This is a genomic window from uncultured Lutibacter sp. (assembly GCF_947493565.1).
Lineage (GTDB): Bacteria > Bacteroidota > Bacteroidia > Flavobacteriales > Flavobacteriaceae > Lutibacter > Lutibacter aestuarii.
Genome location: NZ_CANLRG010000001.1, coordinates 1 through 57,671, shown reverse-complemented (window position 1 = coordinate 57,671; position 57,671 = coordinate 1). Strand labels below are relative to the sequence as shown.

Genomic DNA, 57,671 nt, shown 5'->3' with positions numbered 1-57,671 from the left:
TTGGCCATTCTAATTCTGCATATTCTTTAGAAGATGTTAAACCTAAAGGTAACGTAATTGCAGCGGCAACAATAATTGCTTGCCAACCCCAAAAATGAATTCTACTTAAAACATCGTTAAACATTCTTGCTTTAAGCAGTCTTTGAGTTGAATAATAAACTCCTAAAAAAATACCATTACCTACAAAGGCAAAAATTACTGCATTGGTATGTAATGGTCTTAATCGTCCAAAACTTAACCACGAAATAGCATTTTCAGCTCCTGTAAATTCTAATAATCCTGGGAAAACAAAAAGTAGCGCTACTAAAAGCCCTACTAACATTCCTACAACTCCCCACAGAATTGTAGCCCAAAGAAACATTTTTACGATTTTATTGTCATAATAAAACTGTTCTTTTTCCATACTTGTTTGATTAATTGTTAGTTATTTTTGATTTTATTTTGATTTTACTTTTTTGATTTTGTCCTTTTTTTCAGTAACCAATTCATCATCAAACAACATCCGTACGGCTGGTGTATGCGTATCTTCATACTGCCCAGACTTAACTGACTTTATAAATACAATGAAAAAAAATACGGCAACAACAATACTCACGCCTATTGTTATGTAGACTACTTCCATTTTTTAGTTACTAGTTTTCTTTTGATTTTTAATGACAAAAATATCATTTACTAATTGCAAATAAAATGATAATTATCATATAAACTTACGCAAAAATTGATTTACTTTTTTTAAGTTCTATAATTTTTTTGATACCCAATTGGTTAAAATTGTTACAAAAACCACTATAGTAATAGAACTTAAAGGCATTAAAATTGCTGCAACTATAGGGGTTAACATCCCTGTTAAAGCAAATGACATCCCAACTAAATTGTAACAAAAAGACAGTATAAAACTGGCTTTAATAATTGAAATAGTTTTTTTAGAAAGTGTTAAAAACTTTGGCAATTTGTTGAAAAGTTTTGCGTCTAAAATAGCATCACAGGCTGGTGAAAACACATTTACATCTTCAGAAATTGCAATCCCAACATTACTTTGTGCTAATGCACCTGCATCATTTAAGCCATCGCCAATCATCATCACATGAGCTCCTTTTTCTTGTAGTTTCTTAATAAAGTTGAGTTTGTTTTCTGGTTTTTGATTGAATTGAAAAACTGTATTTTTAGGTAATAAGGTTTCTAAATAAGGTTTTTCTCCATCATTATCTCCAGATAGAATAACTAGTTTATAATGTTTTGCTAAAGTTTCAAAAACTTCTTTTGTTCCTTCTCTGTAACTATTTTTAAAAGTAAAACTTCCTTTTATTTTATGATTGATTTTTATATGTATTGAAGTTTCATTTGTTTTTTCTGAAATTGCATTAACGAAACTTGAAGACCCTAATTTAATAGTTAAATTATTGACGGTAGCTTCAATACCTTTACCTAATATTTCTTCAAAATTTATTGGAGATTCTTCAAAAGGTTCGTCTTCTAAAAAGTCATAGAGCGTTCTACTCAAAGGATGATTAGATGCTCTTAAAACAGTTTTTAAAGCTCTTAACTCTTTTAACGTTAAATCTTCTCCTTTATAAATTAATTGTGCTTTATCACTTGAAGTTATGGTTCCTGTTTTATCAAAAATAATGGTATCAATTTTGGAAATATTTTCTATAGTTTCAGCATTTCTTAAATAGAATTTTTTATATCCAAAAATTCGTAAAATATTGCCAAAGGAAAACGGAGCAGACAAAGCCAATGCGCAAGGGCACGCTATAATTAAAACTGCGGTTACTACATTAAAAACCATTTGGGGATTATAAAAATACCAAAAAATACCAGCAAAAAAAGCAATCAATAAAATTGCTATTGTAAAATACTTACTAATTGAATCTGTAATATTTTTTATCGTTTTTTCATTATTTTTACTAAACACATCGTTGCTCCAAAGTTGAGTTAAATAACTTTGAGCAATTGTATTAATTACTTCCATTTCAATGGCTCCAGATGTTTGTTTTCCACCTGCAAATAATTTATCTCCTGATTGCTTCATCACAGGCAAAGATTCCCCTGTTACAAAACTGTAGTTAATTGCAGCATTTCCATTAATTAAAATACCATCAACAGGAATCAATTCTTCATTTCTAATTAAAAGCCTATCTCCTTTTTGAATATCTTTTACAGCAATATTTACTTCTTTCCCTTTGTTAATTTTAGTTACAGCAATTGGAAAGTACGATTTATAATCTCTTTCAAAAGATAAAAAGTTATAGGTTTTTTGTTGAAAAAATTTTCCTAGTAATAGAAAAAATACCAACCCTGCCAAACTATCAAAAAAGCCAGAACCTATATCTAACATAATCTCAATTGAGCTTCTAATAAACAAAACTGAAATTCCTAAAGCTATAGGCACATCAATATTTAAAATTTTATGACGTAACCCTTTATATGCCGATATAAAATAATCTTTAGCAGAATAAAACACTACTGGAATTGCCATTACAAACATTAAATACCTAAACAAATGTTTGTATTTTTCTAACCAAAATTCATCTACCTGAAAATATTCTGGAAAAGATAATAGCATAATATTACCAAATGAAAAAGCAGCAATTGAAACTTGATATATTAACGTTTTGTCAACAGTACTTTTTCTTCCTTCATCATCATCTAAACTAATATAAGGTTCGTAACCTATAGAAGTAATAAGTTCCACCACATCTTTTAAAGTTGTAGAACTGTTTTTAAAAGTTATACGAACCGTTTTTTTAGGAAAATTAACCATAGAAGTGGTAACCCCATTATTTATCTTATTTAAATTTTCTAACACCCAAATGCAAGAACTGCAATGAATACTTGGAATATAAAATTCAGCAACTGAAGTAGTACCATCATCAAACTCTAATAGCTTTTCAATAATTTCAGGTGTTTCTAAATAATTATATTTACCTTTAATATCACTTGGAATAGTTCCTGGTGAAGCTTCAAAATCATAATAACAAGTTAACTCGTTTGCATTTAATATTTCATAAACTGTTTTACACCCGTTACAACAAAATTTTCTTTCATCAAACTCAATTGGTTTTTTACCACAATCGGCTCCACAATGATAACAATTATTTTGGCTCATAGTTTTTTAAATACACCACAAAACTATTCAATTATTCCCTTTTAAGTATGATAAATATCATTTAATTTTGTACATTTGAGCGTTTTACTACAAGATTAATTTAATCGAGATTATATGTCAAAATGTGGACAATGTATTATGAAGCGTTTTAACGCTTTGAAAACTTTAACTCACGAAGAATTAGAAAGATTTTCAGAACATAAAACTTCACTCCTCATAAAAAAAGGTGAGAATTTAATGACTGAAGGAAACTCTATTAATGGGCTCTATTGTATTAGGGATGGAAAATGTAAATTGACTAAATTAAATACTAACGGTAAAGAACAAATCATTAAATTTATTAAAGGTGGTGATATTTTAGGCCATAGATCTATTCTAAGTGATGAGCCTGTAGGTTTAAATGCTACTGCCTTAGAAGATATGCATGTTTGTTTTATTCCTAAAGGCGATATTTTAGATTCTATAAGAGACAACCCTCAATTTTCTTTAAATTTAATACGCAATATATCGCTTCAATTAAGTCAAGCAAATACTTCTATTTCACAAATGGCACAAAAACCTGTAAAGGATAGACTTGCTGAAACTTTATTAAATTTAGAGGATATTTTTGGAATTGATAATGAAGGTTGTATTGATGTAGTTTTAACTAGAGAAGAGATTGCTAATACTATTGGAACTGCAACAGAATCTGCTATTAGATTATTGTCTAACCTTAAAAAAGATGGCGTTATAGATTTAATAGGAAAAAAAATTAAAATTATAAATAAAAATATGCTTAAAAACCTTTCAGAAGGTTATTAAAGAATTACTATTATATAATACAAATAAAAAAAGACCTTTTAATTAAAAGGTCTTTTTTTATTTGTATTTCTTTATAAATTAAATCATTGATGCTGCGATACGTTTATAAATACCTTTTTCAAGTTTAGATCTAATTGCTGAGAAAGATTCAATAGTTTCTTTTACATCATCTAAATTATGAGTTGCCGTTGGAATTAACCTAAGAATAATTAATCCCTTAGGGATAACAGGATATACCACTATAGAACAGAAAATTCCATAGTTTTCTCTTAAATCATTTACCATAGCCATAGCTTCAGGTATATCACCCTCTAAAAATACAGGCGTTACACAAGTATTTGTTTTTCCTATATTAAAACCATTTTCTTTTAACCCATTTTGAAGAGCGTTTACATTTTCCCATAACTTGGCCTTAAGTTCTGGCATTGTTCTAAGCATATCCAAACGTTTTAAAGCTCCTTTTACCATTGGCATTGGTAAAGATTTTGCAAACATTTGAGAACGCATATTGTATTGTAAGTACTGAATTATATCTTTATCTGCCGCAAAAAAAGCGCCTATTCCTGCCATAGATTTTGCAAAGGTTGCAAAGTACACATCAATTTCATCTTGCACACCTTGTTCAAAACCTGTTCCTCTTCCTCCTTCTCCTAAAGTTCCAAAACCATGTGCATCATCAACTAATAATCTAAAATTATATTTGGTTTTTAAAGCGGCTATTTCTTTCAATTTACCTTGTTCACCCCTCATACCAAAAACACCTTCTGATATTACTAAAATACCGCCATTGTTTTCTTCTGCAATTTTAGAAGCTCGTTGCAAATTCTTTTCTAAACTTTCTATATCGTTATGTTGATATGTAAAGCGTTTACCATGGTGTAATCTAACCCCATCAATAATACAAGCGTGTGAATCGATATCATACACAATAACATCATGTTTGCTAACTAAAGCATCAATTGCAGAAACCATACCTTGATATCCAAAGTTTACTAAATATGCTGCTTCTTTATCAACAAATTCAGCACATTCTTTTTCTAATTGTTCATGGTATTTCGTATGCCCTGACATCATTCTAGCACCCATTGGATATGCCATTCCATATTCTGCAGCAGCCTCTGCATCAGCTTTTCTAACTTCAGGGTGATTTGCTAGACCTAGATAATCGTTAATACTCCAAGTAATTACATTTTTACCATTAAAAACCATTCTATTAGAAATTTCACCTTCTAACTTTGGAAAAACATAATAACCTTCTGCTTGCTTAGCCCATTTCCCTAACGGACCTTTGTCTTTTATAATTCTTTCAAATAAGTCTTTCATTGTATATATTTAAACATAAATAGCACTTTTAAAAGCATATTTACGATAGTGCAAATTACGTAATTTTTTTTATGCTATTCAAATGTAAATTAAACAAAAAAAGAGCTGAAAAAAATTTCCAGCTCCTTTTAATTAATTTATATTTTATTTACTTAATGTATTCAACTTGTTCATGAGCTTGTTTTTTTGCGTCAAAAAAACCTTGCTCTTTCATCCAATCATCACTATAAATTTTCTCCATATACCGAGAACCATGGTCTGGCAGAATTAATACTACTTTAGAATTTTCATTAAACATTCCCATCTCATTGTATTGCATAGCTGCTTGTACAACAGCACCACTTGTATAACCTGTAAATAGCCCTTCAGTTATCGCTAATTCTCTAGCTCTATGTGCAGCAGACTCATCTGTAACTTTTTCAAAGGTATCAATAACATCAAAATTAGTTGCTGTAGGAATTAAATTTTTTCCTAATCCCTCAATTCTGTATGGGTAAATTTCATTTTTATCAAATTCTCCTGTTTCATGGAATTTCTTTAAAATAGATCCAAAAGCATCAACTCCTAAAACTTTTACTTTAGGATTTTGTTCTTTTAAATACTTAGCCACACCTGAAATTGTTCCTCCTGTACCACTAGCAGCAATCAAATGAGTGATTTCCCCATTTGTTTGTTTCCATATTTCAGGACCAGTAGATCTGTAATGAGCTTCTGTATTTAAGTCGTTAAAATATTGATTAATGTATACTGAATTAGCTGTTTCATTATGCAATCTTTTGGCAACTTCATAATAAGAGCGAGGATCGTCTGCACTAACATGCGCTGGACATACATAAACCTTGGCTCCCATAGCCTTTAACATGTTAATTTTTCCAGCGGAAGCTTTAGAATTAACAGCTAAAATACACTTATAACCTTTAATAATACTAACTAAAGCCATACTAAAGCCAGTATTTCCTGAAGTAGTCTCTATTACAGTACTACCTTTTTTTAGTATTCCTTGGCGTTCAGCTTCTTCAATTATATACAATGCAATTCTATCTTTCATAGAATGTCCAGGGTTAAACCCTTCATACTTAGCATAGAAATTACCTGGAAGGTTTTTGGTTATTTTATTAAGCTTAATTAAAGGAGTACTACCAATAAGGTCTAGAATATTGTTACTTATACCGGTATTTTGTGTCATTTTTAAGAGTTTAATTCAAAATATGAAATATTCAAAAAATGAATTATGAATAATAATCTACAACGTGCAAATTTAATAATATTTTTTTAAAATTATGATTTTCCTTCTAAATCTATTAGAAAACTATAATCTCTAGCTGTTTCTTTTAATGAATCAAAACGTCCAGAAGCACCGCCATGACCGGCTTCCATATTGGTATGCATCAATAAAATATTTTTATCTGTTTTAAACTCTCTAAGTTTTGCTACCCATTTTGCTGGTTCAAAATATTGCACTTGAGAATCATGTAAACCAGTTGTTACAAGCATATTCGGATAATTTTGTCTTGATACATTATCATAGGGTGAATATAATTTCATATAATCATAATATTCTTTTTCATTAGGATTTCCCCATTCATCATATTCGCCCGTTGTTAAAGGTATTGAGTCATCAAGCATCGTGGTTAAAACATCAACAAAAGGGACAGAAACTAAAACTCCATGAAACAGCTCAGGATTCATATTAATAACAGCTCCCATTAATAAACCTCCAGCCGATCCACCACTTGCATATAAATGATTTTTAGACGTATATCCTATTGATATTAAATGCTTTGCACAATCTATAAAATCGGTAAACGTATTCATTTTATGAAATAGTTTACCTTCATCATACCATTTTCTACCTAAATATTCACTTCCACGCACATGAGCAATTGCAAATACAAAACCTCTATCCAACAAGCTTAAACGTGTAGTGCTAAAACCAGCATCAATAGTATAACCATAAGATCCGTATCCGTACAATAACAATGGGGTATTTTTGGTTAAAGAGGTATTTTTATGATGGACTAATGAAATAGGAATTTTAGTTCCATCTTTTGATGTTGCCCAAATTCTTTCACTTATATAATTCTGTTTATTAAATTTACCTCCTAAAACTTCTTGCTCTTTCTTTATTTCTTTTGTTTTATTATCTACATTAAAATCTATTACACTACTTGGAGTTGTCATTGAATTATATCCATAACGAATAATATTAGTATCGAACTCAGGATTGTAATAAACACCTGCAGAATAAGTTTCTTCATCAAAAGGCAAGTAAAAATCTTCAGAATCATTCCAACGAATAATTCTAATTTTATTTAAACCATTAAAACGCTCTTCAACTACTAAAAAATTTTTAAAAATGGAAATATCTTCCAACAATACCTCTTCTCTATGTGGTATCACATCATACCAGTTTTCTTTTAATGTAGCCTCTTCTGTGGTTTTCATTAATTTAAAATTGGTAGCATTGTCTTTATTTGTAAGTATGTAAAAACTCACCCCATAATGCGCAATATTATATTCTAAATCACGCTCTCGTGGTTGAAAAATTCTAAATTTTCCTGTTGGGTTATCAGCTTCTAAAATATGATATTCTGTTGAAACCGTGCTAAAAGAACCTATGATTAAATATTTATCTGATTTTGATCGATAAACATAAGCACTAAAAGTTTCATCCTTCTCAAAATAAATTTCTACATCTTCTGAAGGGTCAGTTCCTAATACATGTCTAAATATTTTTTCACTACGTAAAGTAATTGGATTTTTTTGGGTATAAAAAATTGTTTTATTATCATTTGACCAAGATGAACTTCCTGTAGTATTCTCTATTTTTTCAGGAAATATTTCACCTGTTTCTAGATTTTTAAATTGCAACGTGTATTGCCTTCTACTTACGGTATCAACACCAAAAGCAATATACTTATTATTTGGACTTACCGACATTCCAGAAAGTTTAAAATATGTATGTCCTTCGGCCATTTTATTAACGTCGAACATAATTTCTTCTGAAGCTTCTAAAGTTTCTTTTTTACGAGCATAAATGGGGTATTGCATCCCTTTTTGATAACGTGTAGTATAAAAATATTTATTTTTTTTATAAGGAACTGACTCGTCATCTTCTTTAATACGAGATTTCATTTCTTGAAATAAATCTTCTTGAAATTGCTTTGTATGAGCTGTTTGAGAATTGTAATAGGTATTTTCGGCATTTAAATATCCTATAACTTTTGGGTTTTCTTTTTCATTTAGCCAATAATAATTATCAATTCTAACATCCCCGTGAATTTCTAACTTCTTTTCAATCTTCTCTGCCTTTGGCGGTCTTAACATCATATACTTTAACGAATATTTTCTCTCAGCCGCAAAAATACTATATTTGCGCTTGTAACTTGTTAAATTTAAATAAAATGTTTGGAGATTTTTCTAGTATGATGGGAAAGCTTAAAGAAGCTCAAGAAAAAATAGAAGCAACAAAAGCAAGATTAAATACTATTTTTGTTGATGGTGAAGCAGGTAATGGCAAGGTCAAAGTTTCAGTTACTGCCAATAGATTGGTAAAAAGTATTTCAATAGCCGAAGAATTAACTGACAAAGAGGAAATTGAAGATTATTTAGTTTTAGCTTTAAATAAAGCACTAGATAAAGCCAATACCATTAGCGAAACTGAATTAGCTGCCGCCGCCAAAGATGGAATGCCTAACATTCCAGGAATGGATTTATTTAAATAGGACTCTTTTAAAATGTTAATTAAAAAATTCATCTTTAAAACCTATTAAATACACTTTTTCTTGTGCTCTAGTTACTGCAGTATACAACCATCTTAAATATTCTATATTTTGCCCATCTGGTAAATATGGTTGTTCAATAAATACTGTTTTCCACTGCCCTCCTTGCGATTTATGACAAGTAACAGCATAAGAAAACTTAACTTGCAAGGCGTTAAAATATTTACTCTTTTTGATTCCCAAAAATTGTTTGTATTTTGATTTTTCATGAGCAAAATCCTTCCCCACTTCTTGATACAGTTTATTTGATTCTTCATAAGTAAGTGAAGGTGATTCAGATGTTAAAGTATCTAATAATAAAACAGTATCAAATGGTTTTTGATTTGGGTAATCAATCATTCTAACTTTCACTTCTGCAAACCTAAATCCATACAATTCTTTGGTATTATAAATTTGTAAAACTTCACAAATATCTCCATTAGCAATAAAACCTGCATCATTAGAATCTTTTAACCAGAAATAATTATTTTTTACTACCATCACAAAATCTCCAGTTGAAATCTCATTTTCTTGCCCTCTAATTTTACTTCTAATTTGCTGGTTGTATTGATTGGCTCTTTTATTAGAACGTACAATAAAAGCGGTATCTTCTACTCCAATATTATCGTAAGCAGTATTAATAGCATCTTCTATTTCATACCCATCAACTAGTCTAATCAAATCAGGAAAACCTAACTGAAATTTAAATTCATCAAAGCCATTATTCGCTAAAATTAAACGCAGCTCTGTAGCATTTATTAAAATTCCTGAATCTGAATGTTGTCGCATTACTTCATTTAATTCAATTTCAGTTACTATTTTATTATAATTTAACTCCAATTTTTGTGCATCAAGAGCTGGACTAATTGATAATTTTACAGGAGGTAACTGAGCTGTATCTCCAATAAAAATAATTTTACAATTTACACCTGAATATACATATGACATTAAATCATCTAATAATGAACCGTTTTCGAACAACTTAGCATTGCTAGGACTATCAGGAATCATAGAAGCTTCATCTATAATAAAAATAGTATTGGTATGTTTGTTTGGTTGTAAGGTAAAATCTACCCCACCCGCTTTATTTTTTTTAGGAAAATAGATTTTTTTATGAATTGTAAACGCCTGCCTATTTGAATAACCTGAAATAACTTTAGCAGCTCTTCCTGTTGGCGCTAATAAAACAGCCTTTTTCCCTATTTTCCATAAATTATTAACTACCGTACTAATTGTGGTTGTTTTTCCTGTTCCTGCATATCCCTTCATTATAAAAAGTGTTTCTTTACTCTTATCAAAAATAAATTCAACTAAATTTTCCAGTAATAATTCTTGCGAATTTGTAGGTTTAAATGGAAACTTATCTACGAGTGTTTTATAAAATTCAGTGGGAGTTTTTGTCATGTTTGTAATAAATTTCAAATATACAAATTGATTTATGCTTAAAAGTTTTTCTCATTAAAAAAAATTTGTAGATTTGCGTACACACATAAAATTAACATACACAAAAATGACAACAGTTCTAATAATAATAGCTGGTATTATAGTTACAGGCTTTTTGGCTTATGCAATTGTAAATTTTATTCCAAAAAAATTACATTGGATAATCTCAATAATTTTAATTGCCTTAGCGGCTTTTTTAGTTTATAAAATTAATTTTGAAATTTTAAAACCTATCAAGTTTAATAAAGAGAAAAAAGTAAAATATGCTAAAGTAATTAATAATTTAAAAATCCTTCGTGATGCTGAAGTTGCTCATAAAAAAGTAATTGGAACGTACACTTCTGATGGTGAGGCTCTTATTAAATTTTTAGATACAGCAAAATACGCATTAACTCAAACTAGAAACGTTCCTAAAACAATAAATGTTGGTGGTGGTATTACAAAAGAAATTGAAGAAAGAGTTGTTGATACTATTGGTTACGAAGATGTTAGAGCCTATTTTGTTGGAAGAGATTATAAAAATATGCTAAACATTCCAGGAACTGATCAAAAATTTAAAATAGAAATTGGTGAAATTGAAAAAATTGCTGGTTTAAAAGCTCAAGTTTTTGAAATTAAAGTTGATAAAGCCCTTATTTTAAAAGGAATGGATATTAACCTAGTAAAACAAGAAAAAGAAGCCATTGGCGGTGAAGAAGTTAGAGGTGAGTATATTAGAGTTGGTTCATTAACAGAAGTAAGTGAAGACGGTAACTGGCCTCCATTTTATGATAAAGGAGATAAAAAAGATAGCGAATAAAAATATAGATTTTTTTAATCTAGAAGAAAATCATTTATCCATCCAACTTAGTTTGGATGGATTTTCTTTTTGTATCTATAACAAAATTGTAAATGAATTTGGTTACTTTGCTAAATTTGAATTTGACAATCAAAACGGTATTTCCCCTTATAAACATTTAGAATTTGTAGAAGAAATTTTTAAAAAAGAGAAAATTCTTCAATTAAAGTTTAACTCGGTAAGTGTAGCACATTTTAATAACTTAGTAACGCAAGTTCCTAAGCCTTTTTTTGATAAAGAATATTTACCAGATTATTTAAAGTATTCTGTCAAAGTTTTAGAAAACGATTTTATTACTTTTGATGAAATAAATAATTCTGAAATTGTTAATGTATATATTCCATTTGTAAATATCAATAATTTTTTATTAGATCATTATGGCTCCTTTATATTTAAGCATTCCTCTACTGTTTTAATTGAAAAATTATTAAACGAATACAAAAATTCTGATGGAGATTTCTGTTTTGTGAATGTTACTAACAACAACTTTGAGATTGTGGTTTTAAAAGAAAAAAAATTTAAACTTTTTAACTGCTTCAACTTTAGTACAAAAGAAGATTTTATTTATTACATACTTTTTACAGCTGAACAATTAGAATTAAATCCAGAAGAACTTAACCTAGTACTAATGGGAGATATTGAAAAAGAATCTGAGTTGTACACCATCCTTTACCAATATATTAGAAATATTAATTTCTACTCACCTTCAAAAAAATCTACAAGCCTTAACGAATTGTCGGTGCATTCACAATTTATAGTATTGAATCAATTTTAAAATATGCGTATAATTTCTGGAAAATATAAAAGTAAACGTTTACAAGCACCCAAAAATTTACCTGTAAGACCAACTACTGACATGGCTAAAGAGGCTTTGTTTAACATTATTAACAACCTGTATTATTTTAGTGATATAAATGTACTTGATTTATTTGCTGGTACTGGTAATATAAGCTATGAATTTGCATCAAGAGGTACAGCCCAAATTACGGCTATTGATGCTCATTTTGGTTGTATTAAATTTATTAACAATACAGCTAAAGAACTTAATTTTGACATTAGTACCTTTAAATCTGATGTATTTAAATTTTTAGAAAAATCGACGGGTACTTATGATATTATTTTTGCTGATCCACCTTATGATTTTGAAGTTGATAAATTTGAGCGCATTGCTACATTAGTTTTTGAAAATAAATTACTTTCAGAAAACGGAATTTTAATAATTGAACACTCCAAACATACAGATTTAACAAAACATAAAAGGCTTAGCTACCAAAAAAAATACGGAGGAAATATGTTTAGCTTTTTTGAAAATGAAGTTCTAGAAATTAACAACTAAAACAATTCTTTAATTACTTGCTTTTCTGTAACTCCTTCAGCTTCTGCTTTATAATTTTTTACAATTCTATGTTTTAAAATAGCATAAGCAACCGCTTGTACATCTTCTATATCAGGCGAAAATTTACCACAAACTGCTGCGTTTGCTTTTGCTCCTAAAATTAAGTTTTGAGAGGCTCTTGGACCAGCCCCCCAATCAATATAATTATTTACAATTGTTGGTGCGTTAGGTGTGTTAGGACGAGTTTTAGAAACCAATTTCACTGCATATTCAATCACATTATCAGCAATAGGAATTCTTCTAATTAAATGTTGGAAATTATTAATTTCTTCAGCAGAAAGCAATGGTTGAACTTCATTTTTTATATCATTGGTTGTGCTTTTAACCACTTCAACTTCTTCATTAAAACTAGGGTAATCTAAATTTATAGAAAACATAAAACGGTCTAGCTGAGCTTCAGGCAATGGATACGTTCCTTCTTGTTCTATAGGATTTTGAGTGGCCAATACAAAAAATGGTTTTGCTAATTTATGATGGTGACCAGAAACCGTTACCGAATGTTCTTGCATAGCCTCAAGTAAAGCTGCTTGGGTTTTTGGTGGCGTACGATTAATTTCATCAGCTAAAATGATATTGCTAAAAATTGGTCCTTTTATAAATTTAAAGTGGTTGGTTTCATCTAAAATTTCACTTCCTAAAATATCTGATGGCATTAAATCTGGAGTAAATTGAATTCTCTTAAAATCTAAACCCAATGTTTTAGCTATGGTATGTACCATCAATGTTTTAGCTAGTCCAGGTACTCCAACCAATAATGAGTGTCCTCCACTTAAAATAGAAAGTAAAATGTGATCAACAGCTTTTTTTTGACCAATAATTACTTTTCCAATTTCATTTTGAAGTGCTTTATGCTTTTCAACCAACTTTTTTAATGCAGCAACATCAGACATATTATTCCTTTTTCCAATTATTTTTAAAGGTACATTTTTTAAAATCTTTATTGATTTTAATGTAGGTATCAATAATTTTATCTTTTGCCCATTTTTCAACGGTTTCTTCTTGCTTTTTTTGAAGTGCTAATTGTTGGATTTTTTCGTAATCTTTAGTGAAATTAGCTGTATGGGTATCATCCTTACTTTTTAATAGCAAAATTTTATGCATTTTTTCTCCACCCCTAACCTCTTCATAAAAAGGTTCTGTTATTTCACCTGCTTTTAAATTATTAACTTTGGCATATAAATCTGGCCCAATTAAGGTTAAATCAAAACGTGTATCGTTTGTATTAGGATTTAAAATTAAGCCCTTATTATTTTTAGTATCCTCATCGTCAGAATATTTTAAAACTGCATCTTCAAATGTTATTTCTCCTTTTAAAATTTCTTCACGAATTTTGGCTAACTCTTCTTTAGAAGCCTGTAATTCTGCTACACTAATTTTAGGTTGCATTAAAATATGACGTACATCGCGTTCTTGACCTTTAATTTTTTCTACTTGAATAATATGGTATCCAAAACCTGATTCAAATGGTTCTGAAATTTCACCTTCATCTAAACTAAAAGCAACTTCTTTAAACTCTTTAATAAAACCACTTTCGCGAGTAATGGTGTATTTACCTCCAGCACCAGCACCATTGCCAGAAACTGCAGGATCATCAGAATTAATTATTGCTTTTAAACGAAAGCTATAACCTTCTTCAATTTCTTTTTTAAGTTCATTTAACTTATTAATTACTCGTTCAACCTCTTCTTCAGATGGTTTTACATATTTTACTATTTGTGCTAATTCTATTTCGGCACTAAACTCAGGTAAATTGTTATCTACTTCTAAATTTTTAAAATAAGTTCTAACTTCTTCAGGTGTGACATCTATTTTTTCAGTAATGGTCGCTCTTTCTCTTTTAATAAGTAGTTGCTCCCTTTGTATACCTGCCAATTCAGTTCTTAACTCTTCTTCATCACTAAAACCATAATATTCAATTGCTTTTTCTACAGATCCTAATTGCTGAGCAAAATAGGCAATGTTACGCTCAACTTCGCTATTTACTTCTGGATCAGAAACTACAATACTATCAACTACTGCATGATGTGCTAGCAATTTTTGTGTCATAATTTCTTCTAAAATTTCACAATCAGAAATATTAATTTTACCTTCTATTCTACTTTGAAGTTCTTTTTTAAACTTGTCAATGTCAGAATCTAAAACTATATTCTTTCCTACTACAACTGCTACTCCATCAACTTTAATTCTTTCTTGTGCCTTTGCACTAATAAAAAATAGGAATAAGATAAGTCCAATAATATGTTGTTTCATTTTAATATATTTCAAATTGTTGTTTTTTATTTGCATCATCAATTAATGTTTCTTCAATATTTTTTAATAATAACAGTTTACGCTGGTGTAATATCATTTGCTTTATGGTGGGTTCCATATAGCTTTTTGGTGCTATTTCATTTCTATTTAACACCTGTTTAATAGTCACCAAATATAAGCTTAATGAGTCTTCTTTTTGAATAAAATTATCTTTTTTTAGCAATTCTTGTTTTTCTATTGCTTTTAAAATTGGTAGTTTAACTATTAAATCTCTATATTTTACCCAAATTGAATCGTTGAGATGATAAGAATTAAGGTTGAATTCTTTAGCTTGAAGACTGTCTAAATCTTCTTTTTTAGTTGATTTAAATAGTTTTATCAATTCTTTTTTGTTATTAATGTCTTTCCCAAATTTTATAAACTTCACTTTAACCAACTCTTCATTTAGCCTAAAATTTTGGTTATTCTCATTGTAAAATTGCGCTAAATCACTTTCAGAAATTTCGGTATCTAAATATTCATTTACAACACCTTCTTTATACGCATTTATGTATAAATCTTCACGATACTTTTTTACTAAGTTGTCAAATTTCTCAGCTTTATTTTCTAAATTTATTTGAGCTTTAGACAATAATAATTGTTGTTTTATCCAATTATTTATATAATTATTGGTTAACAAAATACTATCTTGAGAAGTAATTTCTGAGCTGTAAATGTTTTTTAAATCTTTTTTATACAAGTAATTATTATTCACTCTTGCAACAGGTTCATTTGTCTCCTTTTTAATGGTGAAATAATCACATGATTGGAATAAAAATAGTACTCCTATTAAAATTATAACTGGTTTCAATTTACTTAAAATTTGTTTTTAAAATTTTCTTTTTTTCTGAATTGTTAAATTTAACGTTATATTTTTTATGAAGCTCATTAATCCATATTTTTTCTAACTCATTTTGATAATCGGTAATAACAATTCCTTTGATGTTTTCAAACGCTTTATTTTTATATTTATCCTCTTTGTGTAATGCATAAAAATGAATGAGGCCTTCATTTTCTTTAGATTTTGTCCATACTTTTTTTTCTAATAAATCAAAAAGTAACAAACCTTCTTTAAACTCTTTAAAAATAGCAGCAAATTCTGCATTTGTTTTTTCAATATTTTCTTTATAATAATTTAAAATTTCGTTTTCTTTAAATAAACTAAAGGCTGTATAAATATCCGATAAGTTATTTCTTTTTAAATAATTAATAAATTTAAGTTGATTAATTTCTTTTGTTTCTATGGTTAATAATAGCTTTTGGAAATTTTTATTATTGTTTTTCCAATCATCAATTTGAAATTGACGCAATGCATTTTTATTAACATTAATTGCATATAGCTTAGATAATTTATTAATAAGTGATTTTTCAATCAATTTTGAGCGTTCATCCTTTTCAATTTGCTGTCTTATTTTACTTTTAAGTTTATCGAAACTTTCTAATGGGTACTTTTTAATTAATTTTATAATATGCCATCCAAATGGTGTTTTAAATGGCTTAGAAATAGTATTTTCATTAGTTAAAGAAAATGCCATATCTGTAAACTCTTCAATCATTTGACCTGTTCCAAATTTAGGCAATTTACCCCCATTAACAGCACTGGCTCTATCTTCAGAAAGCTTTGTTGCTATATTTTCAAAATTAGTTTTATTTATTACAAGTTCTTTATAAATTGAATCAATTGTAGTTTTGCTTTTTCCGGTATCACCTTCAATCATAATATGAGCAACTTCAACTTCTCCCCTAGCTTTTCTTATATTATGAACTTTTAAAATATGATATCCAAATTTTGTTCTAAAGGGCATAGAAATTTCAGAAATTGGTGTTGAATATGCAATATTTTCAAAAGGATAAACCATTTGTAAAGCTGTAAAATATCCAATATTTCCATTATTTTGACTAACTGTAGGATCCTCAGAATATTTTTTTGCAACTTCAGAAAAACTTGAACCTTTCAATACTAAATCTCTTGCTTGAAGCAATTTATTATATGCCTCTAATGTATCCGAAAAGGTGTAATTTGGTTTTAAATTTATTAAAATATGACTTACTTCTACTTCTTTTTGCAATCTTTCATAAGCTTCATTAACCAACTTTTCAGTTGTTTGTTCATCTTTTAAATAGGGTAATATTAATTTGCTTTTATAAGTATTTAATTCTCTCCTAAATTTTGGTAAAGTATCCAGCTTTAAATCTTTAGCTTCTTTTACTTTTAATTTATATGTTACAAATAGGTTTAAATAAGTTTCAATAGAATTTTCTTCAGACGAAGGCATTAAAGTCAGGTTTTTTTTATACACTTTTAAAAACTCATGAGTATAAAAAGGCTCATTATTGATAGTAAATAAAACTTTTTCTTTTTCCTGAGAAAAAGTTTTAGAGATGATAAAAAGAAAAATAATAATTACATATTTTAATTTCATAAAATAATTTTACCAACTTTAATTTATACTAAATAATGTGTTAAAAAAACGCTGCAATTTATTTTATATTATTATGAATTGCTGTTAAAAGAATCACAAAGATATAATTCCTTCAATTTTTTCTGCAGCTTGGTATTTTAAAATAATATCATCTGCTTTTTTCATAACAATATGAATTGAAACACTAGTGTATTTACCTGTTCTTGATGAAGTTTTATTAATAACAGCTCCTTGATAGTTAAATAAATCTTCTACTTGCTGAATTTTATTTTCATCTGTTGGAACTATAAATTTAAATAGATACTTTGTTGGAAAAGTTGTATCCTTCTTCAATTTTTTCTTTAACTTTTTATAAAATTGCGTTCTATTGTCCATTCTATTTTTTTACAAATAAGAGAAGCAAATATAATACCACCTTAATAATGTTAATATTTAGCTGACAAAATTACATTATTATTTTTTAGTATAATTTAACGAATACCTTATTTTTGTGTTATGCAAAAGAAAATAGTCATTACTGGAGGTCCTGGCACTGGAAAATCAACTGTAATTGAAGAATTAGCAAAACGCAATTTTTTGTGCATGCCAGAAATTTCTAGAGAAGTTACTTTAAATGCACGTAAAAAAGGTATTGAACAATTATTTTTGACCAAACCTTTACTCTTTAGTGAAATGCTTTTAGAGGGTCGTATTCATCAATATACCGATGCTGAAATCAAAAATAATGATATCGTTTTTTTTGATAGAGGAATTCCAGATGTACATGCTTATATGAATTATATTAGTATTGACTATCCTAAAACTTACATTCACAAAAGTAATTTATACCGCTATAATTATATTTTTTTAATGCCTCCTTGGGAAGATATTTACATATCGGATAACGAACGTTATGAAAATTTTGAACAAGCCTTAGCTATACATAACCATTTAGAAAGAACTTACAAAGAATTAAATTACAACATTATTGAAGTTCCAACTGGAACGGTAACCAAAAGAACTGATTTTATTTTAGCGTGTATTAAACAATGAATACACCTTTACACATATTAAAAAAATATTGGAATTATAACGAATTTAGAACTCCACAACAAACAATAATTAACAATGTTTTAGATGGTAAAGATACACTAGTTTTATTGCCCACAGGAGGCGGTAAATCTTTATGTTATCAAGTTCCTGCTATGATTTTAGAAGGAGTTTGTATTGTAATTTCCCCCTTAATTGCACTTATACAAGACCAAGTAAATAGTTTAAAAGAAAAAAACATTAAGGCTATTGCTTTAACCTCACAACTTACACAAGAAGAAGTAATTGTAGCTTTTGACAATCTACAGTTTGGAGGGTATAAATTTTTATACTTGTCTCCTGAAAAATTACAATCTAGTTTTGTTCAAGAAAAAATCAAACAACTTCAGGTTTCATTATTTGCAATAGATGAAGCCCATTGCATATCTGAATGGGGACATGATTTTAGACCTTCTTATCTTCAATTAAAGGTTTTAAAAAAATTACATCCCAAAACGCCATTTATAGCCTTAACTGCTACCGCAACAAAAAGAGTATTGGAAGATATTCAATTACAACTAGAAATACCCAACGCCACCGTTTTTAAAAAATCATTTCAAAGAAAAAATTTAAGTTATAGTGTTCTTTTTACCGAAGATATTTATGGTAAATTACTTCAAATTTTAAAAAAACTAAGTGGTTCAAGTATTATTTATACCAACAGTAGAAAACAAACCAAAACAATTAGTAATCTTCTACAGATCAATAAATTTAAAAGTAGTTTTTACCATGGTGGTTTATCATTTTTAGAAAAAAATGAAGCCTTTTCTAAATGGATGAATGATGAAACTCCTATAATGGTGGCTACCAATGCTTTTGGAATGGGCATTGACAAACCTAATGTAAGAGCAGTTATTCATATAAATATTCCTAATAGTTTAGAAAATTTTATCCAAGAAGCTGGAAGAGCTGGAAGAGATAGAGAAAAAGCATACTCTATCCTTTTAACAAACAATACGCAACTTTTTGAAACAACTTCAAAATTTGAAAGCACCATAGCTTCTGTAAAATTTGTTAAAAAAGTATATTCACATTTAAATCAATATTATAAAGTTGCTTTAGGTGAAACACCAACAACCCCATTTAATTTTACACTTCAAGAATTTTGTCATACCTACCAATTAAACTTATTACAAACTTATAATGCTATTAAAATTTTAGAAAAAGAGAGTATTTTAATTTTAGATGAAAATTACAGTAAAAGATCAACGTTAAAATTTATAATTAGCAGTAAACAATTAATTCATTATATAAATGAGCATCCTGTAAAAGGAGAACTAATTAAATTAATTTTAAGAAGTTACGGTGGAATTTCAGAACACCATACTATAATAAATGAATTTAATTTAGCTAAAAAACTAACAATCAATAAAAGTGATGTTGTCAATCATTTAAACGATTTAAATTCCTATGGAATTGTTGAGTATCTTTTTGAAGATAATAGTTCTAAATTGTTATTTTTAGTTGCACGAGAAGATGATTATACCATAAATAGTATTTCAAAAAGTATTCAAAAACGAAATCAAGTAAAATTTGATAAATTAAATGCAACGATAGCATATATAAGAAATATTAAAACCTGTAGAAACATTCAGTTATTAGCTTATTTTGATGAAACTAGTTCAACACCTTGTGGTCAATGCGACGTATGTAAAACAAAAACTACTAAACCTAGTTCCGTAAAAGATATTATTCAAGAAATAATTGAGCTTTTAAAACACCATCCTTTATCTTCAAAAGAACTAGTTACCCAATTAAAGTACTCCGAAACCGAAGTTTTAAATTCACTAAAAATATTATTAGAAAAAAATAAAATAACCATAACTTCGCAAAATAAATTTAAAAGTAACTTTTAATGAAAGATTTGAGAATTGTATTTATGGGAACTCCTGATTTTGCTGTTGCAACATTAGATGCACTTATAAAAGCTAATTTTAATATTGTTGGCGTAATTACAGCACCTGATAAACCTGCAGGTAGAGGAAGAAAGCTAAATGAATCTGCAGTGAAAAAATATGCGATTGCACATAATTTAAAGTTACTACAGCCTACAAATTTAAAAAGCGATGATTTTCTTAATGAATTAAAAGCTTTAAGTGTAAACTTACAAATAGTTGTTGCATTTAGAATGTTACCTAAACAGATTTGGCAATTACCAAAATACGGAACTTTTAACTTACATGCATCACTATTACCTAATTATAGAGGAGCAGCACCAATAAATTGGGCAATTATTAATGGTGAAACTAAAACTGGAGTTACTACTTTTTTTATTGATGAAAAAATTGACACTGGTCATATTATTTTACAAGAAGAAACCAATATTCAAGAAGAAGAAACAGTTGGAGAATTGCATGATAAATTAATGAATATTGGAAGTCAATTGGTTGTTAAAACCGTTCAATTAATAGAAAAAGGAAATGTAACCACAAAAAAGCAACCAACTGCAGAAGAAAAACCTGCACCCAAAATATTTAATGAAACCTGCCATATCAATTGGAATGATTATTTGACAAATATTTATAATTTAATACGTGGATTGAATCCATATCCTGCTGCTTGGACAACCCTTATTAATAATGGTGAAGAAATTAAAGTCAAAATTTTTGATGTAAAAAAAGAAATCATTCATCATCAACACAAAACAGGTTTTTTAGTTATTTCTAAAAATGATATTAAAGTTGCCGTAAATGAAGGTTATTTAATAATTGAATCTCTTCAAATTGCTGGTAAACGAAAAATGGATAGTAAAAGCTTATTAAATGGATTTACTTTTCATAAAAATGCAATGTTTAAATAAACCCATATTTTAAAGGGCTTACAGCTTATTTATATAAAAAGCCTCAAGGTTATTAACATTTAGATACATTTATTAACAAAAGAGGTACTTTTTTTAATAAAAACTTGCACAAACCCTTATTCCGTATAACTTTGTTAAGCATTTAAAAGAAAAAAATGTTTAACCAATTAATTTAATATTTAAATTATGAACAAATCAGATTTAATTGATGCTATGGCAGCTGATGCTGGCATCACAAAAGCAGCAGCAAAAGCAGCTCTAGAATCATTAACAGAAAATGTAACAAACACACTTAAAAAAGGTGGAAAAGTTGCATTAGTAGGATGGGGAACTTGGTCTATCTCTAAAAGAGCAGCTAGAACTGGAAGAAACCCTCAAACTGGAAAAACTATTAAAATTGCAGCTAAAAACGTTGTAAAATTTAAAGCAGGTGCTGGATTTAGTGACGCAGTTAACTAATAAATAAGACGACATCTTATTATTTTTAAAACTCTCTAACTTATTAGAGAGTTTTTTTTTTAGATAAAAATTACTATATTTAAACAAAGGTAATTGTATGTTAGAGCTTAATCCATCAAAAGGAAAATTACTTGTTGCAGAACCATCTATTCTAAATGACAAAGAATTTAATAGATCTGTTATCTATTTAACTGAACATAATAAAGATGGATGTATTGGTTTTATATTGAACAAACCAACCGATTTTGTTTTAAAAGATTTAATTCCTGAAATTAATATTGATTATACGATATTTCATGGAGGACCTGTTGAACAGGAAAATTTGTATTTTATGCATAAAGTGCCTCATCTAATTCCAAATAGCATAAAAATTGATAAAAATATTTATTGGGGAGGAGATTTTGATGTACTCACTGAATTATTAAATTCAAAAGAAATTGAAGCAACAGATATTAGATTTTTTTTAGGATATACTGGCTGGTCAATTACTCAACTAGATGAAGAACTTAGAGAAGCTACTTGGGTTGTTGTTAATAATAAATACCCTAACTTATTTAAAGTTAACAGTAATGATATATGGAAAAATCAATTATTAACATTTGGTGGTGAATACCAAATTTGGGCAAACGCTCCAAAAAACCCAGCTTTAAATTAAAACTTCTAGTTCTTCTTTTAGTTCATCTGCTACTTCCGTTTTATAATTACTTTTTTTGTATTTTGTTACAGACTGAATTCCTATAATTGTATTTGTTATAAAAACTTCATTTGCTTTTTGCAACTCAAATGGCGAAATAGGTGTTTCTTCTAAATTATAATTTGGATTTTTAGAAAGTATATCAATTAGTTTTTTTCTAACAATTCCCTTAACACACCCTTCAGTAATTGGAGGTGTTTTTATCTTGTTATCTACTACTATAAAAATATTTCCATTAATTGCTTCAGCAACAAATTTTCTTTCGTTTAATAAAATGCAATTATTTAAATTATTTTCTGAAGCGTATATACTTGCCAAAATATTTGTCAGTTTATTAGTGGTTTTTATTGTTGATAGTAACCCCGAATAGCAATAATAATCTTTAAATAAATCAACTGTATAGCTTGCTTTTTTTTCAACTTGTAACATTGAAGCTTCAACTAAATATTGTACTGAATTATTAATAGGAGTGTACAAACCTCCATTACCTCTGTAAACTGTTATTCTTACTCTTGCATTGGTTAACTTATTCTCTCTAACAGTTTTTAAAATTTCTGATTCAAAAAAATCTAACGTAAATGACATAGGAATCTCCATTCGAAGCATTCTCATCGAAGCCATTAACCTAAAATAGTGGTCTTCTAAAAACACAACTCTAGAATTAAATACTTTAATTGTTTCAAACAACGCATCTCCATATTTAAAAGCTCTATTTTCAGCATTAAAAAAAGTTGTTGATTTTTCTAAAAAACTACCATTAAAATTTATCATTACCTCTATTTTAAGAGGCAAATTTACATAAAAAAAACCTTGAATAAATTCAAGGTTTTTTATTTTTAATAACTCGCTATAAACTAAGCTCCTATTGTATGTTTTAATTCATTGATTTGATTTTCCCAAAACATTTTAGATTCTTCAATTTCATCTTCTTCTGAAAAATCTGTAACAATTAAAGAAACGTCTTTAGTAATTTCGTCTACTTCAATACGAAATTCAAAAAAAGTTTTATCATCTCCATCTTCTAACCATTTAAATTTAATTTTTTCACCTGGCCGTTCTTGTAGAACTTTAGCTTTTTCTTCAGAAGAATCCCAAATAAACGTATATATTTCTCCGCGTGAATTTACATTATCAGCAAACCATTCTGAAAGTCCAGAAGGGGTTCCGAAATATTGGTATAACATCTGAGGTGATGCGTGTATAGGAAACTCAATTTCAAATTTTACTTTTGTAGACATATTCTCATTTTAAAAGCACAATATATATAAATATTCTATTTAAAAAAAATTTAAATTATTAAAAAAATTAGTCAATAAATTTGCTGCATCAAATTATTTATTTTTATATTTGCACCCTCAATAAATGGCGTGGTAGCTCAGTTGGTTAGAGCGTCGGATTCATAACCCGGAGGTCTGCAGTTCAATTCTGCATCACGCTACAAAATTACACTATTAAAAAAAGCGATTTAGGGTTTCCTAAATCGCTTTTTAAATTTAAAACAAACAATACTTTAGATATTAAAAACTTATTTTTTATTTAAAAAGTTAAATGTTCATTTTTGTAGGCTACCATTCATTTTGCAATTTTCCTCATAGCAATAATATAAAAGCTAGTATTAATAAAATAATGCTTTATACTTACAAGTTACTTATTTAAAATATTATTAATCATTTCTTCAAGTTTACCAGACGATGGCCAAGGAGCAAATACATCCACAATTTTTTGATCTTTATCAATTACAAAAAAACGTGGGATACTAACAACCATATAATCTGAAAGCTCATTTCTATATATTTGAAGCTGATTCCCTTTTACTTCATTCTTTTCAAAATATTTTTTCCAAGTTTTTTCTGTATCTATAGAAAGTGAAATAAATTCTACATTATCATTATTATGAAATTTTTCTTCTAAAGCCTCAAAAGATGGCTTTTCAGCCATACAAGGGCCACACCAAGTTGCCCATAAATCAATAACTACAACTTTTCCCTTATAATCACTTAAATTAACAGTACTTCCATCCAACTTATTAAATTTTAAATCAGATGCTGGACTCCCCTCAGTTATAGCTTCATATTCTTTCTCTTTAAATTCAATTGCATTTATATATTCCTGATTCTTAATTTTACTTTTTTCTTGATTTAATTTTTCTTTAAAAGCTTTTGAATAACCTTCTTTAGAGAATTCTGAAATCAAATTGCCTGTAACAATATATTCCTTTAATTCTTCGCTTAATTCAGGCAAATTAAGTTTAGCTCTAAATGAATCATCTTTTAAATAATATAAAATTGATTGAAAGACTTCTAGTTGTAAATAATCTGTACTATTAAAATCTTTTAAATAAGACTCCATAAATGGTGTTAAATATTCTGAAGCTTCTTGGGTTAAGGTATTATATTGCTCTTCTGTAATATCTCCTGATCTCAATTTATAATAATAAAGATATGTAGTAGATTTCAAGGTATTTACATAATCAAAATTAATACGAGAACTCTCTAAACGTTTAAATTCATCAGAAACATTAGTGAGTGCCCTTAAAACATTTAAACGATCCTCTACAACTATTTTAAAAGTCTCTGGCATGTCTTTATAAGACTTAATATTTGCTGACAACTCTTTATTTCCCCAGTAAGAACCTCCTTTTGGATACGGCAATTTTCTTAAAAAATTATTAGCTTCAGCTCCTTTTCCTGTAAATGAGGCTAAATCTCTTCCTTTAGTATCAATATTTGCAACTAAACTATCGCCTGGAGTTAAATAAAAAAAAGTTCTACCAGATTGAAAATAGTTTGGTTCTTCTAGGTCGAAGGTAAAATTAAAATTTGTTTTATTTATTAAAGGAATAGCATAAACAATATCTTTATATAAGGTATTTTTAGCTGTTATATTTTTTAAATATAAAGTATCTTGTTCATAATTGGCTATCGTTCCAACTAGAGTCACTTTTTTAGATTTTTTATCTTTATTAGCTGAATCCTTACAAGAAATTGTAAAAATAACTACACCAAACAAAAGAATTAAAGATTTAAAATTCATATAAAAATTTTTAAAAATTAATTAGTTCAACACCTCTTTTAAAAAGAATTTTTTTGTTGAAAAAAATACAATAATTTGAATACTATAAATTTAAGCTTAATTAAAAAAGTTTCACTGGCGCTAACAAAAACACCAGTGAAACCAAATGAAAATCAGCTTAATAAGTATTTTGTTTTAAAACATTGTCCGAGGCTATAATATCGGTATCAGGTAGTGGATTAGCATACCTTCTTGAGTTTTTTTCTAATGAAAAATTTACAGGTGTTTCTGCTCCTAAAATTGAACTTCCATTATAAGGGTAAAAAGTTCTAGTTACAACAACATCATCTGAGCTATCTTCATTGTTATTATAGCGTCTAATATCATACCATCTATGTACAAAAGGCATTTCTCTTCTTCGCTCTTCTAAAACTTTCACTAAAGCTTCTGCTTGTGAAGCGGCACTTAAATTAATTATTTCTGAAGGTGCAGACGCATCCATTCTACTTGCCCTTAATTGATTGATTGTTTGAATACCTTGTGCATATGCTCCTGTTCTAACTTGACATTCAGCTAAAATTAATAACATTTCTGGTACTGATGGACCACTTAAGATGTCTGATCTATGAAAGAAAACATAGCCTGGGTAATTGTAAGGAGGATCTACAGCATTTGCTTGTTCGTATGAATATCCTTCAACCATATGGTATTTAAACCTTAAATCATAAGTTTGATTATAAAGTGATAATAACTCTTCAGATGGCCAATATTTCCAAGAGCCATTTGATAACGCTCTAAAGTAATACGATTCTCCCCAAGCTAACATTAAATCAGCTTCTTGTGAATCATGTGTATATGGAAAATCAATACTCACTTGAGTAGGCTCAGGATTAAATATAGTTACTTGCGTAGGTGCATTAGAAAAACTCATATCTGTATTATAATCTCTTAAAAAGTCATATTCATTTAATGCTTCTTGAGCATAAGATTGAGCTTTTTCATAATCATTTAATGCTAAATAATAACGTGCCGCAAAACCATTTACAGCAGCTGTACTTGCTCTCCAAGTACGGTTTAAATCATTTACTTGAGTAAAAGAACGTGTTAATTCTAAAGCTTTATTTAAGTCAGATTCAATAAATTTCCAAGTATCCTCTAAACTTACTCTTTCCATGCTTTCTTCAAAACTGGTAGTTTCTTTTATTGGAAGTCCTAGCTCTTGCTTATTTCCTTCTGTATAAGGTAAACAATAAATGTTTGCTAATTGAAAATAGCTATAGGCTCTAATAAAATGTGCTTCTGCTTTAATTTGTTTCTTTTCAGTATCCTCTCCTGCAACACTTCCTAAATTTTGCATTACTAAATTTGCGGTAAAAATTTTCTCCCATTCACGTGGCCAATAAGGTCTATTGGTATTTGGTAAATATTCTTTGTCCCATGTACCATATTGTAATGAAGTAAGACTGTATGAGCTCGTTGAAGCATCATATAAATCAGTTATAAAACCATAGTCATCTGTTGAAAAAATTAACTCGGAGGCTGGTTCACTATAAAACTCACCATAGTTATTAAGTAGTGCTTCTAAATGTTCTAATTTATCAGGGACAGTAGCTGTAGATTTTGATGGTTCTTCATCTAAAAAATCATTACAACTTGCTACTAAGTTTACTATTAAAATTAATAATATTATATATTTAAAATTTTTCATGTGTTTCTATTTTAAAAATTTAATTGAACTCCAAACGTAACTGTTGTTTGCGGCTTAATAGTACCTCTTGGGTATTCAGGATCTTCACCAAAATCATTAAATAAAATGGTTCCAAGATTATTAGCTTGTGTATAAACTCTAGCTGAATTTAAACCAATTTTATCAATAAATTTTGTTGGTACATTATACGTTAAATTCACCTCTTGAAACCTTATGTGTGAAGCGTCTTCTGTTAATATGCAGCCAAATACATAATTTCCCAATACTCTTTATAAATAGTTACCAACGCAGTTTCATCACCTCTGCTGAGTTTTTCTAATAATAACTTTTGGTTAATTTTTTTTGGTTTTTGCATTAGAAAATTAAATTGGAAACAAATGTAGGTATTTAATAGATTTATTTTTGATGAAATTATTTTTTATAAAAATATTGAATTGAATCAGTAAAATAAACACTTGAAAACTCGATACTTATCATTTTAAAAAATAATAAACTAATTAGAATTCTTTAAAATTCAATTAATTTAAGTGCAATTTTAACCAATAATGTTTTAAAACACAATAAAAATGTTTAATAATTTTTTTACACTTATTAAATATTAACATTAAGTAAATATTATTTTTTAATAAAAAAATAAGCTTTATAAACTTTAGTTAATTTCCTTTAGTAAAAAATATTTTCTTAGTTTTTAATTCTGATGGGTTTCCTCCTATTTGCAGTTCAAACTCACCTTCTTCTACCGTCCAATTATTGTTTATATCAATACTTTTTAAGTCGTTTAGTGATAGGGTGAAATTTACTGTTTTGCTTTCTCCTACCTCTAAATCTACTTTTTGAAAACGTATTAACCTTTTAGAATCAGGAGATAAAATAGCAACCATATCTTTTAAATACAACTCAACAATTTCCTTCCCTTTAATTTTACCAGTATTTTTTACATCAATTGAAACATTAAATTGATCTGATCTATATAAAGTATCTTTATTTATATGAAAATTTGAGTACTCGAAGGTTGTATAAGATAAACCGTATCCAAACTCAAACTGAGGATAAAACCCATCATACCCCCAATTAACATCTCTTATATCTGTTTTTTTGTGATAATAGGTTAGTGCATTTCCAGAATATTTAGGATACGTATATGGTAATTTTCCGCTTGGATTAATTTTTCCAAAAAGCACATCAGATATGGCTCTTCCTCCTTCTTGACCAGGTAAATAAGCCATTAAAATCCCATCAACTAAAGGTTCAATATCTTTAATAATTCTTGGGCGACCTTGAACCATCACTAAAATAACTGGTTTTCCAGTTTTAGCTAATTTCTCAACTAATTCTTGTTGTACTCTTGGCAATTCCAGTTCATTAATATCTGAAGGCTTTTCAGAAGCAGGAATTTCACCAACACAAACTATAATTATATCTGCATTACCTGCTTTAGAAACTGCTAAATTTGAATTAACATCGTTCAAATAATCAGTTCCTTCTACATATGTCACATTGGCTGCTCCAATATGCTTTTCAATTGCTTGTACTACTGTTAATTTACTTGAATCGTTATAGGTGGTATCTCTTCCTAAAAATGATCTCGACCAAGCTCCATTCAATATATTTATAGAATTTGAAGCGTAACCAGTAACAACTATTTTTGAAGCTTTTGTAAGAGGTAAAATATTCCCTTTATTTTTTAATAAAGTAATTGATTCACTGGCTATTTGATAGTTTGCTTTAATATGTTTTTCATTTCCAACATTTGGATAGTCTTTGGGATTAGTATAAGGGTTTTCAAAAAGGTTTAGGTAAAATTTCAAACGTAAAATACGTGTAACCGCATCATCAATTCTGCGCATAGATATATCACCAGTTTCAACCAATTCAACTATTATATCTACAATATCAGCGTCGTATGGATTCATCAATAAATCTAAACCAGCATTTACTGCTAATTTAGTAGCTTCACGCATATCTTTAGCAGATTGATGAGCTTCAACCAAAAATTCAACATCACTAAAATCTGAAATTACAACACCTTTAAAACCTAATTCTTCTTTTAAAATATCAGTAATATAATACTTATTTATATGACAAGGAATACCGTTTACAGCATTAGAACTGACCATAACACCCATAGCACCTTTTTGAATTGCTTTTTCAAAAGGTGGTAAAAAATACTGACGTAAATTATTTTCAGGAATCAACGCATTGGCACGATCTTTCCCATTTTTACCTGCTCCATAACCCAAAAAATGTTTTACGCATACTGCTGTTGAAAATTGACTTTGTAACCCTTCTTCCTGAGAGCCTTCAATATAAGCATTTGTCATCTCAGAAATTAAATATGGATCTTCACCATAACTTTCAGCAATTCTTCCCCAAAGTGGATTTACTGCTACATCTGCATTCGGATTAAAGTTCCAAGGTAATGATGCTGCTCTAGACTCGTAAGACGTAATTTTAGCTCCAAGTTTGGATAATCCAGGATTCCAAGTTGCTGCTACCGCAATTTGATGTGGGAATATTACTGATTCATTAACATAATTAGCTCCATGAATATTATCAATTCCGTATAATACAGGAATTTTTAATCGAGTGTGCTGCATCGCCGAATCTTGAATTTTCTTTATAATTCTATGCCAATCTTCTTTAAAAGCTGGATATCCTGGTGTATTATGGATTGATCCCACCGCATAATCTATGATAAATTTTTTAAATTTTATACTATCAAAAACAGCACTATCTCTCACATCCCAGTAATCACCTGTTAAAATAGCTGGCAAACCAATATTTAACATTTGACCAGCCTTTTCTTTTAAGGTCATTTTTGATACTAACTTTTTAATTTTTAGTTCTGTTTCATCTGTTTGAAATTCACTTATTTTAATTTGTGTTTCAACGATTTGTTCATGGTTATTACAGCTTGTAAATATTAAAAAGACTATAATTATTTGAATTAATATTTTCATTAGAAAGAGTTCTTTAATTTTTATAGACTCGTATATAATCCAATACAAAATCTTTAGGAAAAATAGTATTATCAATATCATTCCCTCCAAAATTACCTCCTATTGCTAGGTTAACAATTATATAGAAAGGTTGATTAAAAGGCCAAGTTTCTACGGTTTTATTTTTTGGTTTATAGGTATAAAATAATCGGTTATCTATTAAAAAATCTATTTTATTAGGGGTCCAATTAGCAGCATATATATGAAATCCTTTTTCAATCCCTTGAATTTTAGCTTTTCGAGTATTTTTAGAGTTTCCATAACTGTCTTGTGTATGTACTGTTGTAAAAATATTTTCAGGTTCACGGCCAACATATTCTAAAATATCAATTTCACCACACAGCGGCCATTTAACCTCATCTATATTGCTTCCTAGCATCCAAAATGCAGGCCATAAGCCTTTTCCTAAAGGCAACTTTGCCCTCACTTCAATTTTGCCATATTGAAATTCAATTTTATTTTTAGTAGTAATCCTAGTTGAAGTATAAATTGAATCTTCAAGTTTTGCCGTAATTGTTAAAAAACCATTTTTTAAGGTGTGATTATTTTTAGTATAAATCTGTTTTTCATTATTTCCCCATCCACATAGCTTTGGGCAACCATCTCCCAATTCAAAATTCCAAAAATTATTATTTAAACTTGTACCTTCAAAATTTTCTTCCCAAATTAATTCTTGTTTCGTTTTACAAGAAAAAAGCAAGAATGTTACTACTAAAATTAGTAAGTACTTTTTCATAACTATTTTAAAATTGACACTATTATTTTCTCAATTTCTCCTGTTCTACTAAAAATTTGATTACTTATAATTTTTGGCAAACTTAACAGGTTTAACTTCTTTTTAGCACCATTACTAAATATTACTTCTAGTTGTTTTTTTGTACCCAATTTATAAATGATAGGAATCTGACAATATGTAAAACAAAGACTATTGCTCTTTAAAATAAGTTCTTTAAGCTCTTTACTTATTGCTGTATACTTAAAAGCACTTGATTTTTGTAAAAATTCAGTTCTTTTTAATAAAAATGGATTAAAGTGTAATTTCCCATCTTTAATCAATATTCCTAACTCTCCATATCTACAAATTACATCTTCCTTAACTTGTCCTGTCATTCCTGGTTGTTGAGCACCTTTTCCTGCAGGTGTGTGCGAATATGGATCTGTTGGAAACGCCCCATAAATTTTTGGAGATTTATGAACTCCTATCCCTTTATTAATTTCGTGATAATGATGATTTAATTGATTTATTAATTTTATACTTTCATTATTATCAACTGCCTGTACACAATTTTCTTGAACTGCCAATAAAAGCTTTGAAACCATATGCCAGTAGATAGAGCCTAACCCTTCATATCCGAAAAAAGTACCTGATCTTCCAGTAAATGCCTTATGGTTAAAAACTTCTTCAAAAAGACTAAATAAATATTCTTTTTCTTTCAAAATTAAATTGGAATATGTATCTGAATTTAATTCTAACAATGCTTTTTTAAGACATTTTACATTATTGAAATTTCCATTAAAATGATAGTTTCCTTGGATATCTTTTTCAATAATTTGTGTATTTCCATTTTTTAGAAGTGTTTGTAGAAACTTAGAATTATTCACTTTAGTTTTAGGAATTGTATTTTTTTCAGTAAATCGAGCTAATTCTTTGTTTGGATATAATAAATAACTATTCTGATCTTCTCTATACAATGCACTGTTTCTTAAAGAATCTATAATTTCTAAACTTTCAATGGTAGAAATAGCGCCTGAACTTAATACAGCTACTTGACCTTCTAGCATTTCAGGTAAATGAGAAATCGAAATTTCCAATTCATTTTTAATATAAATTAAATTATAGGAGTGATAAAGTTTATCTTCTCTCTTATTTTCCCTAATTGTATGATCTATAAAAAACTTTGAAAGTTTAAAAAATTCTAAAAGTTCGGCTTTAGTAATGGCTATTTTATTACTTGTAAATCCTTTGTTATACACACTCATTCTATATGAACTTCCTGCTGTTGCTAAACCATCTAAAATTGTTTTACGTTTTCTATCAGATATTTTTCCATTTAACACATGTTCATTTTCAGTAAATGTTTTAACTACTTCTTTAAAAAACATATACAGTTCTTCAGAAATTTCAGTTTTTTCAATAGTATTATTTTTTTGAACAAGGTCTTCAAAAAATGTTATAAAACGGTTTAGATAATACAACGTTACCATAGAAACTCCATTACCAACTAGTGCATTGTTGGCATCATTCCACTCTGGCCGTTGTGTATTTAGCCAAATTCCAGCCTCTGGAATAAAATTTGAGATTTTAGCCAATACAGGAACTAACAATTTTTCTATTAAATTTACTTTGTGAATAAAGAAATTCTCGTCTCTTAACAATGCTCCATCTGAACCTAATTCAAGCTTTTTTTGATTAATTTTTTCGTTTAATTCAACATCAAATTCTATGGTATCTTTTGGATTGTTTAAAATTTCAGAATAGCTTTTAATTTTATAAGGAACATTGGCATAAACAAATAAGTCTTGGTTAAAATAGTTGCTTAATTCATTTGGAAAATAATTTTCACTAAATTCTAAAAACTTCAATAAATAAATGATTTGATGATCTCCCCAATAACCAATAAACGACCAAGGATCATTAGGCTCAATTACCTCCCAATCAAAACCTGTTTTTGTAACTCTGTATGGATTATAGCCTTCAAAGGTTGTAGCATTTAAAAACTTATGAATCATACCTTCAATAAAATTAGGGTATGAATGTGCTAAAGCTTCCCAATTTTGAAATATATCTCTCCAATTCCCTTCATAATCTAATATTTTAGAACCATCTATTTCACTTTTGGTATTAATTGAAAATTTATTCCAAGGTCTACTTGGATCTCCGTGTCTTCTACTAAATTTTAACGGTAAATACTCAAAACACAGTCTTCTAAAGTTTTTATCTTCTTGATTTTTTGCAGTTTCTCTTAATAATTCTAATGAAAATTTATTTGGAATCTGCTTTAAAAATTGTTCTTTTTTCTTATAAACTTTTTTATTTGCATTTAAAATATAAGCAGTAAAGTCTTTCTTTTCAATCTGGTAATTATCATCAAAAATTCCTCCACGCATGATATTAAAAAGCGTATTAGAAAAATGCCTAGTATTTACTAACGTATCTGAAGTTAACTGTATCCCATCTGAGTTCCCCGAAAGCTCAATTAATCTTTTGGTTCCTAGATCAATATCTTCTTCTACTAACCTTTGAAGATTTTTATTATTTTTAATTTGTTCTGAAATTTCGCAAATAGCACTAATTGTTTGATTTACATTTGCTACTTGCATCCAGGAAGTTGAATTATTTGACGCTATTTTGGTTTTAAAGCAAGTAAAATAAGCTCCTTTTTCAGCTTTTATATCTGTTTCTTGGGTAATTTTTACTTCTTTTCTAAAGTTATTTAATTGCAATGAGGATAATAAGTAGGTTGGATTTTTAATTCCTAAAGACCAAGCAATAGTAGCTTTTAAAGCTTCACTTGGTTCTGCTTTATCGACTATAATTGCACTCAAAGCATAAATTCCAATTCCTACTTCCTCTTCAAGTTCATTTTTTTTATATGCATCTACTAAATTACTTCTTGTATTTTGCATCTCTGCAGAAACTCCATAAGGAACAATGTTTTGAATTCCATCTAAAACTTGAGCTTGAATACTTTGGTGGTTGTTATTTATAATTGTTGATTTTTTGACAAAGCCAAACCTATTGCTAGAATTCCATTCATATCTAAAAATTACACTTAAATCATTATTAATTTCTTCAAAAATTAATTTATTTCCATAGCTATTTTTATATAAATTTCTTGAAATATTATAAATACTCTTTTGGGTTTCTGAAAAAGGTTCCCATAAGTATTTTTTTGAGTCGATTTCAATTTTTAAAATTGTTTTACTTCCTGTAATTTCAAAAGATTCTGTAATTTTATCGTCTGTATAATATGGAAAAAGTGCTAAATCGCTATTTTTTCTTCCAGCGCTTAAACCTCCATTACTTGCTATAAACATCCAATGATTAGAGTCACTAACAATGCTCATAAAAAAAGGCCTCATTTGGTCTACATTAGAAATTTTATAATAGCTTTCATTATTTAAATTTATCATTTCACCAGCCACTACATTAGCTTCAATAAAGGCTTTATTTTTTCCTATATACATTTGACTTAGTTTAATTTTAACTATTTTTTGGTATTACAAAAACCTCTTAAAGTTACTGAAAGAGGTTTTATTTTTAACTATGATATTTTTTTATTATTCTACTTTAAAAGGAATATTTGCTGTTGCAGCATGTCCATTTCCATCACTTGCATAAACAAATAAACGATAAATACCCTTTTTTGGCGTTTTAAAAACATACTCACCATTGTCCTCATTAATCACTTCTACACTAATCGCTTTAGGTCGTTCTTCGTAATCTCCACCATCTTGTAAATCAGTGCTTTCAGGTAAAATTTCCCAAGAATATTTAATAGCATCATTTTCAAAATCGTAAATTTTAACTGAAGCGGTTCCTTCATCTCCATATTTAAAAATTACATCTTCGTAGGCTGTTTTTCCATTTAAGGTAAATGCTTTTATTTGTGGTGTTCTATTTTGAGGCCATGTACCATTCCAAATATAATGCATTACATCAACCGATTCTGTTTCATCTCCATTTTCTAAAAATATACCATACCAAGTAGGGGTTCGTTCTTGTTTATTTCCCCAAAGAAAAACATAAGAACCTATACATTGCAAAGTATCTGCTTGAATACCTTTTTGGTATCTTTTTAAATAATTAGCTGCTTTTAAAGTGCTGTTTTCTTCAATTGGAGCTCCCCAACTTGTTTTAGGAACTTCCCAATGTCCTGTTGCTCCCCATTCTGTAACCATATAAGCACCTTCCCAACCAAATTCTCTAACTAATTTGGGCAAGTTTGGTAAATCTCCATACATTTGTAAAGACAATATATCTAAATCTGAACAACGCTCTTTTATTAAATCAACTTCATTTTTAGAAATTCCTGCCAAACTAGTGGTAGTTAAGTGATTGGGATCAATTTTATGAATCATTTTAGAAATGTCATTAACTGCATTCCAAACTTTAGGATTTGTATATCTTAAATTCAACTCATTTCCAATACCCCATAAAAGTAAAGCTGGATGATCTTTTAATGCTAATACTTCTTTTTTAATTCTTTCTAGCTGGTTATTTACTGCAATTGTATCATTATAATCAAAACCATGTCTTTCTCTACCAACTTCAATTCCCATTGCAACCATTAGCCCATTTTTATAAGCCTCATCTAGAATTTCTTTTCCACTTTTTTTCCCATTTTCTGTTCTCCAAGTTCTAAAAGAATTTCCTTTATGTTTCGCTAATGACTCAATATTACCGTGTTCTAAACCAGCTCCCTTTATATAAAATGGTTTGTTATTTACATACAATTGAAATTTTCCATTTTCTTTTTTAAGTGTGACTTTTACAGGTTTATTTTTTGTGATTATTTGCTCACTTTTTGATTGATTGTCCTTACAACCAACAAAAAGAAAAATAGCAATAACTAGTCCAATTATTTTTTTCATCTTATTCTACTCTCATTAATAATTCTTCAACTTCTTCTAAACTTCTTCCTTTGGTTTCAACTATGTATTTTAATACAAACAATAAGGATAATACTGCCATTAATGCATAAATAGCAAAGGTAATTGTAGGTCCTAAATTGGTCAATTCCCAAGGGAAAAATTGAGTCACCGTATAACTTACTAAAGAGTTAAAGAAACCAACTGCTGAAATAGCTATTCCTTTCACATTTCCAGGGAAAATTTCTGATAACATTGTCCACATTACAGGTCCTAATGAGATTGCAAATGCAGCTACATATAATAAAATTGCAATTAATACTAAGGTTGCATTAATACTTATAAAGTTTTTTACCTCGTATCTTTTGAAGTTAAAAAGCTGTTCTTTAGTTAAAATTTGTTCTAAATTTTCAAACAATTCATTCTGTGAATTAAATGAAGTTCCTTTTATTTGATTAAGCGCTAATTTTAACTCGCTATTTTCAATTTTTTGAAGATTGTTTTCATTAAAATCATACGTTGCATTGTTAAATGCTAATGTTGCCATAGTCAAGGCAATAGTCATAGCAGAAGTTCCAATTATCAATAAAGGCTTTCTACCTAATTTATCAATTAACCTAATTGCAACCAGTGTAAAAACCAAATTAGTAAGACCTACAACTATTGCCTGTAAAAATGATGAATCTGTACTGCCTCCGGCTTGTTCAAAAATAGTTGGAGCATAATAAAAAATAGCGTTTATCCCTGTAATTTGTTGAAAAAATGCCAATCCAAATGCAATGATTACGACAGTGGTCATTCTTTTACTAAAAAAATCTGCATAAGTTCCTTTAGCTTGCTTTTTAGCAACTCCTCTTAGAATTTCTTCAATCGTAATTTTAGCAAATTGTTTACCTCCAATTTTGTTCAATATCTTTTCAGCCAAATCTACTCGATTCAATTTTTGAATTAGCCATCTTGGGCTTCTAGGCACTATAAATAGCGCTAAAAAATATAAGAATGCAGGAATTGCTTCAACTCCTAACATCCATCTCCAACTCTCTCCTTCAATATCTTTTAAAAAATAATTTGAAAAATAAGCAACTGAAATACCTATAACTATGTTTAATTGATTTAAAGAAACTAAACTTCCTCTTAATTTTGGCGGAGCAACTTCTGCAATATAAATTGGAGCTATTAAAATTGCGCCTCCTATACCAACTCCTCCAATTATTCTTGCTATTACAAATGAAATGTAATTGGTTGCTAATGCAGACCATGTTGCTGAAACTGTAAACAATATTGCTGTAACTATTAATAGTTTTTTTCTTCCATATTTATCGCTTAGTGGTCCTGCAAAAATATTTCCAGCCATAGCCCCAAAAATGACACAACCTACTGAAAAACCAAGCTCCCAATCAGACATTTCAAAATAAGACCTGATTCCTGTTATAGCTCCAGAAATAACAGCACTATCAAAACCTAGAAGAAAACCGCCTAAAGCTACAATAAAACTGATGGTAATAGTATATGATTTATTCATAATAATTTAGTTTAAAATAATCGTTTGAATTGATCTACCTGATATTTTAACATTTGAAGTTTGATTATCAATTGTAAGTCTGTAATCTATTTCAGCATCGTTTTCGTTTAAAACAACTATTACAATACTTCCATTAATATTTTTGAATGATGTTGCGCTTAAATTATTTGATGTTGATCCAGTAGAGATTCGTTTAGCTCCAGGTCTAATAAATTTTGAAAAATGACCAATGTAATAAAACGAGTTTGTAAAAGTAAGTTCTCCTGTTTGTGTATTGCCATGAACAGGAGCAAAACATAAGTTTCCAACGTGGTTTGGGCCACCAGTTTCGTTCAGCAAGATATTCCAATCTGTCCAAGCTACTGTTCCATTATTAAAATCGTTAATCATTGCTTTTGCATAACGTTCTGCCAGTTTTGGATCTCCTATTCTATTTATATCGTAAGCTTCGTTACAACCCTCTGTAAAAATTAATTTTTTATCTGGAAAACTTTCATTTACAGCAGCTACATTTTTAAACATTGGCGTTCCATCTTTCCAATCTTCATACCAATGAAATCCTGTACCCCAAACATATTTACTGGCTTCAGGATCCTTTAAAATTACACTTGCTCTATCAAAAAGTAAATCTCTATTATGATCCCAAACAATAATTTTTTTATCTCCCAAACCTTCTTTTTCAAGCGTAGGTCCTAAATAATTTTTTAAGAAATCTCTCTCTTCTTCAGCAGTATATATACAAGATTCCCATCGTTGTACAGCCATTGGTTCATTTTGAATAGACAATCCCCAAATTGGAATTCCTTCTGTTTCATATGCCTTAATAAACTTTACATAATAATTTGCCCAAGGCTGATAAAATTGAGATTTTAATTTTCCTCCTTGTAACATACTATTATTTGTTTTCATAAATGCAGGAGGACTCCAAGGGCTTGCATACATTAACAATTTACCACCAGCAGCTTCAATAGCTTTTTTAGTAAATGGTATACGATATTTTTTATCATGGGCAATTGAAAAAGTTTCTAATTTTTCATCTCCTTCTTCAACATAAGTGTAACTTTCACTTGAAAAATCACAGCTATGTATTATGGTTCTTGCCAACGAATAACCAATACCTTTATCTAAGCTAAAATAAGCTTCCATAAAACGTCTTTGTTGATCTTCACTTAACTTGAAAAATGTCTCGGCTGATGCATCGGTAAGTGCCGCACCTATCCCAATAAACTCTTGAAATTGTTTGGAAGTATTAACAAAAATTGCTACATCCGTTTCAAATGGTTGCTTAAGCGAATTAAATTTTATACTTCCTATGCTTTCTAGTTTTTGTGTTGTTTTTGATGACGTTTGAAAAATTTCATTTTTCGTTAATAAAAGAGTTTCAACGATATCTTTATTAACATCATTATTTTTAAAATTAGAAGTATTACAGCTAGTAAACAAGGCTACTAACAGGCAAAATAATCCTAGTAAGTTTCTATTTTTAGAATATCTAAACATTAAAGTTGAATAAAGTTATTATAGGTATTAACAGTGAAACATTTTTTGTTTGACTTTATCAAAAGTTTTAAAATTTGATGAAAGGTCAGAATAGTATTTTCTGACCTTTTAAATCAAATCTATTTTAAAAACTCAATTATTGATAAACTCTTACATAATCCACTTCCATAGAATCTTCTGTAAAACCAGCATCTATTGTTCCTCCTAAAGATCCTCCCATTGCAACATTTAAAATCATAAAGAAATTATCGTTAAAAGGTAAATCTCCATTATTAGCCAGTTCATAAAATTTTATGTCATCAACAAATATTTTAAGTGAGTCTTCAGTCCATTCTAAAGAATAAACATGAAACTCTGTTGAAGTATTTACTACAGCTGTAGTTTCACCATAACTTGCATTTGCATTAGTTCCAGAATCAAACCAGTGACAAGTTCCTAAAGTATTATTTTTATCAGCACCTGTTTGTTCCATAATGTCTATTTCACCACTAGCAGGCCATCCAACAGTACTAAAACTATCTCCTAGCATCCATATTGCAGGCCAAGTTCCTTGAGAAGCTGGTAATTTTGCTCTTACATCAACTCTACCATAAGTAAAGCTATATAAATCTTGAGTTTTTAATCTTGCTGAAGTATAACCTCCATTTCCATCTGATTTAGCTGTAATTTTTAAAATACCATCTGTTATAGAAACATTTTCTGCATTATTTGTATAGGTTTGTTCTTCACCATTTCCCCAGCCTCCATCGCCAAGATCGTATGTCCATTTTGAAGCATCTGGAGCTCCATCTGTATCAAATTCATCTGACCATACCAATTCTGAAAATCCTGTTTCCTGTACTGGTTTTGTAGAGGTAAATAATTGATACCAAGCAGCTCCAACAGACGAAGCTTCTTCAACTCTAACTAATAAATAATCTTCAGATATGCTAATAATATCATAAGTACCTGAACCTACATACCATCCTAAGAATCCTCCATCTGATATTTCAAAAGATGTTTGTCTATATGCTGTGTCATAGTAATTTCCTTCCAATGCAGCTCTGGTAGATGAAGGAAACATAGAAACATTTTTAACTCCATACATTGTTGTTGCAACAGTTTCATCATGACACGTATCTCCATCAACACCTAATACACCCGCATAAGTTCCAGGAATAAACGCTGGTCCAGCAGTCTGTTCAAATGTAATGCCATTTATTGTTTTAGTAAATACAAACTCATCAGCATACATACAAGATTTTTCATCATCCCAAGGTTGTATTGCATTCCACCAATTTGGCCAAGCAAATTCACCTCCACCGTAATCATCATTTGCAGGTCCCATACCAACATGCAATGGTAAATCAGATGCCCAGTACCAAGTTTTACCCTCACCTATAACACCTCCACTTAAAAGATCTTCGGCTTCTGCATCAGTAAATGAGCTGTATACCTCTATATCAACAGTAGTAGTTGATGTAACCCCTCCAGTACCTATTGCACTAACAACTACAGTAAAGTTATTTACTCCTACTTTGGTAAATCGATGCGTAATTTTTCCAGATGGAGCAACTTCAACATAACCATCTCCAAAATTAAATTTATAGCTTATAACATTATCCGCAACAGCTGTAAATGTTACAAAACCTGTTCCATCACCATTTAACAGATCAGGATTACTCAAATCTTGCCCGATAATTTCTGCAGTTACTTGGACATTTGAGGGAGCAACTATATCTCCAAATTCATATTTTTCTTCTTCACAACTAACTACAAGCGTTAATGTAAGAAAAAGACCTAATATATATTTTATATTTTTCATAATTTACTTTTAAAATTATTTTTAATTTTTTACAATATCATCTATGTATATTGTATAATCACTTGAACCATCTCCTGCTGTACCATTATCCATTATCAATACCATATTATAATAATCAACGTTTGGATCTACCCCAGTTAAGGTGAAACTTAATTCTTCCCATGTATTTGAAGTTGTTGTTTCTGCTACAATTTCAGCAGTTGCCTGTGTATTTGGCCAAGGGGTAGCATCTTCAAATTTCATCAATAATTTTAATCCTGCTCTTGGCGACCATACTTTAGCTCTTATTGTTATTGATTCTTCAATGCCAAAAGGAGTATCTACAGTAATTTTTGAACCTGCCCACGTTTGACCAGCTCCTTTAACTAATTTTGCAACTTTTAAAGAAGAATTCCCATTAGTATCTGGATTGTCAACAATTGAAATTTCTCCACCATCAAATGAACTTATTTCTAACTCTGGCTCAAAATCTAAGAAAGAAGCAACAGAGATATCATCTACATAAATTGTATAATCACTAGATCCATCTCCAGCGGTTCCATTATCCATTATCAACACCAAGTTATAATAATCAATATTAGGGTCTACCCCAGTCAAGGTAAAACTTAATTCTTCCCAAGCATTAGAAGTTGTAGTTTCTGCTACAATTTCGGCAGTTGCCTGTGTATTTGGCCAAGGGGTAGCATCTTCATATTTCATCAATAATTTTAATCCTGCTCTTGGCGACCACACTTTAGCATTTACTGTAACTGATTCTTCAATACCAAAAGGAGTATCCACAGTAATTTTTGAACCTGCCCACGTTTGACCAGCTCCTTTAACTAATTGAAGTACTTTTGCTGATGAATTTCCATTAGTATCTGGATTGTCAATAATTGAAATATCACCGCCATCAAATGAACTCAGCTCATAAGGAGATTCAAAGTTTATTGGTAATACTCCAGCAGCAGGGTTTCCTGTAGCTTCCTTCCAAAAATATAAGTTATCTATAAATACGGTAACCCCATTTGAAACAAATAACATTTGTGTTATTGCAGACATATCTGTAGTAAATTCAGATAATGGAATATCAACACTTACCCAAGCACCTGCGGTAATTTCGGAAATTGTAACTTCATATTCTTTTTCAGGAGAACCATCTGGTTGGTTGGTATTTACAATTTTAAAACCAATGCTTTCTGCATCGTTAGTCCAATAGTCAAAATGAATATATTCCATTGCGGAAACATCAGTTGGGTTACCATAGTCAGTAACAATTCCTGTATAATTTAAATAATCGTATTTTAAAATATTATCTCCATCTACATCAAAAGGAGATAAAATAGTAGATTGTCCCCAGCCTGGATTCCATTCAGTAACTGTAATGTTAGAATATACATCACTAAAAATTGAAACTACATCCGCTTCATTTCTATTTCTTGGAGTTGGAGCTTTTTCAATTGGTTGAAGAATTTCAGTTACTTCAAATTCAACCGAATATTCATTGGTTTCAATTGCAGCACCTTTAACTACCACTTTTATAGTATAAACACCTGGTTCTGCATATACATAAGATACGGTTTCACCAATATTCCCTGAAACTGGCTCATCATTTCCTTCTTCACCAAAATACACTTCAAACATCGTAGCGTAATCTGCTGTTGCTTTAACGTTTACTTGTTTTGAAGTTGCTTCATCATTTGTAATTTCAACAACCAAATTTTCAGGAGCTTTAAAAGAAACTACCAATGGTTGTATAATTTCAGTCTTTAATCCTGATACACCTGTTGCTACCACTTTTACATCATAATTACCTTCTGCATAAACATGAGAAATATTTTCTCCTTGCTTGACTTTAACTGGTTCAACGGTACCATCTCCTAAATAAATAGTATAATTAACAGCTCCTTGGCTATTAGGTGTAATTGTAACTAAGCCTGTATTATCTTGTGTAATATTAAACTCAGCTACCACATTTGTTGGAGCTAATATGCTATCAACAAAATTTGTATTACCAAATTCATCTTCACTACAGCTAAAAACCACTGTGATAAGTAAAAGAATAGGTAAAATATATTTTAATGTTTTCATAATAATCGTGTATTTTAATATCCTGGATTTTGATTCCAATTACCATTTGAGAATTGAATTTCTTCTAATGGAATAGGAAATAATTCATTTTTATTTGCTGTAAAACCATCAATTTCTTGTGCAGCTCTACCTGTTCTAACTAAATCAAAGAAACGAAGCCCCTCTCCTGCAAATTCAACTCTTCTTTCCGCTAAAATTGCATTGTATAAATTAGAACCCGTGTAAGTAATTCTATGATTTTGGTCTCCAAATGCTCTGTCTCTAACAACATTTAAATATTCTGCAGCTTTTGCATCATTACCAGATTTGCTATAGGCCTCTGCAGCCATTAGTAATACATCAGAGTATCTTATTGCTCTATAATTATTTGGATTTGTAAGTTTTAAATCTAATGCCGCATTTTCACTTCTTTTTCTAGGAATATATTTTCTATTAAAATAAAACGTATTTTCATGTTGAATTGTGTATGTTGCTCCTGTTTCTTCCATCCAAGATATCATATCTAAAATGGTTACATCTTTTCTTAAATCATCTTCTTCAAAAGCATCTACAACTTCTTGTACTGGAAGGTTAAAATTGTTTCCTGCTGTAAATAAAGGTCCTTCATATCCATAAGGGCCACTATAACCAACCATCACATTTCCTTCAAAATATTGTTCTTGTCCGTAACTTGCACCCTCTACATCTGTATATTGTACTTCAAAAACAGATTCAGGACCATTTTCACCGTCCATTTCAAAAATTTCATCATAATTTTGAACCAATGTATATAGACCAGAATTGATAACTTTTTGTAAAGTTGAAGCTGCTAGTTCGTATTTTGCTGCTTGATTTGTTGAAGATGCTTCATATAAATACGCTTTTCCTAATAAAGCTAATGCAGCTCCTCTTGTTGCTCTACCTTGCTCATAGGCAACTGGATCTAAATTTTCTGAAGCAAAAATTAAATCTTCATAAATTGAAATATACACTTCTTCAACTGAAGATCTAGGGATGGTAGTTTCATCACCAGGAACAAATCTTTCATCTCCTTTCATTGGAATTCCACCAAACCATTTAACCAGTTCAAAATGATAATAGGCTCTAAGGAAACGTGTTTCAGCAATGATTTGATCTTTGCCCTCAAACTCTGTTTTATCTTTAAACTCTAAAATATAGTTACATCTTTGAATTCCTGCAAACATAAAATCCCAAGATTTTTTAAGCATCACATTTACAGGAGTGTGAATCATATCATCAATTTGTTGATAACTTGGGACATCGGTAGGGCTATTTCCACCACATAAAGAATTATCGGATGCAATTTCTGACATTAATACATTAATTGCTGTTGATTGCAAAAGGTCGTAAGCTCCTATTAATGCGCTTTCATATTCAGCTTTAGAATTAAAGTAATTCTCAGAATCAATAGAATATTCAACAGGACGCTCAACAAAATCATCACTACAAGAAATAATTATTGTTAAAAACGCTGTTAAAAGTATAGTATTATATAAATTTTTTTTCATTTTAATACGTATTAAAAGTTAATGTTTAAACCTACCATATATGTTCTTGGAATTGGGTAAAACCCATCATCAATCCCACCACCAATAGGTGCTCCACTTGAAGCTCCAGGATCATAACCTCTGTATTTTGTGAACGTATATAAGTTATTTGCACTTGTATATAGTCTTAATTTATCGACTCCTATTTTTTCTAATAAATCAGGATTAAAAGTATAACCTAATTGAATATTTTGAATTCTAACATACGATGCATCTTCGACATAATATGTGGAGAATACATTGTTAACAGAGGCAGCAGTTGTTACTCTAGGTGTACTATTGGTTGTTCCTTCTCCTGTCCATCTATCTAAAACATAATTTAGGTTATTTGCATCTGGATAAATACTTTCATAATTTCTTACCATATCATTACCAACAGAGGCAAAGGTGTACATTGAAAAATCAAAAGATTTATAATTAAACTGGAGGTTTAAGCCCATTGTTGCCTCTGGAATAGGGTCTCCAATATTAGCTCTATCATTTACATCAATAACACCGTCATTATTAGTATCTACATATCTAAAATCTCCTGGTGCAGATTCAGCTCCTAAAGCAATTTGTGAAGGATGTGCATCTACTTCATTTTGATTTTGGAAAATTCCATCGGTTTTATATCCATAAAAATAACCTATTGGTTGTCCCACTTCCATTCTTGATGGAGCTGGTTGAGAAATACCAAATACTCCTCCTTCAATAAACTCAGTACCATTAATTTCTGTAACTTCATTTTTAAGGAATGTTACATTGTAAGCTACATTTATTGAAAAATCATCTGTAAAGTTATTTTTATAATCTACAGAGAATTCTAAACCTGAGTTTTTTACAGTACCTGCATTGATGGTAGGTGAAGCCGCTCCAGGCGCTCCAGGCCCTAAAATTCCAGAAGTAGGAATAAATGGAATTAATAAATCTGCTCTAGTATCAATAAAATAATCGGCAACAACTCCAACTTTATTATTCAATAATTTTAAATCTATACCTACATCAAACTTTCTTGCTTCCTCCCATTTTAAATTTGGATTTGGAATTTGTCCTGTTGCCACACCATTAATTAAAGCACCATCAAAAACGTAAGTAGCTTCACCTGACAGTTGAGAAATATATCCATTTGTTGGAATTCTATCATTTCCTAAAGCACCGTAGCTACCTCTTAATTTTAAGAAGTTTAACACTTTAGATTCACCAAAGAAACTTTCGTCAGATAAAATCCAACCAGCAGTAAAAGATGGAAAATACCCAACTTTATTTCCTGGGCCAAATTTAGTTGAAGCATCTCTTCTTATCATAGCTGATAAAAGATATTTTCCTTTAAAATCGTATTGTAATCTACCAAAGTATGAAAGCTTTCTTTCATCAAAAGTATATGAACTTACAGGAATTACACCTGGTGCTGGTGCCCCGTTTGCTAGCGAAATATCTGCATTACTCCAAGAGTTATTTGGTATATCGTATCCTGTTGCATATAATCCATTTCCCCACTCTTTAAAAATAGTATTACCTAAAGTTCCAACAATTTTATGGTCATCATCAATTTGTTTGGTATAAGTTGCATAAATATCAAATGAATAATCGTTGTTATTAATTGCATTTTGATTAACTGAACTTCTTGCTACATCAAAAACTTTTCCTCCATAATCAACAATTTTTGCAAAGCTTTTACTTTCGCTGTTTGAGGTATTAAAGCCTATAGAACTTGATAAAACTAAACCTTCCATTAAGGTATAATCTAATCCAAAATTACCATTCAACTTTTTGAAATTATAATCGTTATACGTATTTGCAATTTGAGCTAAAGGGTTAATCATTTCATTTCCTAAATTTCCAATTGGAAAAACTGTATAGTCACCATTGGCATCATAAGGAGCAAGTGTTGAAGGGCTATTTACAGCATTTAATAATACTGATGCATTACCACCTTCTGGAAGGGTTTTTCTATTAAAATAAGTATAAATAACATTTGATTTTAATTTTAACTTATCTGAAAGTTCAGCTCCTAAAGATATTCTTGCAGTATTTCTTAAAAAACCCGATTTCTTTCCTCCAATAATTCCTTCTTGATCTAAATGCGAACCACTGATGGCATAAGTAATTTTATCGGAACCACCAGTCATAGTAATATCATGACTAACAATAGGCACATTGGTTTCAAAAACTTCGTCTTGCCAATCTGTACCTTTACTTAAACCTGATATATTTGGAAAAGGAATTTGTGCTCCACCACTTACGTAACTTTCATTAAGCAATGCTGCATATTCTGTAGCGTTTAAAACATTTAATTTTTTTGAGGTTTCTTGAAATCCATAATAAGTATTATAAGAGATTTTTGCTTTAGAGTTCTTTTTACCCATTTTAGTTGTAATTAAAATTACTCCATTTGCTCCTGTAGAACCATAAATAGCTGCTTGTGCATCTTTTAATACTGTAATAGTTTCTACATCATTTGGGTTTAACAAACCTAATTCTCCAATATAACCATCTATAATAGTTAAGGGTTTATTATCACCGTTTGTTGCAATACCTCTTATTCTAATGTTAATATCTGAACCAGGAGCCCCAGATGTGGTAGTAACATTTACTCCACTTACTGTACCTTGGAGTGCTTGTTCCATTTTAACTGGCTTAAGATCTTCTAAAGTTTGACTGTCTACTACAGATACAGCTCCAGTTACTTCTCTTTTTTTCTGAGTACCATACCCTACCACTACTACTTCATCAAGACTCTGAGTGTCTTCGGTAAGTGTTACATTTAACAAACTGCCATCGTTAATAACAATTTCTTTAGTTACAAAACCAAGATAGGAAAAGACTAGTGTTTCCCCTTTTTGAACATTAGACAATATAAAGTCTCCATCGAAGCCAGTCGATGTTCCTTTTAATGTATTTTTGACTACTATAGATACACCTGGTAAAGGTGATCCACTTGCGTCAACTACAATTCCTTTTATTTCATAGTTTTGTGCATATCCGTATATACCTACAAAACTTATAAAAATTGATAATAAAAATGATTTCATATATTGATGAGTTAAGTTTTAATAAAACTAGTGCTAAAATTTCCTTAAATCTAAAAAGCTACCTATACAAAAAACATACAGTTTATAAATCTTTCCTTTTTAAAAAGAATAATAATGAATGTTAATTTTATATCAAATTGAATAAATTCAGTGTTTTTAATAGAATTTTAACCTACTTAAAATAAGAAAAAAATATTTGATAAAATTTATAACTATAAGGTTATAGTTAATAACATGTTGTGGTAATGTTGTGGTATTTTTTATACTTGTAGCATTAACTTATAACTCTAAAATATACTCAACAAGGCTTTTTTCGTGTTCCAGATTAATTTTTTTACGCAAGCGGTATCTTTTAATCTCAACACTTCTAACAGAAATATTTAATAACGGAGCTATTTCTTTAGAAGATAAATTTAATCTCAAGTAAGCACATAGCCTTAAATCATTTGGAGTTAATGTAGGATGTAGTGATTTTGCTTTCTTTAAAAAATCACTATCAGCATTATTAAAAGCTTCTTGAAAAGCTTCCCAATCATCATTATTATTTAAATTTTGATTGATAATTTTTAAAACTCTTTTTACATTGTCTGTGCTATCTTTCTTTGATAACTCGTTTTTTATAGTACTTAGCAACTCATTTTTCTTAATAATATTCATTGCAGAGGCTGATAACTCTCTTGTTTTACCTTCCACTTCATTCCTAAGTTTTTCATTTCTCAATTTCATGATAACCTTATCATTTTCTAATTGTGAAAGTGTAAATTCTTGTTGTTTTTTTTCAATTAACTTACTTTTTTGTTTGGTATAATAACGCTTATAAAAATTATGAATTAAAAACACCATTAAAATAAATAATAACGAATAAAAAACAAGCATTAAATTAGATATAAACCAAGGTCTTTCAATGGTAAATGAATAGTTTGCAGTATTTTTTGATAATTTATTTCCTACGCGAGCATTCACTTTAAAAGTGTAATTTCCATAAGGTAAGTTTTTAAAAGTTGCTTCGGAATTTGTTGACCATTTACTCCAATCATTGTATAATCCAACTAGTTTATACTGATAATTAATCTCTGTAAATTTTTCATATTCTGGAACACTAAAATTAAAACTTAAATTGTTATTTTTAAATTTAAAAGAATGGTTATCATTTAACAATTTTACTTTAGATTCATTCAAATTAATGGAAGCTTTAGTAATTGAAGTAATTTTAACTTCATAATCTTTATCAATAAGTTTATCTAAATTTAAAATAATATAGCCTCTTGCAGTACCTATAAGGTAAGATTGATCTTTTAAATGAGTTAAACTTTCATAACCAGCAATATCTCTTCTTTTAGATTCAGGTAATGGTATTCTATTTATTTTTAACGTATTATTTAAAATTCCAGGTGAAAAATATACGATGCTCTTATCTAAAAACCCCCATAAGGTATTGGTTTGGCTATTGGTAATCAATTTTCCAGAATAGTAGCTGTCATTTTTAAAAAATTGATTTGTAAATAATGAATCTAACTCAAAAAAATGTTTATCCTTGGAGTATTTAAAAACCCCTTTTTCAGATGAATAATATAAATTATTATCATAACTCACCAATCCTGATTTTAGTCCTTTTGTAACAGAAGTTTCTTCATTAACTTCAACAACTTTTTCAAACTTCTTATCTATTTCTAATTTAAAAACCCCTTTATATTCATGACTTACAAATAGTTGATGGGTTTCTGAAAATTCGAAAAATTTACTTGAAATATCAAATCCTGTAATTTTATTTTTAAAACGCCAAGAATCATTAACTTTTTCAAGTATGTTTAATCCGTTATAGTTGCCTTGTATCAGTAAATTTTCTTGTGTAGGAATGGGTTTAATATCCCAAGTTCCCTGAACATCAGAAATTAATTTTGCTTGATTATTTTTTATTATATATGTCCCAATATCATGTCCACAAAATAAGGTATTATCATAAATTGCTAAAGACCAAACTTGACCGTTAGTACCTTTAATGAAATTGAATGTTGTATTTGAATTTAATTTTTTATAAAATAATCCTTGATTGGTTCCTAAATATAAATAGTCATTAAAAATTACTGAAGTGTAAACTGAACCTAATTTCCCTTTTACATCATTAAAAACTTTAAATGGAGAACTAAAATTTACTATGCTAATTCCATTATCTAAACCTAACCATATATTTTGATCCTTATCTTGAAATATTGATAGGACAGTATTGTTATTGAGTCCTACTTCTTGATTAATTTGATTGATTAAATTACCCTGACTATCAATATGATAAATTCCATTAGATATGGTTCCTAAAATAAAACTATTATCTTCTAATTTAATACTACTATAAACACTGGACGCTTCTAATATTTTATTAAATTCTATATTCCATTTGGTTTCGCCATCTTCATCAATAAAGTAAAACCCTTTTTGTTGAGTTTGCAGTAACAATTTAGCTTTAACTTTAAAAATATTGACAACTATATTATTTTTAAAAATCTCATTTGTAGAAATGGGTAATACTTCTCCATTTTCAACCTTATAAACTCCGTCATTTATTTTTTGAAAGTAAATAATCCCTTCAATATTAAAGGCTTTTGTAATAGGGGTTTTAGAATTAATTATTTTAAAACTCTTATCTAACGTATTGTAAATATATATGCGATTGAGTGATTGAAATAGTATCCACTTATCTAACTCTAATATTTTCCAAAATTGTTCATCTTCAATTAAATCTTCTTTTAAAGTATTACTTAATGAGGTGTAATCTAAAACCCCAAACTCATTTTTTTCCCAAAAGCCAAACTCCATATAACATCCTGTATAAACTCTATTTTTCACAACATTAACAGAACGTAAAATTGTATTATTTGGAGATGGATATAAATTCCATTTCTCACCATTAAATTCAAGCAAACCACTATTATTTGCTATATAAATATAATTTTCATTTGATTGAGAAATTGCCCAATTTTGATTACCTCCTGAATAATTAAGTGGTGAAAAGTTTTCTATTGGAGGTAATTCTTGTGCTTTGATGTTTGCACAAATTAAAAATGTTAAGATTAAGGCTATTTTTTTGAATATATTTAACATTAAACTATTAAATTTTAAATAATAAAAATACAATTTTTATTATTGATACCTGTTAGTTAAATAAATTTAAACGTTTAATGTTAGCTTTTTTATATTATTTGATTGGTTAGCTTTTTCCCAATTGGGTAAAGTAAATGAAAAAGTACTTCCTAAGGTTAACTCACTTTCAACAAAAATTTCACCTCCATGCCTTTCAACAAATTCTTTACACAAGATCAATCCTAAACCAGATCCTTGCTCATTAGAAGTACCTAATGTTGATTTTTTGGTTTCTATATTAAATAAGTTTTTAAGATTTTCTTCAGAAATTCCAATACCCGAATCTTTTATAGAAATTTTAGTAAATCCATTTTTTGTATTAGAAATAATTTCAATTCTTCCCTCTGATTGTGTAAATTTAATTGCATTTGAAATAAGATTTCTCAAAATGGTACTTAACATGTTATCATCAGCATATAAAAAAATATTATCTTGTATTTTATTGGCTATTTTTATATCCTTATTAAATGCTTGAATTTCTAGAAAAGAAATTACGTTGGCTAATTCTACTTTTAAATCAATTTTTTGAGGGTTAAACTTTAAATTTCCAGACTGTGAGTTTGCCCAAATAAGTAAATTATTTAATAAACTAGATGCCTTTACAGTTGAACCTTTTACAACCTTTAAAAATTTTAATTGTTTTTCTTCAGTATATTCGTTTATATTCTCAATTAATAATTCCGTAAAACCTTTTATAGAATTAAATGGATTCTTTAAATCGTGTGCAATGATAGAGAAAAATTTATCTTTTGTAATATTCATTTGTTTTAAAACATCTCGTTGCTCCTGCATTTCATTATTTAATTTGCTAATTTGATAATTTTTAAACTCCAATAAATTATAAGCTTTTTTCTTAGATTCTTGCTCGTAAATAAATAGTATTATTAAAAAAGCAAAAATTACTACTGCTCCAATTAAAAAATAAATTAACTTTTTCTCATTATCATATTTTAACTGTGTTATTTCATTTTCAGCTGCTAAATTATTAATTGTTAGCTCTTTTTCTTCTAATTTATTTAAAGCATTAAATAATTGAATTTTTTTATTACCATCAATTTTTATTAAACTGTCTTTAGATGTAGTATATTTCTTATAATAATTTAATGCTTCTTTAAAATTACCTAGCCCATCATATGCTACAGATAAATTCAAAAAATTAAGTCCTTGATATTCTAAATTACCAATCTCATTAGCTATTTTATTACTTTCATTGGCTTTCTTTATAGCTTCTTTAAAATTACCAGAGTTATTATATAAATCTGAAATATTTAACAATACAAGACTTCTTAAATCTTGGTCTTTAATTTCATTTGCTAATTCTAATGCTTTTGAAAAATAAGATTTTGATTTTTTAAATTCTTTTAATTTTATATAAGTATCTCCAATATTATTGTAAGCAATTGCGATGCCTGCCAAATCATCAATTTCTTTATATAGTACAATTGATTTCTTAAAAAATTCTAATCCTTTATTAAAATTTTTCTCATCAATATTGGTATTTCCCAAATTAGTGTAACTACTTGCTTCTCCAAATTTATCTCCTATTCTTTTATAGATTTCAAAAGCATCATTATAGTAACCTTCTGCAACTTTAAAATTTTCCTGTGCATAATACAAATTACCTATATCTGTATAATTATTGGCTATTCCAATATCATTTTTCAGCTTTTTATAAATACTTAAAGATTTTAAATAAAAATCAATAGCTTTAGATTCGTTGTATAAATGTGTATAACAAAAACCTATATAGTTATTTGTCATGGCTTCTTTCAAGCTATCTTTGAGTTCTATATATAATAATCTAGCTTCTTTATAATTTTGGATTGCTAAATTATGTTCATTAAAAAACTCATAGCTATATCCTAAATAAAAAAGAATATCGGCTATTTTTTTTTGATCATTTATATTTTTAGCTGTTTCTAAAGCTTTATTATAAAAAAATAATGAAGAATCGTTTTCTTGTTTTAAATAAGTATCTGCAATTTTTAGTGCAATTGAAATTTTGGTGGAGTCTACTGATGCGTTATACAGTTCCGCTTTTAAACTTTTTATTGAAGTTGAATCTTGACCATATAATATGGATGAAAAAATGTAAAAAAGAAAAAAAACAACAATTTTCCGCATCAATTAAAATTTAAATTTGCTGAAAGAGTATAAAAGCACCACCATTCATTCAGCTAAGCAAGCCATTTACTGCTTCAAATATACCATTTATCTAAATATAAACAAGTTAGAATCATTCTATTTTAAATTTTTGTTTATATCTAAAATGTTTTCTAAAGTATATTTTGCAATAATTTGATCAGTTATATATTTATTTCCTTTTAAGGAATTTTCTTTAATTATATCATTCAAATCTAGTATCAAAAACTGTTTTAACATAGGTTTTGAAATTGATTGATAGCTATAATGCCATGGCTCATATTTAAACCCTTTTCTATCCTTATCATTGTTATAGACCAAATAAAAACCAAATCTTTCTGAATTTATATCCATCCACTTTTTTAATTTGGAAAAGCTTCCATTTTCATTATAATTTTCTTCAATTAAAAGCTCTTTTGGTTTAATTACCGCTCCGTCAATAATATCAATATCTGTACCCCAATGATGTCTCGATGTCCCTGGAATTGTAGAATATTCAATAATTTTTTCAATAGCTCTCTGTGGAGTTAAACCCTCAGAAACATAGGATGCATACTTTCTATTCCAAATACTTAGCTGCCGATCAAAACTTCTATAAGCTGAGACAATTTGAATTAGTATTCCATCTTTTTTGGCTTGTAAAGACATTTGTTTAAAAGCTTCTAAAACTTTAGGTTGAAGCTTGTAATTTTCTCCTATCAAATTTAAATTTCCTTGGCCAGTTAAAGCGTTTTCAGAATATTTAATTTGAGAAAACACCATTTCTTTACCATAAAATATTAGTGAAATTATTAAAACTACTCTGAATGATCTGAAATAATTACCCATTTACCATCTATTTTTTTAAATATTAAAGTGTAAACTCCATTGGCATTGCCAACAGTTCTTTCTAAGTGATATTTGCCTGTTAAAGAATATAAATCTTTTGCTAAAAAATTAATGTTTAATATTTCAAATGTCAACTTTCCTGTATGCTCTTTACTTGGGTATCCTTTTTTGTAGTTTTCTAATGTTTTTTGCCAACCATATGTAATTCCATTTTTTCCAATAAATTGAAGCTTATCCGATTTCCAATAAACATTCATATAAGCATCTATATCTCCATTACTCCAATCTTCGGCACTTTTAAGCAAGGCTTTTTTTATTTCAATTTTATCTTTTTTTTGGTCAATTGAATGACAACCAACCAACATTATAATTGAAATTAATAACAACGTTTTTTTCATTTTATTTTAATTTTTTAAACATTACATAATGAGCTCCAACCAACGGTATTTCAAAAAGTTCTCCTAATGTTTCTAAGCCCTGTTTTTTATAAAAATCAACTGCAATTACTCTAGCATTGCACCAAAGTATATCAATATTCATTTTAGTTAGTATCGAAAAAGCTGCTTGTAACATTAATTTACCGGCTCCAGTACCTTGAGATTCAACTAGTGTAGCCATTCCTCTTAATTGATACTGTTTCCCTCTAAAATTTTTATTTTCAGCTTTCATATAACTTGAAACCGCTATAAGTTTTTTATTTCTATAAGCACCAATATGAAATGTATTTTCATCAAAATCACCATTAAATTTATATGGTAATGGAATATTTTCACGTAAAACCTCTAGCCTAATTGGATAAGTTTCTTCTGCAGAAATTTTTTTAATTTGAATCATTGATTATTGAATATATTACTGCTGGTTACCTCTGGCATAAATTTGTTCTGTTTCTAAAATTATTTTCATAAAATTGTTGTAACAATGCTAAATTACTATTATTATGCAAAACATAGAAATAAAGTTGATTTCAAAAAAACATATTTTAAACATACTACCTCTATTAAAAGAATTAAATACAACAACTAAAGAAACCATTTTAAAAAAACGAGTGTTAGAAATGTCTACCTATCAAAACTACAAATGTGTTGGCGTGTATATTGATAAGCAATTAATTGGAATTACTGGATTATGGCATTTAACAAGACATTATTGTGGAAAAACTATTGAACCAGACCATGTAATAATTAGTGATACATATAGAAACAAAGGAATTGGAAAAATTTTATTTAAATGGATTCATAACTATGCGCAAAAAAATGGTTATGAAGCCTCAGAATTAAATACTTACATAAACAATATTAAATCTCATAAATTTTATGAATTAAAAGGGTACAAAAAATTAGGCTTTCACTATCTAAAAATAATTTAAATTTATTTAAAAAACGTTTGCAAAAATGTAAAAGGATTGTATATTTGCACCACCAACGCGAGAGTAGCTCAGTTGGTAGAGCTTCAGCCTTCCAAGCTGACTGTCGCCGGTTCGAGCCCGGTCTCTCGCTCAAAAAAAGCCAAACTTAAGTTTGGCTTTTTTTATTTTAATTTATTTCCAAATAGTAATAAAAGTACTATAGGAATTCCTAATAAAACAACCGTAGTAAAACTATGTGTAAATACCTGTGGGTAAACCAATAATAACAATGCATACCCTCCAATTGCTCCTCCCAAATGAGCTGCATGACCAATATTACCCATCTTATTTTTCATTCCATATATAGAATATAATAAATATCCTACTCCAAATATATACCCAGGAATTGGAATTGGTAATGGAAACATAAATAATTGCATTGCAGGGTTTAATAAAATTGCCGCATAAATAATACCTGCTACAGCTCCAGAAGCCCCAACTGCACTATAATATAATTCATCTTTATGAAACGTCAACGTCAAAAAATTTCCTGCAAATAAACTTCCAAAATAAAGTATTAGAAATTTTACAACACCTAACTTAAAAATAATAATTGGCGCAAAAATATAAAGCACATACATATTTAAAATTAAATGTAAGTAGTCTACATGTAAAAAAGCAGAAGTAAGCATCCTTATTTTTTCACCTCTGTTAATGGCACCAATTTGAAATTTGTACTTATCAAAAAACAAACGATCGCTAAATCCTTTTATTGAAGCAATCACATTAACTAAAATTATTAAAAGAAGAGTTTTATCTATATTCATTATTGAAATATTTTAATTAAGCGAAAGTATAAAAAAGTTATGATATTGATTTTTTTGTAAGCTAACTTTTAAAAATTAAATACGATATTTGCAGCTTATATTAGTTATGAATTTAATAGTTTACATTTTAGTATATCCCATTATTTGGTTAATTTCAATTTTACCTTTTAAAATTTTATATTTTATTTCAGATTTTCTTTACGTAATTATTTATTATGTTATTGGGTATCGAAAAAAGGTAGTATACAACAATTTAAAATTGGCTTTTCCTGAAAAAACCAATGAAGAAATCATTCAAATTAGTAAAAAATTTTACAGTCACTTTGTAGATATTTTTATGGAAATGATAAAATCTTTTACCATTTCTAAAAAAGCTTTGGACAAGCATTACAAATATACAAACCTCACTTTTTTAAATGAATTATATAAAGACGGTAAAAGTGTTATTTTAACTGGAGCTCACTATGCAAATTGGGAATGGATTTTAGGTTTAGACCCTTATATAAGCTATAAAACGTACGGTGCTTTTACTAAATTAAACAATCCTTATTTCAATAAAAAAATTCTAAAATCTAGATCTCGTTTTGGTGTTAATTTGGTACCTACTTCTAAAACTATTTCAGAAATTGATTCTAATGAAAAAAATAAAATCCAATCTATGTATGGATTGCTAAGCGATCAATCACCTCAATTAAAAAAGACTTTTTATTGGAACCATTTTTTAGGAATTAAAGTCCCTATTCATACGGGTACTGAAATGTTAGCTAAAAAATACGATATGAATGTTGTATTATTTGAAACAAAAAAAATTAAAAGAGGTTATTATGAAACCACTTTTAGTTTAATTACAAATAATGCCCTAAAGTATCCTAATTACGAACTTACCGACGTGTTTTTAGAAAAAATTGAACAATTAATACGCAAACAACCTCAGTACTACTTTTGGACTCATAAACGTTTTAAGCATAAGGATAAAGCTCCTAATTAAGTTGTTTTATAAACTAAATCTAACTCCAAAAACATACATATTTTCAAAAAAAGTAAAATTTTGAGAAGCAGAATCTGATGTACTTGCTGTTGTTCTAATATCCTTCATATTAATATAGCCTACTTTAATATTAGATTGAATAAAAAAGTGTTTAAAAAATGTAATATTTAAACCTGCATGAGCACTAATACCATAACCAGAAACATGGAATTCATCATAACGTTCTTTACCTAATAAAGTTGTATTGGTTTTAGGATATAGTAGTCCAACTCCAACACCTTCGGTTAAATTAATATCTATGTTTTTAACTTTAAACTTCAGCCAGTTATCTAAATTATCAAATCTACTTACTTCAATATTTACATAATTCAGCCCATCAGTATGTTCAAACAATAAAAAATCTTCTGTTAAAACGATTTCATCATTAGTATAATTTCCATCAAAATCGCCTCCTAAATTAATCGTTCCATTAATTTTTACAGTTTGATCATTTTTCATTACATACTTCATATGATCTACTCCTAAAGCTACCGTGTAATTTTCTTTAAAAAAATAACCAATTCTAAAGTTCGTTTGAGGAATGGTGATTTCATCAGGTTTAAAATAATAAATACCAAAAGGCTTTGGTTTGTCTTTTGCCTTTACATTAGAAAGTGTAAAATTATAATTATCTCCTTTAAAGGTAATATCTGATGTAGAATAATGACCTCTATTCCATCCCCAATAAGCAAAAAACTTTCCCTTATTTAATCCGGAATCATTATAATTAGTAGTTTGTGAATGTGTAACACTACTGAATAGTAATAATACAATTACAATTATTTTAAATTTCATAAATAGCTTTATTATTTTATATACAATTTTTAATTTCAGTCATTAGTTTTTGTGCTAATGCATCTGCTTTTGCTTGCGAAGTACTTTCGGTATAAATTCTGATTATTGGCTCGGTGTTTGATTTTCGTAAATGAACCCATTCGCTATCAAAATTAATCTTTACTCCATCTATAGTTATCACCTCTTCCAACTCGTATTGTACTGCTATGGTTGATAAAACCTCGTCTACATCAATCTCTGGAGTGAGCTCTATCTTATTTTTACTCATATAATAATTTGGATAACATTCCCTCAACTCTTTACAACTCTTTTGTGAATGTGCTAAATGTGATAAAAACAAGGCAATTCCTACCAACGAATCTCTCCCATAGTGTGAGGCTGGGTAAATAATTCCTCCATT

General features: G+C 28.8%; 47 protein-coding genes, 2 tRNA genes and 1 pseudogene (1 of these 50 running past the window's edge). 14 read left to right on the top strand and 36 right to left on the bottom strand.

Annotated elements, in window-relative coordinates:
- The 3 genes from ccoN to Q0714_RS00240 all read right to left on the bottom strand — a co-directional run.
- A protein-coding gene (ccoN, locus tag Q0714_RS00250) for a cytochrome-c oxidase, cbb3-type subunit I (RefSeq protein WP_298262286.1) crosses the window boundary here: on the bottom strand, nt 1-403 show its 5' portion. It extends 1,766 nt beyond the left edge of the window; 403 of the gene's 2,169 nt are visible here — the first part of the coding sequence; its start codon is at nt 401-403; the stop codon falls past the left edge of the window.
- Between the two features lie 33 nt (nt 404-436).
- The gene (gene ccoS, locus Q0714_RS00245) at nt 437-622 is read right to left on the bottom strand and encodes a cbb3-type cytochrome oxidase assembly protein CcoS (protein ID WP_298262285.1); all 186 of its coding nucleotides are present in this window, start codon (nt 620-622) and stop codon (nt 437-439) included.
- A gap of 117 nt (nt 623-739) precedes the next feature.
- Nucleotides 740-3,109: a heavy metal translocating P-type ATPase metal-binding domain-containing protein gene (locus Q0714_RS00240; RefSeq protein ID WP_298262284.1), complete on the bottom strand. Its 2,370-nt coding sequence runs from the start codon at nt 3,107-3,109 to the stop codon at nt 740-742.
- A 138-nt stretch (nt 3,110-3,247) separates the two neighbouring features.
- Between Q0714_RS00240 and Q0714_RS00235 the strand changes: the two genes are divergently transcribed.
- Nucleotides 3,248-3,910 (top strand): Crp/Fnr family transcriptional regulator, encoded by a 663-nt coding sequence (locus tag Q0714_RS00235; protein WP_363317294.1) that lies wholly within the window; start codon nt 3,248-3,250, stop codon nt 3,908-3,910.
- A 78-nt stretch (nt 3,911-3,988) separates the two neighbouring features.
- Here Q0714_RS00235 and Q0714_RS00230 read toward each other — a convergent pair whose 3' ends face one another.
- From Q0714_RS00230 to Q0714_RS00220, 3 genes are all read right to left on the bottom strand, one after another.
- Nucleotides 3,989-5,233 (bottom strand): aminotransferase class I/II-fold pyridoxal phosphate-dependent enzyme, encoded by a 1,245-nt coding sequence (locus Q0714_RS00230; RefSeq protein ID WP_298262282.1) that lies wholly within the window; start codon nt 5,231-5,233, stop codon nt 3,989-3,991.
- Nucleotides 5,234-5,381: 148 nt separating this feature from the next.
- A complete protein-coding gene (locus tag Q0714_RS00225) occupies nt 5,382-6,419 on the bottom strand; it encodes a PLP-dependent cysteine synthase family protein (protein WP_298262281.1) in 1,038 nt (345 codons plus the stop codon).
- Between the two features lie 92 nt (nt 6,420-6,511).
- A complete protein-coding gene (locus Q0714_RS00220) occupies nt 6,512-8,563 on the bottom strand; it encodes a S9 family peptidase (RefSeq protein WP_298262280.1) in 2,052 nt (683 codons plus the stop codon).
- A 74-nt stretch (nt 8,564-8,637) separates the two neighbouring features.
- Between Q0714_RS00220 and Q0714_RS00215 the strand changes: the two genes are divergently transcribed.
- Nucleotides 8,638-8,958, top strand: coding sequence for a YbaB/EbfC family nucleoid-associated protein (locus tag Q0714_RS00215; RefSeq protein WP_298262279.1), 321 nt, complete (start codon nt 8,638-8,640; stop codon nt 8,956-8,958).
- Between the two features lie 15 nt (nt 8,959-8,973).
- Here the strand turns inward: Q0714_RS00215 and Q0714_RS00210 are convergent, their stop codons facing one another.
- On the bottom strand, nt 8,974-10,398 hold the full coding sequence (locus Q0714_RS00210) for an ATP-binding domain-containing protein (protein WP_298262278.1): 1,425 nt from the start codon (nt 10,396-10,398) through the stop codon (nt 8,974-8,976).
- A 106-nt stretch (nt 10,399-10,504) separates the two neighbouring features.
- Between Q0714_RS00210 and Q0714_RS00205 the strand changes: the two genes are divergently transcribed.
- Genes Q0714_RS00205 through rsmD form a run of 3 tightly spaced genes read left to right on the top strand, consistent with a single transcriptional unit; the run spans nt 10,505 to nt 12,611 of the window.
- Nucleotides 10,505-11,236: a hypothetical protein gene (locus Q0714_RS00205; RefSeq protein ID WP_298262277.1), complete on the top strand. Its 732-nt coding sequence runs from the start codon at nt 10,505-10,507 to the stop codon at nt 11,234-11,236.
- Nucleotides 11,205-12,050: a DUF3822 family protein gene (locus Q0714_RS00200; RefSeq protein ID WP_298262276.1), complete on the top strand. Its 846-nt coding sequence runs from the start codon at nt 11,205-11,207 to the stop codon at nt 12,048-12,050. The genes Q0714_RS00205 and Q0714_RS00200 overlap by 32 nt, the downstream gene beginning before the upstream one ends.
- Before the next feature lie 3 nt (nt 12,051-12,053).
- Entirely contained in the window at nt 12,054-12,611 is a 558-nt protein-coding gene (rsmD, locus tag Q0714_RS00195; RefSeq protein ID WP_298262275.1) for a 16S rRNA (guanine(966)-N(2))-methyltransferase RsmD, read from the top strand.
- Here the strand turns inward: rsmD and Q0714_RS00190 are convergent.
- The 5 genes from Q0714_RS00190 to Q0714_RS00170 form a co-directional block, all read right to left on the bottom strand.
- Nucleotides 12,608-13,561, bottom strand: a complete 954-nt coding sequence (locus Q0714_RS00190) for a MoxR family ATPase (protein ID WP_298262274.1) — start codon at nt 13,559-13,561, stop codon at nt 12,608-12,610. The two genes, rsmD and Q0714_RS00190, sit on opposite strands and share 4 nt — an antisense overlap.
- 1 nt (nt 13,562) lies before the next feature.
- Entirely contained in the window at nt 13,563-14,921 is a 1,359-nt protein-coding gene (locus Q0714_RS00185; protein ID WP_298262273.1) for a peptidylprolyl isomerase, read from the bottom strand.
- A 1-nt stretch (nt 14,922) separates the two neighbouring features.
- Nucleotides 14,923-15,771: a peptidyl-prolyl cis-trans isomerase gene (locus Q0714_RS00180; RefSeq protein WP_298262272.1), complete on the bottom strand. Its 849-nt coding sequence runs from the start codon at nt 15,769-15,771 to the stop codon at nt 14,923-14,925.
- A 1-nt stretch (nt 15,772) separates the two neighbouring features.
- Nucleotides 15,773-17,383, bottom strand: a complete 1,611-nt coding sequence (locus Q0714_RS00175; RefSeq protein WP_298262271.1) for a peptidylprolyl isomerase — start codon at nt 17,381-17,383, stop codon at nt 15,773-15,775.
- 93 nt (nt 17,384-17,476) lie between these two features.
- Entirely contained in the window at nt 17,477-17,758 is a 282-nt protein-coding gene (locus tag Q0714_RS00170) for a DUF493 family protein (protein WP_298262270.1), read from the bottom strand.
- Between the two features lie 120 nt (nt 17,759-17,878).
- Between Q0714_RS00170 and Q0714_RS00165 the strand changes: the two genes are divergently transcribed.
- The 5 genes from Q0714_RS00165 (at nt 17,879) to Q0714_RS00145 (ending at nt 22,365) form a co-directional block, all read left to right on the top strand.
- Nucleotides 17,879-18,415, top strand: a complete 537-nt coding sequence (locus Q0714_RS00165) for an ATP-binding protein (RefSeq protein WP_298262269.1) — start codon at nt 17,879-17,881, stop codon at nt 18,413-18,415.
- Complete coding sequence (locus Q0714_RS00160) at nt 18,412-20,307, top strand: ATP-dependent DNA helicase RecQ (protein WP_298262268.1); 1,896 nt, start codon at nt 18,412-18,414, stop codon at nt 20,305-20,307. The genes Q0714_RS00165 and Q0714_RS00160 overlap by 4 nt, the downstream gene beginning before the upstream one ends.
- The gene (gene fmt, locus Q0714_RS00155) at nt 20,307-21,251 is read left to right on the top strand and encodes a methionyl-tRNA formyltransferase (RefSeq protein WP_298262267.1); all 945 of its coding nucleotides are present in this window, start codon (nt 20,307-20,309) and stop codon (nt 21,249-21,251) included. The genes Q0714_RS00160 and fmt overlap by 1 nt, the downstream gene beginning before the upstream one ends.
- A gap of 186 nt (nt 21,252-21,437) precedes the next feature.
- Nucleotides 21,438-21,710: an HU family DNA-binding protein gene (locus tag Q0714_RS00150; RefSeq protein WP_298262266.1), complete on the top strand. Its 273-nt coding sequence runs from the start codon at nt 21,438-21,440 to the stop codon at nt 21,708-21,710.
- A gap of 97 nt (nt 21,711-21,807) precedes the next feature.
- Complete coding sequence (locus tag Q0714_RS00145) at nt 21,808-22,365, top strand: YqgE/AlgH family protein (protein WP_298262265.1); 558 nt, start codon at nt 21,808-21,810, stop codon at nt 22,363-22,365.
- Here Q0714_RS00145 and Q0714_RS00140 read toward each other — a convergent pair.
- Together Q0714_RS00140 and Q0714_RS00135 are read right to left on the bottom strand one after the other, a co-directional pair.
- The gene (locus Q0714_RS00140) at nt 22,357-23,175 is read right to left on the bottom strand and encodes an aminotransferase class IV (RefSeq protein ID WP_298262264.1); all 819 of its coding nucleotides are present in this window, start codon (nt 23,173-23,175) and stop codon (nt 22,357-22,359) included. The two genes, Q0714_RS00145 and Q0714_RS00140, sit on opposite strands and share 9 nt — an antisense overlap.
- A gap of 83 nt (nt 23,176-23,258) precedes the next feature.
- The gene (locus Q0714_RS00135) at nt 23,259-23,642 is read right to left on the bottom strand and encodes an START-like domain-containing protein (RefSeq protein WP_298262263.1); all 384 of its coding nucleotides are present in this window, start codon (nt 23,640-23,642) and stop codon (nt 23,259-23,261) included.
- Nucleotides 23,643-23,768: 126 nt separating this feature from the next.
- Here Q0714_RS00135 and Q0714_RS00130 point away from each other — a divergent pair.
- Nucleotides 23,769-23,842: transfer RNA gene (locus Q0714_RS00130), tRNA-Met, on the top strand.
- A 206-nt stretch (nt 23,843-24,048) separates the two neighbouring features.
- Here the strand turns inward: Q0714_RS00130 and Q0714_RS00125 are convergent.
- The 19 genes from Q0714_RS00125 to Q0714_RS00035 all read right to left on the bottom strand — a co-directional run bounded on the left by Q0714_RS00125 (nt 24,049) and on the right by Q0714_RS00035 (nt 54,111).
- The gene (locus tag Q0714_RS00125) at nt 24,049-25,437 is read right to left on the bottom strand and encodes a TlpA disulfide reductase family protein (protein ID WP_298262262.1); all 1,389 of its coding nucleotides are present in this window, start codon (nt 25,435-25,437) and stop codon (nt 24,049-24,051) included.
- Nucleotides 25,438-25,594: 157 nt separating this feature from the next.
- The gene (locus Q0714_RS00120; RefSeq protein WP_298262261.1) at nt 25,595-27,124 is read right to left on the bottom strand and encodes a RagB/SusD family nutrient uptake outer membrane protein; all 1,530 of its coding nucleotides are present in this window, start codon (nt 27,122-27,124) and stop codon (nt 25,595-25,597) included.
- Between the two features lie 11 nt (nt 27,125-27,135).
- Entirely contained in the window at nt 27,136-27,387 is a 252-nt protein-coding gene (locus tag Q0714_RS00115) for a hypothetical protein (protein ID WP_298262260.1), read from the bottom strand.
- Nucleotides 27,357-27,479, bottom strand: coding sequence for a hypothetical protein (locus tag Q0714_RS00110; protein ID WP_298262259.1), 123 nt, complete (start codon nt 27,477-27,479; stop codon nt 27,357-27,359). Before Q0714_RS00110 ends, Q0714_RS00115 begins: the two co-directional genes overlap by 31 nt.
- A 298-nt stretch (nt 27,480-27,777) precedes the next feature.
- Entirely contained in the window at nt 27,778-30,084 is a 2,307-nt protein-coding gene (locus Q0714_RS00105) for a glycoside hydrolase family 3 N-terminal domain-containing protein (protein WP_298262258.1), read from the bottom strand.
- Between the two features lie 13 nt (nt 30,085-30,097).
- A complete protein-coding gene (locus Q0714_RS00100; protein WP_298262257.1) occupies nt 30,098-30,859 on the bottom strand; it encodes a glycoside hydrolase family 16 protein in 762 nt (253 codons plus the stop codon).
- A 2-nt stretch (nt 30,860-30,861) separates the two neighbouring features.
- Complete coding sequence (locus tag Q0714_RS00095) at nt 30,862-34,311, bottom strand: hypothetical protein (RefSeq protein WP_298262256.1); 3,450 nt, start codon at nt 34,309-34,311, stop codon at nt 30,862-30,864.
- A gap of 93 nt (nt 34,312-34,404) precedes the next feature.
- The gene (locus Q0714_RS00090; RefSeq protein WP_298262255.1) at nt 34,405-35,718 is read right to left on the bottom strand and encodes a glycoside hydrolase family 2 TIM barrel-domain containing protein; all 1,314 of its coding nucleotides are present in this window, start codon (nt 35,716-35,718) and stop codon (nt 34,405-34,407) included.
- A gap of 1 nt (nt 35,719) precedes the next feature.
- A complete protein-coding gene (locus Q0714_RS00085) occupies nt 35,720-37,237 on the bottom strand; it encodes a sugar porter family MFS transporter (RefSeq protein WP_298262254.1) in 1,518 nt (505 codons plus the stop codon).
- Nucleotides 37,238-37,243: 6 nt separating this feature from the next.
- A complete protein-coding gene (locus tag Q0714_RS00080) occupies nt 37,244-38,737 on the bottom strand; it encodes a glycoside hydrolase family 30 protein (RefSeq protein WP_298262253.1) in 1,494 nt (497 codons plus the stop codon).
- 136 nt (nt 38,738-38,873) lie between these two features.
- Nucleotides 38,874-40,541, bottom strand: a complete 1,668-nt coding sequence (locus tag Q0714_RS00075; protein WP_298262252.1) for a family 16 glycosylhydrolase — start codon at nt 40,539-40,541, stop codon at nt 38,874-38,876.
- Between the two features lie 21 nt (nt 40,542-40,562).
- Nucleotides 40,563-42,611: a PKD domain-containing protein gene (locus tag Q0714_RS00070; protein WP_298262251.1), complete on the bottom strand. Its 2,049-nt coding sequence runs from the start codon at nt 42,609-42,611 to the stop codon at nt 40,563-40,565.
- Nucleotides 42,612-42,625: 14 nt separating this feature from the next.
- Nucleotides 42,626-44,119: a RagB/SusD family nutrient uptake outer membrane protein gene (locus Q0714_RS00065; protein WP_298262250.1), complete on the bottom strand. Its 1,494-nt coding sequence runs from the start codon at nt 44,117-44,119 to the stop codon at nt 42,626-42,628.
- Between the two features lie 11 nt (nt 44,120-44,130).
- The gene (locus Q0714_RS00060; RefSeq protein ID WP_298262249.1) at nt 44,131-47,172 is read right to left on the bottom strand and encodes a TonB-dependent receptor; all 3,042 of its coding nucleotides are present in this window, start codon (nt 47,170-47,172) and stop codon (nt 44,131-44,133) included.
- 279 nt (nt 47,173-47,451) lie between these two features.
- Nucleotides 47,452-50,268, bottom strand: a complete 2,817-nt coding sequence (locus tag Q0714_RS00055; RefSeq protein ID WP_298262248.1) for a triple tyrosine motif-containing protein — start codon at nt 50,266-50,268, stop codon at nt 47,452-47,454.
- A gap of 66 nt (nt 50,269-50,334) precedes the next feature.
- Nucleotides 50,335-52,431 (bottom strand): tetratricopeptide repeat-containing sensor histidine kinase, encoded by a 2,097-nt coding sequence (locus Q0714_RS00050; RefSeq protein ID WP_298262247.1) that lies wholly within the window; start codon nt 52,429-52,431, stop codon nt 50,335-50,337.
- A gap of 117 nt (nt 52,432-52,548) precedes the next feature.
- Nucleotides 52,549-53,277 (bottom strand): M15 family metallopeptidase, encoded by a 729-nt coding sequence (locus Q0714_RS00045; RefSeq protein ID WP_298262246.1) that lies wholly within the window; start codon nt 53,275-53,277, stop codon nt 52,549-52,551.
- Nucleotides 53,247-53,675: a DUF4440 domain-containing protein gene (locus Q0714_RS00040; RefSeq protein WP_298262245.1), complete on the bottom strand. Its 429-nt coding sequence runs from the start codon at nt 53,673-53,675 to the stop codon at nt 53,247-53,249. Before Q0714_RS00040 ends, Q0714_RS00045 begins: the two co-directional genes overlap by 31 nt.
- A 1-nt stretch (nt 53,676) precedes the next feature.
- A complete protein-coding gene (locus tag Q0714_RS00035) occupies nt 53,677-54,111 on the bottom strand; it encodes a GNAT family N-acetyltransferase (protein WP_298262244.1) in 435 nt (144 codons plus the stop codon).
- 103 nt (nt 54,112-54,214) lie between these two features.
- Between Q0714_RS00035 and Q0714_RS00030 the strand changes: the two genes are divergently transcribed.
- Together Q0714_RS00030 and Q0714_RS00025 are read left to right on the top strand one after the other, a co-directional pair.
- Nucleotides 54,215-54,643, top strand: a complete 429-nt coding sequence (locus Q0714_RS00030; RefSeq protein WP_298262243.1) for a GNAT family N-acetyltransferase — start codon at nt 54,215-54,217, stop codon at nt 54,641-54,643.
- Between the two features lie 57 nt (nt 54,644-54,700).
- A tRNA-Gly gene (locus Q0714_RS00025) sits at nt 54,701-54,773 on the top strand.
- A gap of 31 nt (nt 54,774-54,804) precedes the next feature.
- Here Q0714_RS00025 and Q0714_RS00020 read toward each other — a convergent pair.
- Entirely contained in the window at nt 54,805-55,449 is a 645-nt protein-coding gene (locus tag Q0714_RS00020; protein WP_298262242.1) for a rhomboid family intramembrane serine protease, read from the bottom strand.
- Nucleotides 55,450-55,555: 106 nt separating this feature from the next.
- On the opposite strand from Q0714_RS00020, the gene Q0714_RS00015 reads away from it, so the two are divergent.
- The gene (locus Q0714_RS00015) at nt 55,556-56,437 is read left to right on the top strand and encodes a lipid A biosynthesis acyltransferase (RefSeq protein WP_298262241.1); all 882 of its coding nucleotides are present in this window, start codon (nt 55,556-55,558) and stop codon (nt 56,435-56,437) included.
- Nucleotides 56,438-56,443: 6 nt separating this feature from the next.
- Here Q0714_RS00015 and Q0714_RS00010 read toward each other — a convergent pair whose 3' ends face one another.
- Nucleotides 56,444-57,271, bottom strand: a complete 828-nt coding sequence (locus tag Q0714_RS00010) for a hypothetical protein (RefSeq protein ID WP_298262240.1) — start codon at nt 57,269-57,271, stop codon at nt 56,444-56,446.
- Between the two features lie 16 nt (nt 57,272-57,287).
- Nucleotides 57,288-57,671, bottom strand: a pseudogene (locus Q0714_RS00005) (phosphoglucosamine mutase); the annotation flags it as partial.

Coding starts and splice junctions, on each gene's coding strand:
- Q0714_RS00135 (WP_298262263.1), bottom strand. CDS start 23,642: ATGTCTACAAAAGTAAAATTTGAAATTGAGTTTCCTATACACGCATCA.
- Q0714_RS00105 (WP_298262258.1), bottom strand. CDS start 30,084: ATGAAAATATTAATTCAAATAATTATAGTCTTTTTAATATTTACAAGC.
- Q0714_RS00210 (WP_298262278.1), bottom strand. CDS start 10,398: ATGACAAAAACTCCCACTGAATTTTATAAAACACTCGTAGATAAGTTT.
- Q0714_RS00100 (WP_298262257.1), bottom strand. CDS start 30,859: ATGAAAAAGTACTTACTAATTTTAGTAGTAACATTCTTGCTTTTTTCT.
- Q0714_RS00080 (WP_298262253.1), bottom strand. CDS start 38,737: ATGTTTAGATATTCTAAAAATAGAAACTTACTAGGATTATTTTGCCTG.
- Q0714_RS00015 (WP_298262241.1), top strand. CDS start 55,556: ATGAATTTAATAGTTTACATTTTAGTATATCCCATTATTTGGTTAATT.
- Q0714_RS00055 (WP_298262248.1), bottom strand. CDS start 50,268: ATGTTAAATATATTCAAAAAAATAGCCTTAATCTTAACATTTTTAATT.
- Q0714_RS00125 (WP_298262262.1), bottom strand. CDS start 25,437: ATGAATTTTAAATCTTTAATTCTTTTGTTTGGTGTAGTTATTTTTACA.
- Q0714_RS00045 (WP_298262246.1), bottom strand. CDS start 53,277: ATGGGTAATTATTTCAGATCATTCAGAGTAGTTTTAATAATTTCACTA.
- Q0714_RS00050 (WP_298262247.1), bottom strand. CDS start 52,431: ATGCGGAAAATTGTTGTTTTTTTTCTTTTTTACATTTTTTCATCCATA.
- Q0714_RS00110 (WP_298262259.1), bottom strand. CDS start 27,479: ATGCAAAAACCAAAAAAAATTAACCAAAAGTTATTATTAGAAAAACTC.
- Q0714_RS00095 (WP_298262256.1), bottom strand. CDS start 34,311: ATGTATATAGGAAAAAATAAAGCCTTTATTGAAGCTAATGTAGTGGCT.
- Q0714_RS00010 (WP_298262240.1), bottom strand. CDS start 57,271: ATGAAATTTAAAATAATTGTAATTGTATTATTACTATTCAGTAGTGTT.
- fmt (WP_298262267.1), top strand. CDS start 20,307: ATGAAAGATTTGAGAATTGTATTTATGGGAACTCCTGATTTTGCTGTT.
- Q0714_RS00020 (WP_298262242.1), bottom strand. CDS start 55,449: ATGAATATAGATAAAACTCTTCTTTTAATAATTTTAGTTAATGTGATT.
- Q0714_RS00085 (WP_298262254.1), bottom strand. CDS start 37,237: ATGAATAAATCATATACTATTACCATCAGTTTTATTGTAGCTTTAGGC.
- Q0714_RS00060 (WP_298262249.1), bottom strand. CDS start 47,172: ATGAAATCATTTTTATTATCAATTTTTATAAGTTTTGTAGGTATATAC.
- Q0714_RS00160 (WP_298262268.1), top strand. CDS start 18,412: ATGAATACACCTTTACACATATTAAAAAAATATTGGAATTATAACGAA.
- Q0714_RS00165 (WP_298262269.1), top strand. CDS start 17,879: ATGCAAAAGAAAATAGTCATTACTGGAGGTCCTGGCACTGGAAAATCA.
- Q0714_RS00145 (WP_298262265.1), top strand. CDS start 21,808: ATGTTAGAGCTTAATCCATCAAAAGGAAAATTACTTGTTGCAGAACCA.
- Q0714_RS00190 (WP_298262274.1), bottom strand. CDS start 13,561: ATGTCTGATGTTGCTGCATTAAAAAAGTTGGTTGAAAAGCATAAAGCA.
- Q0714_RS00205 (WP_298262277.1), top strand. CDS start 10,505: ATGACAACAGTTCTAATAATAATAGCTGGTATTATAGTTACAGGCTTT.
- Q0714_RS00220 (WP_298262280.1), bottom strand. CDS start 8,563: ATGATGTTAAGACCGCCAAAGGCAGAGAAGATTGAAAAGAAGTTAGAA.
- Q0714_RS00230 (WP_298262282.1), bottom strand. CDS start 5,233: ATGAAAGACTTATTTGAAAGAATTATAAAAGACAAAGGTCCGTTAGGG.
- Q0714_RS00150 (WP_298262266.1), top strand. CDS start 21,438: ATGAACAAATCAGATTTAATTGATGCTATGGCAGCTGATGCTGGCATC.
- Q0714_RS00035 (WP_298262244.1), bottom strand. CDS start 54,111: ATGATTCAAATTAAAAAAATTTCTGCAGAAGAAACTTATCCAATTAGG.
- Q0714_RS00120 (WP_298262261.1), bottom strand. CDS start 27,124: ATGAAAAATTTTAAATATATAATATTATTAATTTTAATAGTAAACTTA.
- Q0714_RS00215 (WP_298262279.1), top strand. CDS start 8,638: ATGTTTGGAGATTTTTCTAGTATGATGGGAAAGCTTAAAGAAGCTCAA.
- Q0714_RS00235 (WP_363317294.1), top strand. CDS start 3,248: ATGAAGCGTTTTAACGCTTTGAAAACTTTAACTCACGAAGAATTAGAA.
- ccoS (WP_298262285.1), bottom strand. CDS start 622: ATGGAAGTAGTCTACATAACAATAGGCGTGAGTATTGTTGTTGCCGTA.
- Q0714_RS00075 (WP_298262252.1), bottom strand. CDS start 40,541: ATGAAAAATATAAAATATATATTAGGTCTTTTTCTTACATTAACGCTT.
- Q0714_RS00185 (WP_298262273.1), bottom strand. CDS start 14,921: ATGAAACAACATATTATTGGACTTATCTTATTCCTATTTTTTATTAGT.
- Q0714_RS00225 (WP_298262281.1), bottom strand. CDS start 6,419: ATGACACAAAATACCGGTATAAGTAACAATATTCTAGACCTTATTGGT.
- Q0714_RS00090 (WP_298262255.1), bottom strand. CDS start 35,718: ATGAAAAAAATAATTGGACTAGTTATTGCTATTTTTCTTTTTGTTGGT.
- rsmD (WP_298262275.1), top strand. CDS start 12,054: ATGCGTATAATTTCTGGAAAATATAAAAGTAAACGTTTACAAGCACCC.
- Q0714_RS00200 (WP_298262276.1), top strand. CDS start 11,205: ATGATAAAGGAGATAAAAAAGATAGCGAATAAAAATATAGATTTTTTT.
- Q0714_RS00030 (WP_298262243.1), top strand. CDS start 54,215: ATGCAAAACATAGAAATAAAGTTGATTTCAAAAAAACATATTTTAAAC.
- Q0714_RS00170 (WP_298262270.1), bottom strand. CDS start 17,758: ATGGACAATAGAACGCAATTTTATAAAAAGTTAAAGAAAAAATTGAAG.
- Q0714_RS00140 (WP_298262264.1), bottom strand. CDS start 23,175: ATGATAAATTTTAATGGTAGTTTTTTAGAAAAATCAACAACTTTTTTT.
- Q0714_RS00065 (WP_298262250.1), bottom strand. CDS start 44,119: ATGAAAAAAAATTTATATAATACTATACTTTTAACAGCGTTTTTAACA.
- Q0714_RS00070 (WP_298262251.1), bottom strand. CDS start 42,611: ATGAAAACATTAAAATATATTTTACCTATTCTTTTACTTATCACAGTG.
- Q0714_RS00240 (WP_298262284.1), bottom strand. CDS start 3,109: ATGAGCCAAAATAATTGTTATCATTGTGGAGCCGATTGTGGTAAAAAA.
- Q0714_RS00175 (WP_298262271.1), bottom strand. CDS start 17,383: ATGAAATTAAAATATGTAATTATTATTTTTCTTTTTATCATCTCTAAA.
- Q0714_RS00040 (WP_298262245.1), bottom strand. CDS start 53,675: ATGAAAAAAACGTTGTTATTAATTTCAATTATAATGTTGGTTGGTTGT.